The organism is Flavobacterium johnsoniae, from assembly GCF_030388325.1.
GTDB classification, from domain to species: Bacteria; Bacteroidota; Bacteroidia; order Flavobacteriales; family Flavobacteriaceae; genus Flavobacterium; species Flavobacterium johnsoniae_C.
On the sequence record NZ_CP103794.1, the window covers coordinates 3,575,637 to 3,633,307 of the forward strand.

A 57,671-nucleotide genomic window follows, 5' to 3' on the forward strand; every position below is an offset into this window, starting at 1 on the left:
GAATCAGCGCCATACAGGCGCTGCTCTACACGGCGGTCTGCTATGGGCTGACCGCGCCGGTGATGGTTGCGGTGGTCCTGCATATCGGCAACAACAGGAAGATAATGGGCGGGCACACCAATTCGAGGCTTTCAAACGCATTGGGCGCCATTGCCCTTATCATCATGTCGGCTGCGGCTGCTGCGCTGCTCTACTTCCTGTTTTTCTAGGGGATGCGCCAGGCGCGGCCCAGCGGATCGGGACAGCCCGATGCCCCAATGGGGCATCGGGTTTTTTTTGCCCCTGCCCGGCAGAACCCTTATATAAGTTTTAACACCGCATAGGCTGGAAATGTGCGGGCAAATGGCTATTTTTGGCAGGCAATCTGCCACCTAAAAAAAAAGAGATTTCTGCAATGGAAAAAACGATACGGCTCAAAGTGAGGAAAGATCTGGATGCACAGCAGCAGTCCGGGGTCATAAAGCTGAAAGGCACCCTCATTTCAAAAGGATATACCCAGATCATCCATATACTGGACCTGAATGAAGAGTTCCATGTCAATACCTTTGAAACGCCATCGGAGAAGACAGCCGAAGCGATGCAGTACATTGCGGCTTTCATCAGCGCGGAGAAGCTGCTTGATGCCGTGATGACAGACTAGCAGGGAGAAGATGATCTCGCGCGTCACGACGCGTCAGAGGCTCAGCCGATGGGTGAAACCGCCCGCTTTTCTGGCTTTTCGGACCACGTGACCTGCCAGGTTCGGCCATCGAGCTGGTCTACGAGGATAAACGTGTATGCATCGGCGGTAGGATAGAGGAAGAACCTTCCGTTTTTTTCCTGCGAGGCAGGAACAAGGCTCTGCAATGAAAGGGGCTGCAGGGACTTCTTTTTAACAGTGCCCCGCTGGAGATGCCACAGCTGTCCATTTCTATGGCTGTCTTCTGCTTTCCTGGGAAAGCAGGGTGTTGACGGACAGCGCTAAAAGGAATATGCAAATTTTTTTCAAATCCATAAAAATTAAATTGGGACGAAATTTTCCTCCTGTCTGAAGTTAAATGTGAAGTCCTGTAGGGGATATGCCCTGCATGGCAGCGCCCAGTGTGCCTGTCAATATTCCAGGCGGTCACGTTCTGCCTGGTCGTCATGATGTCCTGCAGTATTTAAATAATTCTCTGAAATCTGGATAAAAATTTCCGATAGGCTGGGATGGCTGTATTTGTGCAGACCGGCCAGTTTCTGGAAATAGGCGGCATTGTTCTTTTCAATTGTTCCCCCTTCAAAGACCCCTCTGCCTGTAGATCCCCTCTTATTTATAAGTGTCACAGCGAAGTTATCTTTTAGAGCCGGAGTGTTGATGCGTTCGATTGCAGCGCTGATTTCATCCGGCGGCCAGCTGCCGGTGCCTTCTTCGGGAAAATAAGCCAGAAGCATTCCGATATGGCTGTCAGCCGCCTCAAGGCGGCCTCTCTTTTGAGCCAGTTCCCTTACCTGTGCGATCCAATGGTCCATCACATCATTGTCAATTGTATTGTCAGAGCGCACACCCGGAATCATCATAAAATTGTCCAGCAGCTCGTAAGACTTTTGCGCGAGCTGCTCCAGATTTTCTTTAGGTATATTTTTCCTTTCAGGCTCAATATTTTCGGGATCAGCGGGCGTATAGTGCCATGAGAGCACATCCACAAAGAAATGGGGGTTATCTGCCAGTTCGCCGTACAGCTGGCTGGGACGGTAGTCTGAATGGTAGGAATTGAGCACTGAAAGATAAAGCCATTCGAGATTGAGCATTTCGTCTTTGGTTATGTCTTCCCTTTGTGCAGCTTCCTTGAAAAGGCTGGTGACTTCATGCAGCTCCAGCAAAAAATTATCTATGCTTTCTTCTGTTGCGGTCTTATGCAGCACCTGAGCGATTATCTGGGTAGACAGTTGTCTTTTAATGTGCCTTGCTGCCCTGAGAGCGCTTTTAAACCTTTTGTGCTCCATCAGCTTCTTTACGGCCGAAATGCTTTCCTCGGCCGTTGTGCGGTAGAAATAAGGGGGTATGGTTAGCCAATAGGTACTGTTTAGGCTTTCGCCCTTTGATTCGATATAATCCCATAGTTCCTGCGAGTGGTCCACCTGGCTGAAAAGCGCATATTGCTGCTTGTCGTCCAGATTAAGATATTCCAAGTCGGAACAGAGGACAAAAAGCCACTGCAGTCCTTTGGCCGCTGTTTTAGCCGCTATATAGAGGCTTACGAAATTGGCATTTGCATCTGCATTTTTTAAGGTAGAGACGATATAAGCAGTCTCTTCCTTTGTCTGTTCGATTCTGGATAGGGTAAATGCAAGGATGCCGGTTATTTCGGGCGAATCCGCCATAGCGGCAATGCCCTGAATTCCTATTTCTGCCGATAAAATATGAATGGCTTTAGTGCGGGCTTTGAGCACTCTGGCATTGTAGTCGAGCTCATCCTTTTCATCATCGTCGGTCTCCCGGGCGCCCTGCGGGAAATTCACCTGCGAGGATTCAAAGAGCCATCGGTATTTTGCCGTGATGTCTTCGGGTTCCAGCGCGTCGTAAAGAGGCTGGTAGCGGGAAAGGATCTCTTCATCCAATGCCCATGGGGCTTCGGAAGCTGAGCGGTGCAGGTGCAGGATCCTTCTTGCCTCATCTCTGGACAGGGTGCTGTCTTTGGGAATGCGTGCATAATTTTTCTCAATAAAAACCAGAAGCTTTTCACGCTCATCGGCAGAGCTCATTTCAGACGAATGTCTGATGATATCGGCAAGCCTTCCATCGCTGCCGTCAAACATTTCCAGCATGAGGTCCGAAACGGCCCTGAATCCTTCATTTGTCTGTTCAGGGGAATTGGAAGGTGCTGCGCTTTTATCAAAAAGGCGCCATCTCATCCTGCTGTTTGCAGTCCAGTTATCATGATGCTTGGGCATGAGCTTTCTTAGCAGCTCCCATCCTGATTTGGGATTTCTGCTGATGGCCGCTTTCAGTATTTCCATGCGCTCGCCAAGAGCAGCGGCTGTCTGTGGATGCGCGGGCCTGTAGATGTCAGCGAGGCTTCTTGCGGGCCTGTTGCTCAGATTTCCTCCGGGATCCAGTTCAGCGAGTTTTAACAGTATATCTGTTGCCTGAAAAAGATATTCAGGAAGCCATGCCAGACCTTCCAGCGCCCATAGCAGTCCTGTATGGCTGCTGGACTCGCCAAAATAACTGCTGTTTGTCCTGAACATGCCCATAATCTCGGGCTCGTCTTTCTGCAGGGAGCTCTGGACTGCCTTGAAGAAGCTTTTCGGTGATGCCTCGGCAATCAGGGGAAGCTTCCGGTTGGTTTTTCTCCACAGTTCGGCATCGGCATCCAGCAGCAGGCTGCCAACCAGCACGTCCACCCATTTTTCAGGCGCGGAAATTACGGCAGGATTTATGGCTTCGCCATACAGGCTGAGCAGTATCAGTGTCTGGACAAGCCCCTCGCGCGCCCATGGGGAGTACTTTTTCGGAGGGGTAAACGAAAAGGTTATCTGTATAAGATGCGTCTCGCCGCTGTTACCGGGATCGGTAAAGACAGACGGAAAATATTCTGCGAGAACCGAAAGGTCATCTGCTGTGATATGTTTCGAAAGGCTGTTCCAGAGATCGAGCGGGGAAGTCAGCCTCCATGTGCCGCCGATCTGCAGTATGGGGGAGTCCTCAAAGTCCCTCCACCGGTATAAAACTGCCAGATAATCGTTAAAAGGCATTTTAGAAAGCTTTTCCAGAATCTCGCGGTCGCCGGGATTATTGATATTCCATCGTCCGAGAATAAGGGCAGGGATGATTTCGCGTATGTTCTCCGATTTATGCCACGCAGCTTTATTGTCAATATATTTCAGCAGCCTTCGCAGCTTATTGATATCCCTGCCGGCTTCCCTGCTGAAGCGTTCGGCATCTTCTCTGGAAAGGCCCATTTCACGGAGCCCTTCGATCTGGCCCTCCCTGCCGATAGTAGGCAGGATAATGCGTTTGTGCGTTAGCTCGTCATCCGCCCCTGCAGGGATAATCACGTGGTGTCCCTGCGAGACAGCGGCCCCTACTAGGCTTTTATCATCAAATTTGGCAATAAGGTTCAATGAAGTCTTTACGTAGTTCAGCGAAAGGGTTCTGAAGCTTTCCTGATTTTCCACGACCATTGTTTTTGAAAAAAAACGCTGTTTCTCGTCTTGATCAAAACTGTCCGCCGCAGCAATTATAAAGGCAGCTGCCTCCGTTTTGGTTTTGGCCTGTACAGTGATGATGCCGGGATCCCCGCTGAGGAATCCGCTTAGCTTGGCGGTTTCAGCGTCCCTGCCTGAGGTTACGATTTTTGGCACGAGATGTCCCGCTTCTCCGCTTGACCATTCTGCCCAGAACTGTTCGGCGTCCAGAGCGCCTTCCGCCGGCGCCTTTCCGATTTCCCTGGCAAACCATAGTGCGGCGGGTCCGGACTGGTCCAGCCACTGCGTCATATCCACTGCATCATACACGCAGATATCCTTCCAGAGATTCAGCTTCAGCTTTTCGAGCCTCCAAGCCTCTTTGTCTTTCCAGATCCTAGGCGTGACAAATACGTAGGTGCAGTCTGAGGCATCATATCCCAATGGGTTTTCGGCCCTTTTATCAAAATCCCTATCGGCTTTCGCCCTGAAACCCTTATCGGTCCCGAATTCCCACAGCGATCGGCCTGCAGGGACATACGGCCTCTGCTGCTCGGAATATATCAGCCCATCCCAGCCGGGCAGATAGACAGCGCTGCCGTAGGGTATGCTGATCTGCGCTCCGGGAAGGGTGGAGAAATAAACCAGTTTTGAAACCAGATAGGGAAAAAATCCTTTTCCCTGATGTTTTTCCGCCCAGTGCTCTATATCGGTTCTGTCAATTAATTTCATGGGAATGCGATTAAAAATTTGGTTAGCAGTAAAGTTTTTTGATCAATTCAAATTTATGCAATATCCGAAAATCGAGCATATTTTTAAGTTGAAAATTCTTAATATTCTGCCAGTTAAAATACTGTGCCATCGCTGCTGAATCTCCGAGGGGCTTCTCGGTTTAGCGGCGGCGTACTAAACGGCTGATATTGAGCGGTCTGATGAAATTGAAGTGCAGATCATTTTTTAGGAGTCTGGAATTAAAAAATTAGCTAACTTTAGTCATAACAACTAATACAGTACAGTATGGATATTGATTATCAGGACCGCAATATTTTTGAAACGGATTATATTTTCAGGATACAGACCTTTGAGAAGTATCTGGAAAGCCCCGCCGCATCACAGCATCATTATGCGGAGTATAAGGCCGGACTCATTCCCAACATCTTTTACGCGCATAATATGAAGGATGTGCTGAGCATCTTCAAAGAAGAGTACGATGGCATAAAGTCGGGACTAGAGCGCTATGAAACGGATAACAATAATGATTTCCCAATGCTCAAGTCCTTTGTAAACACGGAAAGGGATCTGCGAAAAATATTGGACAGTGACCAGCTTAGAGACTATACTGAACTGCTGGAACGCTCCTTTGACAGCCAGAAGACCGATGCAAAGGCCGCTGCAGTGAGCAGGTTCTTCCTGCCGACGCCTCTGCTGGAAAACTATATCTATCAGGTGGAGAAGATATTCGGAAAAGGCATTCTGGACTGATCTTCTTTTCTCTGAGACATTCTCCCTAAATACCAATCTGCCATCTTAATTATCGATCTATGGAACTGCATTTTGAGGATTTAGCGGTGACCGTCAGAGCCGGAGAGCTGGATGTGCCGTACGGCTTGAGCGATGAGGCGCTGTTTTTATCGGTGCGCAGCCATCTGGCGGGACTGCTTTGCGGGGGCGCGGAGATTTTCCATTTTGGACCGGCGCCGGACAATACGGCCGACGGGCAGGATGAGCTGCTGGAGAACGGCATCTTCTACCGGATCATCGCATATGAAAAGAATCTTGGCATCGATAGGGAGAGTGCGACGGATGAAATACTGAGTGCCTTCAGTTTCCTGGTCGAAAATTTCGAGCCGCGATGGGCCACAATCTTCGTGGAGGAGGGATCCGCAAAAAGAGAGGTGACAATCGAGCTTCTGTATCAGGAGGTGTTCTGAAAATCGTTCCTCACTGCTCTTCTTTGCGCAAAAGGATCAAGCTGGCCAATTATAAATTTAAAATAGAGGAGCAATGAATACAGAAGACGGCATTGAAAGATTTATCAGGGCGCAGCAGGATGCCTATCCCCGAGCATTGGAAGAAATCAGAAGCGGACGCAAGCAGAGCCACTGGATGTGGTTTGTCTTCCCGCAGATCAGGGGTCTGGGTTTTACGGACTATAATGTATATTTTGGGCTAAAGGACCTGGACGAAGCCAGGGAATATCTTAACGATCCGGTACTGGGGAAACGTCTAGTCGAGATTTCACAGGCGGTCCTGGGACTGAACGGAAAAACCGCGCTGGAGATTTTCGGAAAGCCTGACCAGCGGAAGCTCAGGTCCTGCATGACGCTGTTCAGCAGGATTGCCGATGCGGATCCGGTCTTCGGAAAAGTGCTTCAGAAATACTATGGCGGAATTTTGGATGAGAAAACAATTTCCATTCTCGGGACTCAAAATTAGGCTCTAATGATTCTATCCAAACCTCACAGGTCGACGTAGATAATTTTTACCTTCTCGCGGTGCCCGTCGATCAGGCAATTTATCTCATCGCTCAGCTCCCTGTATTTGGCTGCCGACTCTTCCTTTTCCTGATTCTTTTCCATTTCCAGCCTATTGGTTTTTTCCTCGGGAGTTTCCTTGACCATCTGCCCCAATTCCATTTCGGTGCCTGGCGCGCCATCATTTTCCAGAGCCTCTCTCTGCTGCCGCCTTAAGGCAGCTTTTGCCTCCCTGTGGCAGACGATGATGTAGTCTTTCAGCAGCCCGACACATCTTTGCACATGCTCGCCGAAGCCGCCGTCTTCGTCAAGGAGTTCATGGGGATAAGTGTAATTGATGATCTCCATTCGGGAATGCAGGTCAATTTTAAAGTATTCTATAAAATCTGAGTCTGTGACTCCGTTAAACTTATCGATTTCCATAGCAGTATCTGTTAGATTTGAAAGCCGACCAGATTTCCCTGATAGGGAAAGGCGAAATCCTCGATTTTCACCGACTGGTCCAGCCATGCGGATTCGTCCTGCCGCTTCAGCATAATGGGCATTCTGAGCTTATGGTTATGGATGTACTGCATCAGGCCGTTTGCTTTTGTGGTCACCATGGTGTAGGTGTTTTTAATTTCATCGGTTAGGGGATCCGTCCAGGAGGAATACAGGCCGGCAAACGTAAAGATTTCATCATCCTGCGAGTTGATCTGGTACTTATCCTTGCTTTTTCCCTTCTCATCATTCCAATGCCATTCGTAGTAGGCAGATGCTATTATCAGGCATCGGTTATGGGTGATGTTTTTGAAGGAGGCCTTTTCGTCTATGCTCTCTATCCTTGCATTGAGCGTATTTTTTCTGAATTCTATATCCTTCGCCCATGACGGGAGAAGCCCCCAGGTGTAATCCGTTGTGATCAGGTGCGGAGAGGAATTAAGTATCACAGGGATATTTGGATGGGAGAACCCGTTTATAAAATCCGACTGCAGATAGGTTTCCTCATTGTCGAGTTCCGCATTAAAGCGTCTTTTGAGATCTTCTATTGAGGCATTCTGCTGGGTATAATAACACATAATATTCCGTTTTAAAGGCTGTTTTAAAAATGTCTTATCCTGATACTAATCTGCCCTTTTAAGGGCTTTTGTCTTTTTCATACGGCTTAAGTTTGAATAAACGATCTTATGGAATCTTACCCAATAGACATCAAACGCATCGAAAGGCTTATTAAAGAAAATGAAAAGCGAAAACAAAAGCTTAGAAAAAGAAACAGCAGAAAACTGATGTACGGCATGCTTGTTTTCCTCTTTCTGTTTCTGCTTTTCTATCAAATTTAGTTCATTCTTAGGACATTGCATAACTAAATATTCAAAATTTCATTCTGTGGCGCGGCAGATTGATTTCGTGATCCTGCGGATAAGGCTGGCGGTGGGTGCTGCTGACATCCTGTTTGATATTGTGCTGTGTGGTATACCTTTTTTCCGAGTCCGAATATCTTGGATCAGGGATAAATGGCATTTTCGCCATTCTGGAAATGGTGATCGTAGGGAAATGATAGTCAATTTCCACTGTGCCCAGAAGCAGGTAGCATCCGCCTCCCTGAAAAGGATTATTTACAAGACTGTCCGGGAAATGCGCCGTATCAAAATAGGCTCCCTCATGATCGATCCATGTCCCGAAATACATATTGCCCCTCTTTGTAGGCACCTGTTTTGTCGAGATGAGATAGGCAAGCATGCGAACTTCCTTCTTATGGTATTTTAACAAATCCCGAACCATCACATCCCCTCGGTATCTGGTTTTGAGCAGATCAAAAACGGTGCAGGAAACCGGGAAATTCAGCAGTTCGATTTCATCAAAGGCATCCTCAAAAATCGAGCGCTCCAGAACAGGCAGCTTAAATTCCTTTGCAGGCTGCTCGATGAGCATAAGCCCGCGATTTGCTGGCTTGAAATTATTCATCAAAAGGCTTACCTGCACCAGAAGCTGGTTTTTGGTTTTTCCCGTAAAACGGAAAGCGCCGATAAAAATAAGCGTCTTTACATTCTCAATTCCCATCGGCACCCTGTTTATGAAATCTTCCAGCGATTTGTAGATGCCGTTTCTCTCGCGCTCAGCAGCGATGAACTGCGAGAGTTTGGAATCCAGGCCCTGCAGGTGCATAAAGCCCAGATAGATATCGGTGCCGTAAAGAGCGGTTTCAAATCCGCTTCTGTTCACGCAGGGGGTATGGATGACAGCGCCGGCCATCCGCGCTTCGTGCACATAGATTTCAGTTCTGTAGAACCCTCCCTGATTATTGATTACGGCAACCATAAATTCAATAGGGTAGTGCACCTTCAGATAAAGGCTCTGGTAGCTTTCCACGGCGTAGGATGCGGAGTGCGCCTTGCAGAAAGAATAGCCCGCAAAGGATTCGATCTGGCGGTAGATTTCCTGGCTCAGCGCTTCGGGATGCCCATTTGCGGCCGCTGAAATAAAGAAATCGTCCTTCACTTTCTGGAGCGCCGCTTTAGAGCGTCCCTTGCCCGACATGGCACGCCTTAGTATATCGCCGTCTGCAGCCGACAGCCCGCCGTAATGCAGGGCAATTTTGATCACGTCTTCCTGATACACCATAATGCCGTAGGTTTCTCCTAGCTCCTTTTCAAAGACCGGGTGAAAGTATTCAAATTTTGACGGGTTGTTATGGCGGAATATGTATTCCTTCATCATTCCAGACTGCGCGACTCCAGGACGGATGATCGAAGAGGCAGCAACAAGGGTTTTATAATTATCGCATTTCAGACGGCGCAAAAGCCCCCGCATCGCAGGGCTTTCGATGTAGAAGCATCCTATGGTTCTTCCTTCCGCAAGATAGACGTTTGCGGAGGGTTCGTTTTTTGAGATACTCGTGTCGCGGATATTGATCCGGATTCCTCTGTTCTTCTCAATTATCTTCACGGTATCATCAATATGCCCAATGCCTCTCTGGCTGAGAATGTCAAACTTGTCAAAACCGATATCCTCTGCCGTATGCATGTCAAAGAGCACTATCGGGAATCCTTTCGGGGGCATTTCCAGCGGCGTGTAATTGGTCAGCGGCTCTTCGGAGATCAATATCCCGCAGGAATGCATGCTGCGCATATTGGGATATTTTTCCAGCATCATGCCGTATTCCTGCACCAGTTTGACTATGGAGTTGGTCTGATGGAGCTTCATGGGATTTTTGGCCAGCATGTCCAGCTCGTCTTTTGGAAGTCCGAATACTTTGCCTACCTCGCGGAAAATCGAGCGGTATTTGAACTCTACATTAGTCCCGCAGAAAGCTACATACTCACTGCCGTATCGGTTGGAGATGTATCTCAAGATTACATCCCGCTCTTTCCAGCTCCAGTCGATATCAAAATCGGGAGGGCTCTTGCGGTTTTCATTCAGAAAGCGCTCGAAATACAGGTCAAGCTCCAAAGGGCAGATGTCGGTTATTCCAAGACAGTAGGCAATTATGCTGTTGGCGCCCGAGCCCCTTCCGATATGAAGGAAACCGCAGAAGGTGCTGTAGCGTATGATATCCCAGGTAATGAGGAAGTAGCCGCTGAATTCAAGGTCATTGATGACTTTGAGCTCTTTCTCCACACGCGCTTTTGCTTCTGCATTATGGCTTCCGTATCTCCATACCAGACCTTCTTCGGCCAAAGTGGTCAAAAGGGCAATATCCCCTTTTTTACTTTTGGTATAATGCCTTTTGTTTTTCGGGCTTTCAAAATCATACTTAAAATTACAGCGTTCGATGATGTATCTTGTATTCTGGATTATTTCGGGATAATCTTTATACATGGCGGTAAGTTCCGCTTCAGGAATCATGACATCCGATTTGCTGCACCAGTCATCAGGTTCGAGTTTGGAGAGAAGCTCGTTTAGGTCGACTGCACGAAGAATCCTGTGCAGGTTGTATTCCCTTTTGGTGCGGAATACAACTGGCTGAAGAATAACCATCTCAGCTCGTCGTTTTCTCCACTGTGAGACTACAAGTTTTTGCAGCTGGTCGGGACGGATGCCTATGTATTCATTATGCCGAAGCTCTTCGGGCACATTTTCTAAAGGATAAATGATGAAAACATCCGAGAAGAACGGTGCGGTTTCTGGCAACGGTTTCTTTTCAAAGTTATGCTCGGTCAGAAAGCGGTTCATCTGGGCGAGCCCCACGGCATTCTGCGCAAGGCCGATATAGCGCAATTTATGGCTGCAGCGGAATTCTATGCCGACAAGCGGTTTTATGCCTAGAGCCTGGCAGCCTTTTATAAAATCATAAATGCCCGTAACGGTATTGATATCGGTCAGGGCTGCCGCCGTGACACCGCAATCCGCTGCCTGCCTGATCAGATCATCCAGCGGTATGGTGCCGTAGCGCAGGGAATGGAATGAGTGGCAGTTGAGAAACATGATTTATTTTTTTCGTTTTAAAATTTCGTCTTTATTGTTGGGCTTGAAAGATGCGCCTGCGCATCTCATCACGGCATCAAAGCCGTAGCGGTTCTTCATTCGGTCCATGGCCTGATACAGGGCAAGCATCTCCTCGGTGTCATTGAACAGGTCGATCTGGTAGGTTCCCCTGACCAGTCCGCTGAATCGCACACCGATAAGGCGGAGCCTCATGCGGCGCTGGTAGAGCCTGTTGAAGAGATCCACCACCGTCTGGTTCAGGATATGGTCGGCCGAGGTATACTGCACACGGGACTGCTTGGTTTCGGTATCAAAATTGGCGTACCTGATCTTGACGGTCACAGTCGAGGCGAGCCACTCTTCGGCGCGCAGCTCGTAGGCCAGCTTTTCAACCATTCCCTGCAGGATCCTGCTGAGTTTCAATATATCAATGGTATCCTGGGAGAAGGTGTGCTCGGTGGAAATGGACTTTCTTTCCGTGTATGGCTCCACAGGCGTGTTGTCGATGCCGTTGGCTTTCTTCCAGAGTTCTGTTCCGTTTTTTCCGATCATCTGCTGCAGGGACTCGGCTGGCATTTCGGAGAGCGTGCGGATGGTGCGGATGCCGATTCTCGAAAGGAGCTCAAAGGTTTTCTGTCCGACCATCGGAATTTTTCTAATGGAGAGCGGGTTCAGGAAGGACTGCACCAGATGCTCCGGGATTTCAAGGTTCTGCTTCTGCTTGCCTTCGCCCGTGCCGATTTTCGATACGGTCTTGTTGACCGAAAGGGCAAAGGTGAGGGGCAGGCCCGTTTCCTTTGTGATTCGCTGCGCCAGCTCATCTGTCCATTTGTAGCTTCCGTAGAAACGGTCCATGCCGGTGATGTCGAGATAGAACTCGTCGATGCTGGCCTTTTCCACCACGGGCGCCTTTTCCTGGATGATTTCGGTGATGTCATGGGAGAGCCTCGAGTAGAGCTCCATGTCGCCCTTCATGATTTTGGCCTGAGGGCAGAGCTTCATGGCCATGTGTATGGGCATGGCCGAACGCACGCCGAATTTACGGGCTTCGTAGGAGCAGGACGCCACAACGCCCCTGTCCCCGCCGCCTATGATCAGCGGAATGCCGTTAAGTTCTGAATTGGAAAGCCTTTCGCACGATACGAAAAAGGTGTTCATGTCGATATGCACAATTGCCCTGCTCATGGTCTGTTCATTTTTATACAGACCAAAATTAGTACAGATAATAACATTTTGTAAAAGTTATTATGTTACAAATAGCAACAATTTTAAAAAAGCCTTATTTTTCAGCAGGTATTCATAAAAGAAAAAAGAAGCCGGAAAGGCTTTATTCAGAATTTACGGCATAGGGAATTCTGAAAAGAATGCTGTTTTTATTTTTAAAAAGGATTAAATGAATTTTAAAAAAAAATGTTATAAAGTGTTATTGTTTCTATAATTTTCAATCTTTTGCTTCAATTGCTGAAAATTATGCAGGTAAATTCCGTATATTTAAGGTCTGTTAACCGCTAAACGGATATAATTCGATTATTTATCGATCTTCAATTCTTACTTATCTGATATGTATTTTTTGCAGATTCTTAGATTCTTGTCTTCTGCAGCAGCATAAAGCATGAGGCCATGTCGCAAATATATAATTCCAAAAAGATTATCTATCTGGCAGATGATGATGAGGACGACAGGCTGCTGTTTCTCGATGCCGTTCAGGAGCTCAGCCTTCCGGTGACTGTCAATACAGCCGAAGACGGGCAGCAGCTTCTGAGTGCTCTTAATAAGGCCGCCGGGAGCCTGCCTGAAATCATTTTTCTGGACATCAACATGCCTGTCAAAAACGGTTTTGAATGCCTTGAGGAAATACGGCGGGGAACGCTGCCGTTGAGCGGCGTAAAAGTGATTATGCTTTCCACGAGCAGCAATGCTGAAAACATAAAGCGCTCCTATGATCTGGGAGCCGATTATTATGCCGTCAAGCCCAGCACATTCAAGGCCCTTAAAGATCTTCTGCAGAGCATAATGGAAATGGACTGGAGCATTGCGGGAAGAAACAAGGCAGAATTCCTTCTGGTTTGAGACGGCGTCCATCATAAAAAAGTACAGCCCTGCAGTGTGAACTGCAGGGCTGTTATTTTATAAATGAAAGCCGGTTTTAAACATCGGCTTCTTCTGAAAGCGATTGATCAGAGGCATCTTCCTGCATATTTTCCGCAGCTGCTTCCCGTGCCGAAGCCTGCGGTGCGGGAGTCTTTTTCATTAGGATATAAAAATCCCTGAGATGCCACCATGCCGGACAGCGGTCCACAGGTCCGCTGAAGTTTCTGATGGTGCTGTAGCAGCTCCTGAGAAAAACCTGCGTATCGGTAATATTTGCCCATTCCGTCAGTCTTACTTCCTTGGGCGGGGGATTGCTTTCAAAATAGCGTTTTATTTCTTCGTGGTTCATTCCGCAAATTTAGGCAAAATGCCCCGCACTTACAAGGGAAGAACGGGAGCATAGCATTTGATTTGCTTCGGATTCATCCGCTTTTCCAGCAACGTTTTGAAGACCAACAGCATGCAGCTTGCTAAAAATCTGCCCACTTTTTGGGTATCGAGAATATTTCTTTAAGCCCTCAGCGAATAGGAAGATAATTGCTTATAGGAAAAATAGACCGTTTTTTATAAATAATGGATGAATTTTCATAATAATCACTCAATGCAATTGATCTAATTTGGCACTTTGAAATTGTGCTATAATTCAAATGATTTTTTAACAAGTGGAAAATATTATCTACTGACTATTGGCAAAGATGATAATCCTACACCTTAAAATTAAACCAATGAAAATACCGGAATCATTTAAAAAAGTGATACTTGAAGTAATCTGCCTGTTATATATACTTCTATTTGTTTATGCTTCAGTAAGCAAAATGATAGATTTTGAAAACTTCCAAATCCAGCTCGGGCAATCACCGCTAATAAGTGCATTTGCTGGCTTGGCAGCACCAAGTGTACTGTTTCTTGAGCTTTTAACAGCTCTGTTGCTTATGGTACCCAAATTAAGAATGGCAGCATTATTTCTAGCACTGGGCATGATGAGCTTATTTACTACCTATATTATAATTATTTTAAATTATAGTTCTTTTATACCTTGTTCATGCGGAGGCATTTTAGAAAAAATGAGCTGGCGAAGCCATCTCATCTTCAATATTGCATTTGTGTTACTGGCAATGACAGCTATTTTGCTGCACCATAATATAGAAAAGCCATATCATTCAAGAAAAAAAAGCTATTTAATTTTGGTGAAAATGATTTCCACAATTATCTGTACTACCGCCATTATAATAATTCTATTTCGACGCTCAGAGAGTATTATGCACTTTGAAAATCCTTTTATAAGACGTTATCCTCAACATCCAGCAGCGTTTGAAAACCAGCTGGACTTAAAATATAATTCCTACTACTTTGCTGGGGAGTCAGGAGGCAGAATCTATCTGGGTAACTATACCGCTCCCTTAAATATTAAGTCAGCAGATCAAGGACTGAAAAGTCTGAAAGCGGAGAGAATTACTTTTAGGACTAACGAAATTCCATTTAAGAAACCAATTGTATCTGTACAGGGATTTTACTTTTTTCTAAAAGAGGGATCCGTACCTGCAGTCTACCGGGGAAAAACTTCGGACTGGAAAATCAATTATAATTTAAAAGGAATACCCTATTTCACACAGTCGGTTCAAATCGACAGTACAACTACTGGATTCAGATCCAATAATGGAGAAAATCTAGGGAACATTTTAGGAGTCTTTAACCAATACTCTAGACCTTCAATTAAATATAATGGACGTCTACTCCAGAGACAGATCGATGGAGTTTTTGACACTGATGGAATATTGCTCTACAGTGAAAAGATACAACGGTTGGTATATGTCTACTTTTATAGAAATGAGTTTATTATAGCAAATAATAGCGGACATCTCGTAAGGAGAGGCAATACGATCGATACTGTTTCAAAAGCGAAGATAGGAGTGGCCTATCTTAAAGGAAATAAGGAGCGTACTATGAATGCCCCGCCGTTAATTGTAAACGCTAACGCCGCAGTATATGATAATCTACTTTTTATACATTCTAGAATCAAGGGAAAGTTTGAGGATAACAAACTGTGGGAGCAGGCGTCAATAATAGATGTTTACGATATCTCAAAAAATATATACCTGATGAGTTTCCCAATCTATAATTTAGAGGATAATAAGATGAGAAGCTTTTATATAACGAAAGAAAATTGCTTTGCTCTGATTGGAAATAGTATTGTAGTTTATAAATTCCGGGATATATTGAAAAAAGAGTTTAAAAATAATGGTTTTGTAAAAAAATGATATTAAAAATATACTGGCCAGTATCAGGAAACAGATCGAAAACCTGTAGAAAAAAGTAGATCAGAGTTTAATTTAATATTTATATTATGAAAACGCTATTATTTAAAAATGGAATTGCAGCAGCAACAGTTGTCGTTGCAATTACAGGAGCCTTTGCGTCCTCGATGCAGAGCAGTTCAAAAAGTTTGGCCCCTAGAGTCGGCTACACGCTGAATGCTAAGGACGATTGCAATATCCAAGTGGCTTGTGACGATAATCCGACACCATTTGTCTGCCGACTAAATGGTACCTCAGGACCACAGGCCTACGGTAAGAATGCACAAGGACAATGTGTTGAAATACTATATCGTCCGATGCAGTGAAAATTGAGTAATTAGCTTTACCGCTCCAGTGATATGGAGCGGTATTGTTAAATATAAAATCTGATTTTTTTAAGTAAACGAAGAGGCATATTTTGTATGCTGTCCAATGATAATAAACAATTATGAAGAGAATTATTCTTAAAAACCGTTTATCTATTCTAGCCGTAATCCTTGCAGCGTCCAGCGCGTTTGCCAATTCGTTCAAGCCGCAGCTTGAAAAACGTCGAGGTCCTGCTGTGGGTTACACTTTGAATGCTCAGCAACAATGTGATATTGCAGTCGCTTGTGATGATAATCCCAGTCCATTTATCTGCCGTTTAGGCGGAACAACCGGACCAATAGCCTATGGAAAGAATGCGCAGGGGCAATGTGTAATAACGCTCTGGCGTCCATTTTAAAAGCTTATTTAAAGATAAGCCGTTCAGACACATGAACGGCTTTGTTTATTGTATGAATTAATTCATAGCATTGTCTATCCAACCTGAGATTTTTTCTTCTTTTAGAAAATAGTCAAACCATTGCAAAACTCTGTGTGTCAAATCCTCCTGATTGGAAGGTATAGCCAATCCATGACCTTCATTAGGATACAGCAGCATTACATTTTTTTTACCAAGACGACGCAGGGCCATATGATATTCGACGGTCTGCTGCCAGTCAACCTGCGTATCTGCCCTCCCGCTCCATGTGAGAAGCGGAATCTTTAGACTGTTAATATAGGCGACTGGCGAGTTTCGATTATAAACATCGGGATAATTAAATGGATCCTTATTATTCATATTCCACTGATCACCTTGGAAGCGCCATATATCGGGCCTGCCTGTTTTCCAGTTTACAGTTAAATAAAAGCGGCCTAAATCTGTAATTGCCCCGCTGACTACAGCTGTTTTAAAGAGGCTGGATCGGTTTGCAATGAACGCAGACTCATAACCGCCGAAAGAATGGCCCATTAGGCCAACACCTTCGGGATTGACAATGTTCATGGAGAGTATTTTTTTTACACCTGATTCGGCGCAGTCCAATGAGGATAGCCCTTGATTTTCATCCTCAATGATGATATCAGGAAGAAAGAAAAAGTAGCCTTTAGAGGTAAAAACTGCCGGATTAAATCCTGTTTCATTCTTTAAGGTAGGAATGGAATATAAATGCAGATTTTTTGACTGGTTTTCATAAACATGGACAATCATAGGATATTTTTTTGTGGGGTCATATAAAGCCGGATAATATAAAACACCTTTGAGTTTCTGATGCTTTGAATTCTCAAAAGTTACGAGTTCGTTATTTCCCCAGTGATAATTACTATGCTGCGCATTGCTCTGGAAAATTGTACTTTGCCGCAGATCTTCCTGCTGAATGACCAGCCCAGGCGGAAGAGAAAATTTTTGAATCCTGTATAGAAACTTTTTGCCGGAAAATGAATATTTGAGCTGGTCAATATATGCATCCTCATAAACGATTGGTTTTTCGCCGATATTTTCTTTCCATAGAAAAAATCCTGTTTTTTCATCAGCACCTCTGGCATTTAAAATAATCTCTTTAGTTAGGTCATAGACTTCATGGTTCAAGCTTCCATATGTACTATTAAGTAGGGCACTGCCTGGATCACAACCAAAGCGAAACTTTATTTCTTTTTCCCTTCCGTGGGTAAGTCTTCTCGCTTTAGAACCGTCAAATCTTACAGCCCAGATATCAAATTGGTCATAGAGAAGTATTTCTGTATTACTGCTGCTCCATCCAGCTTGTCCAAATGCACTGTTGGAAACCAAAGTATGTACTTTGCCATTGAAAACTGTTTGTAAATTTTGAGTTAGGTTAGTATGCAGGTCTTTGATAATATTATAAGTCCACCAGTTGCCGTCTTTAAAATAAGCAAGATAACGTCCGTCAGGAGATGCTGTTAAATATTCATAATAAGATGAAAACCTGCTCAGTATTTTCTTTCGCTGCATCGTGGCAAGGTTAAGCAGATAATAATCTCGCGGTGCATAAAGAGTAAATTGTGGCTCATACTGCAGTTTATTGGACAGAATCGCATACTTTTGGTTTCCCGTGAAAAAAACTTCAGGAAGTTCATCTGTGCTTACCTCAATAGGTCTTCCTTTATTCGGTTCCCACATCATAATTTTGAGAGTTTCACTGGGAATTTCACCGATATATGCGTACGAATATACTAACTTATCATTTGTGTTCCAGACTTCAGGCTGCGAATAAGATTTAGAAAGTTTGTCAGATTTTCTTTTCCTGATATGGAAAAAGACACGCTGGAGGTCTTCTGAAATTAAAATTTTATCTGGAGGTGAAGAAACAATTTCTGCGCCCTCAGGAAGTCCCTGCGGAACTCCACTATTAAATTCAAATAATCTTTTCAGGTCATTGCGGTACATAAATATTGAATTTATTTTCCTATCTGGCGACAACGAGTAAAAAGCGACTGCTCTGCCATGTGGATCCCATGAAAATTCCGTAAAATGATTTGAACCGGAAGCGATTTGTTTTTCGGACTTATCTTTTAAATTGATCAGTATCAATTTGCAACTGCCGCTGCTGCAAGTGCTGACGATTAGCCATTTATTTTTAGGACAAAGAGAGAACTGTGTGGCATGTTCTACTGATTTAATTATTCTTCCATCAGGACTTTGAATAAGTAGCGACTTTTCTTTTCCAGCGTTAGCTTTTAGTAATATAATAAGATTGTATTGCTCGTTATATTGATAGGAAGAAACATTCGAAATACTTTTCTGCTGCCCATTACTCAAATCAATAAAGCTAAGGCTGTCTTTTGTCTGGGCGTAAAAGTATTGATCTGAAGTAATGCAGGAGTTATATCCCATCGGAATATTAAATGTTTTTCCCGTGTCAGTTATGTTTCTGATAAATAACGTATCACGATTGTTTTCATATTGTAAGGAATAACTAGTCCATCTTCCATCAGAAGAAAATTTATCAATGAAAGTTTCCGCCCAGAGGCGGTAATCTTTCTCCTCTAGCTCTTTTTTCTGCAATGCCTGCCCATTTAAAGGGCAGGTTTCCAATTGCAAAACAAATAAAAAAAATAAATATATAAGACAATCCTTTAATTGAACTTCTTTAAGGGAGAACCGTTTATTTTTTGATGCCATATTGTATTTTATTTAGTAACCAGGATTTTGGGGTTGAAGATTTGGATTGGTGATTAATTCAGTTTGAGGTATAGGGAACAATTTGTCTTCTGAATTCCATCCTGCTTTTACTGGTTTGAGAGTTTTATCAAGCACTTCAAGACGTTTCAGATCAAAAAAGCGATGGCCAAGCTCGGTAAAATACTCCCATCTTCTCTCCTGCAGTATTGCATTTGCGATTTCATCTGCGGTCACTGCAGCTGTTTTGTCTAATCCAGCGCGTATCCTGATTTGGTTCAAATCTTCTTTTGATCCAGTTAAATTTCCTTGGCGCGCCCTGGCTTCTGCGCGGATGAGATACTGCTCGGCTAATCGGAACAATACAGAATATTCCTTGGATTGCGCCGTATTATCCCGTTCCTTATATTTGAAGGGATGATACCAAATTGAAGTACCATTTGAAACAGCTTTGATCCAATGAGATTTGCGCAGGTCATTTGCGGCAAAGGAATCAAAGAGCGAAGGGCTGAGAGAGGCTGCTGTTGGAGGGGTGCTTATAAAAATAAAGGATGACCCTTCCTTTGTGTTCTGCCCCGCAAATGCCGGCTGAAGCTGCCAGATAGTTTCTTTCGAGCTGACAAGAAAAGTGCGGTCTATATCCTGTTCCAATGAAAACAAATTATTTTCATTTAAAACTGCTGAGGCTTCATTAGAGGCTTCAGCATATCGATTGCTGTACAGATAAACTCTTGAGAGCAGTGCATGACAAACCCACTTGTTGGGACGGATTCTTTCCACAGTACTGTATGAAGTTGGCAGCAGGAGGACGGCACTGTTCAGATCAGAAAGAATATGCTCATAAACTTTCTGCATATCTATACGCGAGACCTTACTGTTTTTTCTGTAATCGGTATCAGTGATGTAGGGAATAGAACCAAAAAGATTTGTGAGATAAAAGTGCACCAATGCCCTGATAAAGAGTGCTTCCCCTTTAAGCTGTTTTTTATTTTCAGGGGAAAGATTCTGGCTCTTTTCTACTCCTTCTATAAGCGCATTTGAGGCATAGATCTGATTATAAGAAGTATTCCAGTAGTCCTGGACTGCCGTTGTGGAAGGAAGCAGTCTATTGCCATAAAATAAAGAGCCGGAGCTTGAAGCATTTTCATATGAAACTGTTTCATCGGCGTAGTTCCCAAGCTGGAGCGATAAACCTGTAAAGGAGCCTGTCAGCATGCCTGTGTCACGTATTTTGGCATAAATATTAGCTAAGGCTGCTGCAGCCGTTGCTTGATCTTCGAATACCTCTGAAGTTGAAAGCTGTGATTTAGGAAGACCAGTTTCAACAAAAGAGTCGCATGCTAGGAGCTGCCATAAAACTACAGCAACTGTTAAGACTGTTATTTTTTTCATTTTCTGATAGTTAAAATGTTAGTTGTATGCCTGCGCTGAGTACTTTAAGCGGCGGTAGAAATCCCGCACCTCCGAATTCCGGATCCCCGTCTTTGAATTTTGTGAATGTCAGTAAATTTTGTCCCTGAAGCATGATTTTTAGGCCTGTCTGTTTAAGTGCCAGCGGAACATCGAATGACAAGGCTATATTTTTAAGACGGATATAAGACCCGTCCGTCACAGTAGCATCGCTGAGGGAGTAATAATAATCAGCCATCAATGCTTCATAATTGGATCCAGTTGTTGCAATCTGGTACGATGCATTATCCCCGGGCTGCGTCCATGTTGCGCTCATATCCCGCAACTGATTAGACATCATTCCAGCAGGTCCCATCGGATAGATTCTGCTTTTTTGTTTTACAAACTGCAAGAGAAAGTCTAAATTCCATCTTTTATAGTTAATTTGGTTTTGAAGCCCCCCATAAAATGCAGGGTTAAGATTCAGGGCAGTCTGCCTATCATCCGGAAAAGAGATTGTATTGTCTTTGTTAGTGTCCTCAAATCGGTAAACACCCGTCTGTGGATCTACGCCTTTGTAATGATACAACAGCTCGATGTTTAGCGGCATACCTATTCGATACTTCTGGCTGTATGTTGAACCTTCTAGATTAGGAAAACGTAACAAGGTGTTTTTAGCAAAAGTTATGTTGAAATTTGTAGACCATTTAAATTTGGAATCATTAAAATTTACCGCCCTTAATGTGAGTTCAAGACCTTTGTTTTCTATCTGCGCATCTAGGTTTGTCTGTATAACCTGAAATCCCGTTGTGCCTGGCAATGGAAGACCGACCAGCTGATTTGAAGAGCGATTCCGGTACCAGGAAACAGTTGTGAAAATCCTATCCTTTAAAAATCCAAGCTCTAATGCGAATTCCAGTTTTTTATTAATTTCCCATCCAAAATCTGGATTGTAAAGTCTTGAGGGCTGTAATCCAGTTAAGCCTCCATAATTTATTCCAGATGTGGTATAGGTGTTAAGAAACTGATAGTCACCGATCTTGTCATTTCCTGTCGTTCCGTAGCTGCAACGGATTTTACCAAAACTTAGCCAATAGCTTTCAGTTAAAAAGTTTTCTTTTGAGAAAATCCATGCTGCACCAGCAGCTCCAAAAGAAGCGAACTGGTTTCCTGGCCCAAATCTGCTTGAACCGTCCCGTCGTCCTGTCAGATTAAGAATATAACGCTGCTGCAGGTTGTAATTGACTCTGGCGAAAAAAGCTTGATATTTATATTGATCCTGGTCGTTGCTGTAAATAGTTATGTTTTTTGCTGCTGCAAGGTTGTAAATTAAGCTGTTGGAGGCGAATCCGCTAGCAGTCTGATACAGGATATCGTTTGTCTGGCTCTGGAAAGTACCGCCGACCAGCACGTCAAATTTTCCATTAGCTATTGCCATGCTGTAATTGATCTGAGGTTCTATTATCCAAGATTTACGGTCCGTATCGTAGAGATAGATCGCAGAACGTGCACTGGTGACATTATTGGCCGGGTTAAAAATGGTGGAAGGCCGGGTTCTAGTTTCGGAACTGCCTAGATTGGTAAAACCAAAGCTGCTTTTAATGGTAAGATCTTTTAGGATTTCATATGAAAGCGTGCTATTAGCTATTAGATTATTTGTTTTTGAACGGAATTGTGCATTAAGATTTCTAAGCGGATTCTCCCAAGTACCGTTTTCCCAGTTAAGGCTTCCATCAGGTTTATATAGAGCAGGGGCATTAGGAGGGAGATATCTAGCATCAAAACTCAGGTCAAAGGAAGGCAGGTTATTATTCTGGCTGTTGTAGCCTCCTGTAAAACTAATGCGGAATCTTCCGTCTTCTGACTTATGGTTTAAATTAAGCTGCAGTCCGCCCGTCTTATAACGAAAGTCTCCGGGATATACAGTACTTTGCTGATGCCAGTTACCGTTGAACATAAACTGCGTCTGCTCTGATCCTCCCGATACAGTGCCTTGAAGGTCATTCATCTGTGCTGTACCTCCAAGAAGCTCCTTCTGCCAATCAGTATATCTTTTCTGATCCCAAGTTCCGTTTATGTCGTAATCCCAGTCATTAAATTCAGAAAGTCCATCGTTTTTAAAAGCCTGTCTTCGCATTGCCAGATACTGCTCTGTGTTCATCAGGTCAGGAAATATTGTAATTGTCCCTGCACCCGTCGAGCTATTAATGGTGAAAGATGTCTTTCCTTTTTTCCCTTTTTTGGTGGTAATGAGAACAACTCCATTTGCGCCCCTTGAACCATATATTGAGGTTGCATCTGCATCTTTGAGGACTTCAATGCTTTCGATCGAATCTGGGCTAATGCTATTAAGCGGACTGGAAACTGTCGGGAAAGGACTAGAGGTTTGCGCATGTCCGATTGGATCCGAAGAATACGGAACACCATCAATAATGTACAACGGTGCATTGGCATCGGACCGAAGGCTGTTCTGTCCTCTGATTTTAATATCAAATCCACCGCCAGGAGCACCTGTAGTCTGGGTGATGCTGACACCAGCCATCCTTCCCTGCATTGTGGCCAAAACATTTGTGACTGGCTGGGTATCGATATCTTTAGATGTAATTCGAGCAATGCTTCCAGTACGTTCGCTTTCTTGTACAGAGTAATATCCGGCATTAACTTTGACTTCCTGCAGAGTGGTGGCGTCAACCTGAAGTACAATATTAATTTTTGACCGGCTATTAATGGGTATGTAAGCGGTTTTGAATCCTAAATAAGATAATACTAAGGTATCTTGGGCAGATGCAGAAATACTAAAATGGCCGTTGTAGTCAGAAATCGCGGCAGTCATGGAATCTGCCTTTAATGAGATGGTAACGCCGGGCAGGGGACTAGAGCCATCGGAGACAGTTCCCTGTATCTGATGCTGTTGGATTAAAGAGGTGCTGCGCCGCAGACTGTTTTTGGCAAATGAAGGGGAGAAAGAGATTAGAAAGCCTATGCGCTTTTTGGGCAACCGACAGGCATTCCCAGTCGAATGCATCACGGCATTTGAAGCTGCGCAGGCGCTGTCCAAATAGCCTCAGGCTGATTGGATTGTATATTTTTTTTTCGATAAAGTCCCCTATAATCTCCGCCCTGTCGAACTCATGCAAAAAGCGTTCTCTCTGTTCGCCTTCGTCGTCCTGCTCCGTCCATTCCCTGTGCATTTCATACATCCAGTACAGGTAGCTGTCCTGCTGTCTGTAGTAGGGGACTTCCGCAATATGGTACAGATAGGAAAAGAGGCTTAAAAGCAGTTTGGCATTTCTTTTGTACCACGCATCGTGGCTCATCCAATACAGCGGTTCGACGGGTATGTAATACAGGGTCGTCCCTGTATCGCAGGTTTCCTCGCTTTCAAGATAGGTTTCAGCACCGTCCTGTATCAGACTGATTTCGGGGCAGTCCGCGTACTGTTTTTTCAGCATCCGCTCCGCATCCCACAGCGACAGCGCTAAATTGTACGGATATTCAAAGCAGTCGGTCTGCATGGGGGTGATGCCGTAATGCGCTGTCAGATGCGAAAGGGATTTGTAGAACTGCGGCTGCATTCTTTTGTGTTCCCTACGGGGCTGTACGGTTTTGCACTGCTCCAGTTTGGGCAGGAATGATATTCTCAGAAAATTATCGGAAGCATTCCGACAGGGACTGATTTTGCTCTGTCTTTCTGAATTTCCCCCGCGTCTTTGGGTCTGTGCATCCAAGCCATGAAATTTCCCAGCTGGTCGTGCAGCTGTCTTTGTCTTTTCTGCCGCGGCAGGCTTATTGTGCCTGCTATCGTTTTTTTTCTGCATGGTTCATTGCCTTTAAATTAGGTTATCCTTTTGTTCCCATTACGGTTTCGAATCTGTATTCCACCGCATCGTCCCTGATGACTGGCGCTGAAATTTTGGAGGTCGTCAGGATAGGGTATGTCGGGGCGTAGAAATTCAGCACCGCCTCGACGCTCCATCTAGGTTCGGGGTCGCTCAGCCTTATCTGCTGACCCTTTTCAATGATTATGAAAACCCGCTGTAGGTGTGTTGCTAGTAACATATCGCTGCATTTTAATATTCATATTCCTCTTGGTCTTCTTCTTCCTCTTCATATTCCTGCTCCTCAAAGGACATTTCCTCATCGGGCTGAATCTCTGCATGTTCGGGATAGAGCGCCTCTTTGGGCGGTTCGGGCTTTTCCTGTTCTGAACCGAAAAGGCTCGGAGCGGAGAACCTGTCCGACAGGGATGTTCTCTTTCTGCGTATTTCGTCGGCTCTGTCGGGAAATTCCGCCGCTTCGGGAACTTTCATCCAAGCCTCACGGAATCTGCCCTGTTTTTCCAGTTCTTCAGCCTTTGTCATGGCATCGCTGAATCTTTTGTCTTTGGCTTCGTGCTGCTTTTTCTGCGCATCGGCTTTCTGTTTCTCCTTTGCCGACTGCATTTTCACCTGTTCCAGCTGTTTCATGAAAGATTCCATGTCTGCCATCAGTCCCGATGCGCTCTGCATCGGGGCGGTAATGGTGTGAAAGAAACCGCTGTCGAGTTCCTCTGCTGTTCCTCTCAGGTTGAGCGGGGGTATGATGTTTTTGGCATTGTCCCCGCAGGCTTCGTTTTTAAGCATGACCGATACGACAAGGATGCCTTCGGTCGATTTTGCGATGGTCAGGTGCAGATCCCCTGAAATGTCCATCTGTCTTATCTGATTGAAAAAATTGCTGTTCATAGCTGTAGATTTTAATGTCTGTTTTTTATCGGCTTCACATACTGAGAAGCTGTAAGACGGCCGCTTTGAAGGCAGCCGCCCGTCTTTTTTTAATTCAGCATCAGCGCCTTATTGCCGTCCACGGCAAAAGAGGTGCAGAGTTCGAAGGCTTTCTGCGATTTCAGCTGTGCCGTTCCTCCCATCACGATGGACTGCAGTTTTGCTTCATCGTCCTTGTAGGTGCGCACGTTCTGATAATATCCTGTCACGGCATTGTATGCGCCATAAAGCGTTCCTTTTGTGGTTTCCATCTGTTGGGTGTCGCTTGCCATGGCATAGGCAAAAGCATCTTCCACGGTGTTTCTGAAAATGGCGGACACTGCATCATCTGCGCCAGTTTTAAGCATTTCCAGAGTTTCCCTGTTCGGGCATAATGCCAGCTGAATCAACTTTTTGACCTCTGTATCCGTAACTTTTACTTTAGCCCAATGGTTGAAGATGTCCTCCAGCTGACTGCTGAGCGTGTTTGCCAGTCCCATGACCTTGTGCGCATCATCAAGGCGCTGTTTTGCTCCCGAAGTGTGTCGGATGCGCACCACGTTGCTCATGCTGCGGAGCGAGGCGTTAAGTGTGTTTTGGCATACGATTCGGATGGGAGTGAAGGCTGCTGTAATGCTTCCGCTTCCATCGTGGGAGGTGGTCAGGAAAATATATTTTTCAGTCACATCATCCCCGCTGCCGACCCTGATGTAGTCGGGAAGCTTGGCTGTAATGAAGATGCGTTCCCCGTTCCCTAACGCCCCTGCGGTTTCATACAGGATGCCTTCGCCGCCGCCGACTATGGCGTCAAAAAAGCTGAACGCCTCACGGTTCTGTACTATATGGTAGTCTTTCCCCACTACGCCCAAAACCGTATTGCTGTCGGTGCGGATGGTCGAGAAATAATCGGGAACGTGCAGTTCTGCGCCTGCCGTCACAGTACCGTCCTGCATTTCCTCCTTTGCCAAGGCTTTGGTGTATAAAGGCGTTTTGGCGACCTCGTAATCCAATTGGGCGTGCCTGATGGCTTCTGCGCTTGTCGGATAGTCCTGCACCGTTTTTCCGAGATTGTGCCATGCTTTCTGCTTTACGCTGAAAAATGAATAATTTCCTGTGCTGCTGTTGTAATTGATATTGTGTGCCATGATAATTGTTTTAAAGTTGAAACTTGATATTAATTCCTATGTGAGCCTTAAAACGGCAGGTCTTCCTCAGGTTCCTGCACAGCAGGTCTGCTGCTTTTGTTCTGTGTTGCCGTAACTTCGCCCTGTTCCTTTTTTACGCCTCCGTGCAGCTTAATCTGCGAGGTATTGAAGTTCAGTCCCGCATGCAGTTCCCCGTCGCTTCCTTTCCATGCTCTTGCGCTTACCCTGCCTGACAGTTCCACAAGAGTTCCCTTTCTCAGTATTTCCGCTACTTTCGGGCTAATCCAGTAGGCGCAGTCGAAGTAAGTGGTCTGTTCCACTCGCTCGCCCTCCTTGCTTCTGTAGCTATCGTTTGTCGCTATTGAAAAATTCACGACCTGTCTGTTTCCTGACAAGGTGCGTACCTCTGCGTCTTTTGTTACTCTTCCGATGATGTTCATGATTTCTGATTTTTAAGGATTAATTTTTTTTGAAATTTTATTTATTCGGCAATGACGAGGTGGAGCTGTTTTGTTTCATTTTCCGCTTCCAATATTTTATTTCTCATTGCTGACATTTTTTTTATTCGTTTAAAGAGCCGGTGTATGCTATGTTTTGTTTCATGAGCATAAAAAGGTTAGTGTTTAGCAGAAGCAAGGCTTTGATGGAAAATACGACCCGTATGGGTGGAGATTTTATATCAAATCCGCAGGACATGGCCTTGCTTCTGGGTTAAGAACACGGAGATACCTTTGCTCCTGAAATAAGACAGAAGCATACAGGCTGTTGGCAAAAAAATAACGGGAAGCCATGTGACTAGGATATTAGAGCGGGAATAGGATGCAATCTGAAATTCTGAATTAGATAAATTGGTATATATTATTGGAAAACAGGTATTTGTACCTGTTGTCTGTTTGATGTTTTTTCTATATTTATTGTGTGTTTTGCGTTTGACATTTTTCTAGATTTAGAATTATGAATAATTGGGCGCAGATTTGAATTGTATAAGATTCGATACCTGAATTAAACTAAGATGAATATTGGTTGGAACATAAATATTAAGTGTCATTTAATATGATTTGTTATGGGAGAAAATTATAAAATGGAACTGGCGGAAGCTGTTGAGATGGCTAAGCAGGAACTTTATGGTATTCCTGGCGTCCTAAATATTGAGCAGGGCTTTAGATTTAAAAATGGATGGATTACGGACGAAGAGGTCATCTCTGTGCAAGTTGCGGAAAAAATTAATGAAAAGACGCTGCTTGAACTGGCGGTGAAACCTCTGCCTGCAGAGTTCATGGGATACGGAATCGATGTGGTGGCTGCGGGATTCGAACAGCAGCTTGAATATTTGGGGGTGGATGTAAGCTTTTGGGCTGCGCCAAAGCCAGGCAATTATCGTGAGCCTGCAAATATTGGGCTGCCCCGTGTAGTTGAGTATATGGAAGCGGTTTTTCATGTTAGCCCTGATTCGGGATGGCCAAATCTGAAGGATTTTCTTAAAAGAGTAAGCAGCAGGCTTACTGCAACCATGTACGAGTGGGAGGCTGAGCACATTAGTTCGGCAATTTTTGAGGCTGTGCAAAACTGCAACGGGAGCCTTAGAATGGTTACCCAAAACGATGGCACTGATAGAGCGGTGAATAATATGAAGAGCCGTCTAGGGAGTAAATTTGAGCATGTCTGGTCATCTGTAGGAAGCGGCAAATTAATTGCGAGCGACTATCATATAAAAGTAGCAGCGCGAGATGATGAGGAGTTCTGGCTGAGCAGCGGAAATTGGAAGAATTCGAACCAAGCCGATATTGATCCGGCAGGCAAGGGCCAGGCTATTCCCGGACCGCTTGCGAAACATAACCGGGAGTGGAATGTGGTAATAAAAAATGCGACGTTGGCTACCATTTTCAGAAAGTACATAGATTGGGATTATCAGGAAGCGCTGCGTGTGCCTTTCGATGTTAAAGAAAAGCTCGCAAATTCCTATGTCTTTATCTCTAAGGGGATCTGTCCTCCAGTACCTCCGATAGTAAGATATTTTAAGCCGTTGACAGTTAAGCGCATACTTGATGTGCAGCCTCTGCTGACTCCGGATAAAAATTCTGAGGGCCAGCGTATGTTCCTTTATCATGCGACAGAAATGGTTAAAAGTGCAAAGGTTAGCATTGACATTGAAAACCAGTCTTTTTCATTATTGGAGAACAACGATCCTGTTTATGAAAGCTTTTACAGGGCGGTTGTCGAAAAGCAGAGCAATGGCGTGGCGGTGAGGATAATTTTCAGGGATCCGCGTGAATTTGGGGCTAAAGGGCAGGCTGGTTTGGTTAAAACACTCACAAGGCTTAAAAAATTTGGCTTTAATACTGATAATATAAAAGTACAGTGCCGATGCCATACCAAAGCAATAATTGTTGATTCTTCAGACCAAGCCAATGCTCAGGTTTTATTCGGAAGCCATAATTTAACCACGACGGGAGCCATGTACAACAGGGACGCCAGCTTATTGATAAGAGACAGGCCAGTGGCGCAATATTTTCAGGAGATTTTTGATTTCGACTGGAGCAATTTAGCGGTTCAGCAGACTGTCGAAGGCCTTACTGCTGTAAAACTTGCTTTAGCGTCAGAAGCGGCGCCGGAAGGATTTAGAAAGGTTCTGCTTTCTGAAATTTTAGGAGAAGCTTAGGTAAATGAAACAGGTTTAAGATTTTTCAAAATCTAAATCTGTGCAAGACGATTATCTTTACTGTAAACGCTCGGCAAAATCCAGGATCTTGCTGCCGTTTATAGCCGCTCCAAGGTTAATTGGCAATTGCGTCTTTACAATCTTTTTCTTTTTGATTGGCACTCTTTCTATTTCTCCTTCAGCGGTGTATTGCGGTCCCTCGTATAAAATACCAAGCAGGATTATCCGATATTTGACAAAATAATGGTTTTCATTTCGATCCATATATTGGCCGATATTGTAAATAATGATCGGCGATCCGCTTGAGCCGGGAAAACACGCCGCATCAATTAAAAATTCATCGTAGCCAAGATATGGCAGTCTTGGGCTGGTTGCAGTAATTCCTTTTCTGACAATGGGTTTGTTGTTGTGGTCATCCCAAATGTTTTCAGGATATCCGACCATTATGATTTCTTCGATGGCACATAAGTTTTCAATTTCCTGTTTAGTGGGGATATGGCTGGAGTCAAACGCTCCGTAAAAAAAATCTTCTTTGATTAAGTGCTTAATTGATTTTATCGGCAGAATGCATAAGTCGACTTCGTCGTCGGGATGGTTAATCCAGTGCGATTGGAAGTCTTCAAGGAAAATTGTCAAATGTTCAGTGTTAATCTGTTCTCCATTTTGGTCTTTCTTGGTTAGGGTAAACTGGCCATTCTGGACTCCATCTACAACATGACAGTTGGTTACAATCACTAAGCTATCCAGTGTTTCTGGGGTTTGCGGATCGAAATCAAAAAAGAAGCCGGTACCTGTGCCGCCATTTTTGCCAAAAGTTTCTATTCTGACAGTTGCTGATGTGATAAGATCGGTAACGGAAATATCGTTGGAATTCTTGTTTGAGAGTTCTTTTGCCATAAAGTTTTATATTTTATCAGGGGTGGTTATTTGCAGATCTGCTGATATAATAGATTTTTAAGCCAGCTAGTTCCGGCTGGAATATTTCATGTAAGCTTCAACTTCAAGATGGAGCCGAATTATGTCTGCGATGAATTTGGACGCTGTTGAATTCCGCTTTCCAAGCAGGGATCTGGCTATTGAACCCTTCGCAGCGCCTGATGCTCCTTGTCCGCTGTAAAGCAGATTGTGTTTTATCTTATTTTTCAAGGGCATTAATTCATCAGGAACAGGAGCGCGCAAAGCGGACCTTATCTCAAGCTCGGATTCAATCAATCTTTCCTTTGCGTTGCCTTTTCCAATGCAGAGTTTATAAATTGCTGCGGTACTTTTACCGATAAAATAATTAAAACTCGGTTTCATAATTATGTGAAATTATAATAAGACGAAATTTGAATCCTTATTGAAAAAATCCTCACACCTTTTTTTAACCATTTTATAGCTGCTATCGCCGAAATAATATTTTTTTAAGTATTCTATCATGGTACGGCATCCGCTTTTGTCGTAAGCTGCAATAGATCTGGCAACAGTTAGATCTATATTTTCGGTTCTGAAAGCGGGACTTCCACCCTTGTGCAGGGGTGTAGTTTTAGGCACCAGTTCAAAATGACCGAATTTGCCGGTAGGCTGATGGATCAGGTATTCCACTTCGTATTCTTCTGGGTTTTCTTTTGGAATTTTTATGTTCTTAATCCTTTTAAATATGTACTCTGCTTCCAGCTTAAGAGGCGGATTTCTGAAAACGTTGTTCTCGTATGCCCAAATGAAATAATCTAAATCGGCAAACAAAATCTGCGGCAGCGTCTTGCCCAAATGCTTTTTTAAATTTACTGCTGTAAATACCATAGCGATTTCATTTTTTTAATTAAAATGCTGATTATTGGCGGAATTCTAATGTAAATATACTCTTTAAAAATAACAAATCAGCTATCTCTAATTGATAGACATGTGCTTCCACTTTATGCCAGTGAAAACCGATTTATACATCATGACATTTAATTAAAATAAATTTCTATCTAGTGTAATTATAATCTAAAATGGATAATGAGATGGAAAACGAGACAGGTTACAATGAGTCGAAAATTACAACTGAAAAAGCACTGCAGATGCTTAAAACTGAAGGCTTGGAGGTGACTTTTGAACAGGCTGAAGAAATCTTGTATTTCTTGAGAAAAATTGCTAATATCGCGGTGGTTAAACATTTAAATAAAACAGAATGAGCAAGATAGCAGATTTGTATATCAGGGTAAGCACTGATGAGCAGGCTGAGAAAGGCTTCTCTCAGCGCAATCAGGAAGAGATGCTGAGAAAGTACTGTGGCATCAACAGAATTCAGATACGCAATGTGATTTACGAAGATCATTCGGCAAAAACTTTCAACAGGCCGCAATGGAAAAAATTTCTTGCCGACATAAAAAAACGCAAACATAAAATAAGCCTGGTCCTTTTTATGAAATGGGATAGGTTCAGCCGAAACGCGGGCGATGCCTATCAGATGATAAATCAATTAAGGGCGTTGGGAGTCGAACCGCAGGCAATTGAGCAGCCGCTGGATCTTAGTGTTCCGGAGAATAAGATGATGCTGGCATTTTATCTTGCTGCGCCTGAGGTTGAAAATGACCGCAGGGCGCTAAATACGTTTCAGGGCCTCAGAAGGGGCAAAAAAGAGGGCAGGCATATGGGAATGGCTCCGTATGGCTATGCTAACAAAGTTACCGAAGATGGAAAAAAGTATATTGCAATTGTGCCAGATAAGGCTGCAAACGTTGTTTGGGTATATGAACAGATTGCAAAAAATATTTTCAGTACCGAATCAATATATCAGACAGCCAAAGAAAAGGGCATGGGGATCTCTAAGAACAACATGTGGCTGATTATAAGAAATCCATTATACTGCGGAATGATAGTAGTTCCAAAGTATCGAGATGAGGAGGAAAGGCTTGTAAAGGGGCAGCATGATCCAATAATCAGCCAAGATCTGTTCTATAAAGTTCAGGATATACTCAATAGTAAAGCAAGGACGTACAGGCCAAAAATCAAAACAATTGAGAATTTTCCCCTCAGGGGATTTTTTGTCTGTCCTAAATGCGGACAGAAATTGGGAGGCAGCAAGTGCAGGGGCAGAAGCAGAGATTACTTCTATTACCACTGCGATAAAGTATGCAAGTGGAGGGTAAATTCCGAAATGGCCAATAGTGTATTTAAAGGGCATTTAAATAAGTTCAAGCCTCTGGCCGAAGTAAGAAAATTATACAGTGCAGTTCTGCTTGAAGCATACAGGGAACATACAGGATTGGTTATAAATGAGAAAAAGAAATCCCTGGAACAGATTGGGGTTTACGAAAAAAAACTGGCTGTTGCCAGAAACCTGCTGGTTACCGAGAAGATAGATGCCGATGACTATCATTTAATGAAGACAGAATACAATGCTGAGATCAGCAGGCTTGAAAATGAGATTGGAAATGTGGATGAAGACCGAGCCGATATTGAATCTTTAATGAACACAGGACTGCAAAACCTAATAAAGCTCGGCGAGGCCTTTGGTGACGGGTCTTTAGTCGACTCCAGAGAGATAATCGGTTTAATTTTTCCCGAAAATTTCACATTTCAAAACAATAAAATCCAAACCGCTAGGGTCAACGAAATGTTCAAGTGCATCTATCTGGTAAACAATAGATTACGGGCAAAAAAAAACGGAACAAAAGATGATATTTTTCTTTTGTCCCGAGTAGTGACCTCGACTGGATTCAAACCAGTAACCTTCTGAGCCGTAATCAGATGCGCTATTCAGTTGCGCCACGAGGCCTTTCTTGTTTCAACCAGCTAATTTTTGTAGCTTTGTTGATTGCTTATTGCGGGTGCAAAGATAGACATAAATGTGAGATAAACAAGGGAAAAATAACATAAAATTAAAAAAAAATGCAGTTTGAAAATTATATACGTGATATTCAGGGATTTCCAAAAGAAGGAATTTTATTCAAAGACATAACTCCTTTACTAATTAATCCCGAAGCACGAACAAATTGTCTCAAAATTTTACTGGATTCTTTAAAAAATCAGAAAATTGATAAGGTTGTAGGAGCGGAAAGTCGTGGTTTTTTCTTCGGAATGTTGCTTGCGCAAGAATTAAATGCTGGATTTGTTCCTGTAAGAAAGCCAAAAAAGCTTCCTTTTGATACCATTTCTGCTTCATATGAATTAGAATATGGTTCTGATAGTTTAGAAATGCATACTGATGCAATACAAAAAGGTGATCGGGTTTTAATTCACGACGATGTTTTGGCAACAGGCGGAACCGCAAAAGCTGTTTGCGAATTAGTAGAAAAATTAGGAGGCGAAATTGTGCAATGCAATTTCTTAATGGAATTGACTTTTCTAAACGGAAGAGAAAAAATAAAAGATTATCCTGTTTTTGCCGCTTTAACGTATTAATCAAACAAAAACGATTTTATGCTTAATCGCATAAAGTACCAATCCGATTCGGGTTTTTATTTCAAGTTTATCAAAAAGAGATTCTCGGTAACCATCAATTGTTTTTGGACTTAAACACATTTCTGATGCAATTTCTTTATAAGTCATTTCAGTACAGGCATGTTTTATAAAAACAATCTCTTTTTCTTTTAAATTGATTTTTTTATCGTTGCTATTAACTTTATTAATCAACATTCCGGAAACTAATTCGGTGAAATAAAAACCCTTTTCAATTACACATTCAATGGCTTCTTTAAATATTTCAGGCGAAGTATCTTTTAATAAATAACCTTTTGCTCCGTTGGTAATCATTTTTATGATAATATCTTCGTCATCATTTACGGATAAAGCAATTACTTTCAAATCTGGACGATAATCTTTTAGCCATTTCATAGTGCTTAAACCGTCTAAAACTGGCATATTTACATCTAGTAAAATAAGATCAATTTCTGCAGAAGCATTTTCTTCGATATAATCAATAAAAACTTTTCCGTTTTCAAAACGTTCAATTACTTCATAATCGCCAAAACTTTTAATTAGTAATTCTAGTGATTGAGAAAATAATAAATGATCATCAACAATCAGAATTTTATTTTTTGAGTTAGTTTTCATAGCCTTGAGTTAATGGATATTCAATAGTTACCATCGTTCCTGTTTGATCTGAATTTATAATTAATTTGGCACCGATTAATTTGGCTCTCAATTTCATATTGTTTAATCCGATTCCAGAATTAGATTTTTTAAGATCATATCCAATTCCGAAATCTTTTAATTTCAATTTGAAAACAGAATCGGTAGCTTCGATATAAACATCAAATAAATCACTTCTCGAATGTTTTAAACTGTTGTGAAGCGCTTCTTGAAAAATCCGATAAATGATTAATTCATGCTCTTCATTTATAGTTGGAATTATCCCGGTTTGATGGAAATTATATTTGATTTTCTTTAATTTTTTAATCCGTTCTAAATCTTGCTGAATGGCTTCTATAAAGTTATTTTGCAGTAAATTATCTTTGTTTATAATTCGGGAAAGTATTCTCAATTCGTCTAATGATTTGGCAAGAACGGCTTTAAGGTCTTTAAGTTCACTTATTTGAACATTTTTATTACTAATCGAAATATTAAGTTGCATAATCGCAACTGAAATAATCTGACCTATATTATCGTGCAATTCTTTACTGATTTCAGATAAGGTTTGATCTTTAATTTCAATTCGAGTTTTTACAAGTTCGGACTGAAAATACAAGTCGGCTTCCATTTTTTCGACCAAATAGCTGTTTCTTTTTTTCAAAAAATAAAAGAAAATAATCACAAGTGTGACGAGTAAGGTAAAGAAAACAATACCTAAGGAAATAACTAATAATTGTATTTCTTTTCGCTCCATACAAATCCGATTATAAAGCAACAATGTGCCAGTAAATTTAAAATAAACAAAACTAAACTAAATACAGATTCGTCTTGTTTTATTAAAAACCAATTGATTGCCAGCATAAAAGGGGTAAAAGGAACATGAAAAACAAGAATTCCTAAAACATACCAAAAAAACACTGACTTTTTAAAATTTAAAATTTTGTTCGAATTGAAAATTTCTACTAAATATAAACAGGATAATATTAAAACTAATAATACGCCTATCGCAAAACTATATGTAAATGAGCGATTTGTATCTTCTTTAAAATATAAAATGTTTAAAAAGAAAGAAACTGCAAATAGAATCAAAAACAGAATGGCTAAATGTTTATTATTGATTTTAGAAAGTAAGGCTCGTAAAAGTAAAATATAGGCGGTAAAACTGGCAAACATGTAGAAATTGTATACATAATAATTAAGTAACCCAGTCCAATGGGTAAAATAGTAGCCTACAATTTCAATTAGTATTGAAAACCAGATTAAAAGTACTAAAAATTTAGCTTTGTTACCAGGAAGTTTTGGAAGCGAAAATAAACCAACAAGACCTGATAAAAAAGCTAAATAAATGATATAAGATCGTAAAAATTCGAACATAGTTTTTAATATATTAAACTTGGTGGTCTTCCGATGTTGCCGTAGTTCATTGGTTCAAGGCTTTGTATGTCAGAAGATAATGGTTCTTGTGTTAATGCAAAACTTTGAACTTTAGCAATATTCTGTTCTATTTTTTTTCCTGTTGGAACTAAAAATAAAGTTGTCAAACCTGCTTTTTCTCCATGTTTTTCATCATCTGGATAAACTCCAAAATAAAAGCGAATTCCGTCTACATTATATCCGTCTTTTGCGCCGTTGGTTTTTATATAATGAATGTAGTTTTCTAATTCTTCTAATGAATACCAAATGGCATTCGCATCTTCTTTTTGCGGTTTTTTAGCCGTAAGAGAAGCTTTTCTATTGTTGTAATTCACATTTAATTGTTTGGCAAATTCTTTAGTGATTAACTGACTTGGTTTTGCGGGAGGATTTTTCATAGTTATTTATTATTGATTGGTTAAGGATTTAGTTAACAACATTTTGAATGTTATTGAAAGACAAAATTATCTGAAACCCAAAGTTGTAGCAAGGGGAAATATCCCCTTTTTTATTTGGGTAATAATGATTCTAAAAAATGGGTTAAAGTGCTGTTACATAATATTTTATAAAGATAGAATTTTACATCGTCAGTTTTAATGTAAAAAACTGGCATTCAAAAATTAAACCTCATTAAGTAATTAACTAAAAAATTAAAAATTATGTCACAACCAACAGCCCTAGGTTATCCTCATGCAGGAGCCGGAACAGTAGAAATTCTTTTAGAGAAAGAAGATGGAGCAGATTATGCAGTGCTTTTCTCGCCAGATCCTAACAATATATTATTGAGAGATGCCGGTCTGCCAATGCAGTTTTATTATTATCCAAAAGCGCCTCGTTTGGCAAAACATCCCGACGGAAGATTCAAATTTGCCATGCAGGTTTTTAAATCAGAAGGAGATTCGTCAACCGTAATTGGTGCAGAAGGATTGGAAGAAGAAGCAGGAGCTTACACTACTTTAACGAGTACAATCGATTTGCCAGAAGCTCTATTGAAGAAAGCAATTGATAAATTAAAACAAAAGCTTCACACCAATTATAATAATCAAAGACAGTCAAAACTTTTTGGATTATTCTCTTATTTAAAAGGCGTTGACAGAGATTTTAATGAGACCAATGTTAGACCGATTCAATTAACAGAAAACACGATTACAATGCATGTTGTGGGAGAAAAATCACCAAATAATCCGTTTGGAGGCGCAAATCCTTGGACATTTAATATTCAAGGCGAAGGCGCAGGAACCACATTCGGATTGGGAGATAATGCACTTTCTGTACTTATGGGACGCAACAGTGCTTCTTTAGTCAAAAATGCATTAGAATCTGGATCTAATAATTTGGTTATTGAAAACAAAATCAAGTACAAAGGCTATATGCCAACTACAACAATTAAAACAACTGTAGATGTAAAAAAAGTACATTCTTATTTTTCTGCCAAAGCCAATGTTAGCTGGTCGTTTGTAGATGTGAATTGGGAAAGTGAGTACGAAAAAATCTTAACTCAAGGTGGAATTGTCAGCGAAATTATTACTGATAATCAGTTTTCTAACGATGAAAGAAAAAAAGTCGAAGAAGCTCTTTTTCAAAAACAAAGAGATTTTGCTTTTCAAATGGTTCAGAAACAGATTTTTGATGCGCCAGAAAAACAATTTACTCCAGCTTCGACACCTGAAAAACCAGGCGGATTTTTTAGAATTCTTTTCGGAGGCGGAAGTGTAGGAGTGAGCTTAAAACACGGAACTCAAATTAGAGAAGTAAAATTTACAGATGAAATTAAATTCTCTGCCATTGAGGTTTTAGATTCAAAAATAAGTGGAAATCTTACTCCTTTGACTCTAAAATCTGGCGCTGAAGCAAAAGCCGATTTGAAAAAATATATTACTGAAATTCAGTTAGATGAAGATTTTTCTAAGGTTCAAGTAATTGCTTCTTTAAACGGAGGTTTGATCAAATTGGATAAAGACAGCGATATTGTCAATGATAGTCCAGTGAGCCAGGTTTCTATTGAAGTTGGATATCCGGATTCTAAAGGAAAATTAATCTGGAAAAGTTCTGGTAGAATGATCGCGCCAGAAGGAACTCCGTATGTAAAAAATACAAGCAGATCTGGTAAAGAAATAGACGCTATTTTCCCAGCAACTTGGAACGATAAATCGAAAGAAAAAAATGCTTTTGTGTTTGATTTCGTAAAAAATAATGGCTCGACAAAAGTTAAAGTTCGCCAGGAAGTAATGTACGAAAAAGACAAGAGAATCAAGCTAAAAGATACAACTCGTGAATTTGAATTTGAAGGAACAAAAATCTTCGTTCCGCTTCCGATTCAGAACATGATTAATTACACTTTATCTACAGAAGAACTTTATGATTGCGATACATTGGAAGTGACTTTAAAAGTAGATAAAATGTCATCTAAAAAGTTCAAGTTTACCGTAGATAATTTTGAAGATGCAATTCCGTATAGAGCTTGGTATGAGTTGGATTATACTATTAAACCAACAGAATACAAAGTGAAATATACTTGCAACGGAAAAATCGGTAAAAAATCTAAAAAAGTATCTATTTCGACAGATTATATCAAAATAGATTATCAAGAAGGAGATGTTTTGTTTGAAATTCCAACAGGAACTGATGCTCAAAATGCGGATATTGAGAAAATCAGAGCTCCATTTATGGAATAATTTTTTTGAGTTAGTAAGCAAAAGGGACGTCATGTCCCTTTTGTTTCTTCAAATCCTAATTATTAAACCAGAACGTTATGCCAGATTTAAATACATTTAAGCTCGAAGGAACAAAACTGGTTCCTATAAACAGATTCAATCTTGAGCCTGCTAAACCAAGTACAGCATTTACAGCGGTGACAATGAATAAAGTAAATGATTTCAAAGTTATTGAGCATCCAATTATTCATTCTATAGATATAAAACCTATTTTGGTTTTTCCTCTTGTTGAAAATTATTTTCCTCTTATTGAAGGAGATAAAGCTATTAATGAAAATGATTACTTTAAGGATTATTTCAAAAACGAAATTACATTGTTTTTTCCGCAAGTCGAAATTACACCCAATAACGGAACCGTTTTTTATTATGAAAATATTCCAGATAAATCAGGAAATAAAGGCGGACTTCTTGGAAAAGTAACTTTAAAATATATTATAAAAGAAAAGCCTTTACAAAGCAATCAAAAAAGTATTTCATTAAACTTAAAAGAAGCTGTTTTAAATCTTAAAGTTAATCTTGATTTTATAAAAGTAAACGGAATTGTTAATACCGCAACACAAGAAATTCAGTTTGATTTGATTGATGAAGCGGTAAAAATTGCATTTCTAAATTTAGTTTCAAACCTAAACGATCTCAAATGCAATATTGATCTTTTCTTCGATTTTAAAGGTTATTCCAAGATAAAAAGAAACTTTCTGTTTGCGAGAGATATTGCTGTTTTAAGAAGCGACAAAATCATCAAGAAAGATCTGACGGTTACTAAAACCACTTTACAGCCCAAATCAACGCTTATCAATAGTCCGTTAATGGTTAGAACAGATTTGCAGACAAAAGTGGCACCTAAGACTATTATATCAGGAATTCAGTTAGAAAACAGCATTAAAAGTAATGTTCAAGAAGAATATGTAAAAAGCACTTTTCTCTTAAAAATCAATAAAACGTTGAGTTATCCGATTGGCGCAGATCCTACCATAAGTTTGTACAAAACCATTGGAGGCGGATTTGTAAATATTCCGTTTAATCTAAATGAAGATTTTTCTCAGTTCAAGCAGATTTTTGTGGCGGGTTTCAATTTTAGTAGACTTTCTATTTATAAATCTATGGTTCAGCCAAATACCTTTTTGCTGATTCCGAAAGTTTATAGTTTGTCCAAAGATTTAAACACGATGAAGCCTTGTATTTCAACAATTTTTCATGCTTATGAAGAAGGCGCTGGAACTGCACAAGAGATTTCGAGAATAAGTTTTCAGTTTGCAATTGGTCCTAATCTTTCAGAATTTGATCTCGCAAAACTAAAAATTGCGCTTTTGCAGAATAATTTTCTTGACGGAGATACAACTGATTATTTTGATAAAGTACAGTTTTTGTTTCCAAATGACATCGGTGCAGAGTATGACGTAAGCGGGAATTATTTTTTACAGCAATCTGAAATTTCTACAGACGGAAAACACTTTCTTTTTGATCTTTCTACAGAAAATCTGTCCGAAGCCAGCATCATGATTAATGCCTTAAATAATACAATTTCGCAATATGCAAACATTAATTTTCAGCATAAAGAAATTAAAGATTCTAGTATAATCGAGTTGAATATTGAAAAAACAATTGGCGAAATTATAGAAGCGGTAATTGATAATGCGGCAAAGAAAATCCAGATTGAAAATCAATCTATTTCAAATTGCAAACTTAATTCGGTTTTATTGGTCAACAATCAAAATTCGACTTACATAAATAGTGCTTTTTTTAAAACTTATCCGCAACTAATTAGTAACGATATTAAACTTCTGGATTATTTAGCTTTAAATCCGAACGTTTCTGGCGAATTGAAAAATGTGTTTTTTGATTTTGAAAATATAGAAAATATAAGTTCAGAATTTACTCAGATTGTTTCGCAATCAACATCTTACAATAGATATATTCAAGTTCAGATTAAAAGTCAAAACGCAACGACAAATAAAATTACAATCGAATTAATCGTCCAGGAAACGGGAAGTAAGTTTACGATTGAACGTTTGAAATCTGAATTTTCTACTCCAATCTTATTCAATTTTATTATTAAAAACACAATTGTAAATAATACTTTGATTTCTTATAAAGTCAATTATTTCGATAAAAATGATAATCTGACTGGCACTAAAAACGATGTTTTTGATTTCTCAAAAGCATCAATAATAATCATAAATAAAAAATAATGAAAACAATAAAAGCAGGAGCAAAGTCTCCAGAAGTTTATTATTTAAATGAACTTTTGGCTAAATTAAAATACAATGTAATTGTTTCAGATTATTTTGGAACAGCAACTGATAAATCGGTAAAAGATTTTCAATTAAAGAATAATCTTGTTGTTGATGGTGTTGTTGGATTAAAAACCTGGTCGACACTTTTAGAAAAAAGTAAAAACGGTTTTTTTTCCAATAGCAAGTTGCTTTCTGAACAAGATTTAATGGATTTTTCTAAGCAGTTTAATTTAGAATTAGCTGTTGTAAAAGCTGTAAACGAAGTAGAAAGTAACGGAAAAGGGTTTTTAATTGATGGGAGACCGAAGATTTTGTTTGAAGGACATATTTTCTGGCGCGAACTTGAAAAGCGAAATATCAATCCGAATTCATACATCAATTCGAACACGCAAGATATTCTGTTCGAAAAATATACTAAGAAATATTATGTCGGCGGAACGGCAGAATATACTCGCTTAGAAAAGGCGAGAAACTTAGCTCAAGACAAAAGATTCATTGATGCAGCAAATAGTTCAGCTTCATGGGGATTGTTTCAAATTATGGGATTTAATGCAACTTCAATCGGCTATAAAAGCATCGACGAATTTGTAGAAAAAATGAATCAAAACGAAGGAGAACATTTAAAAGCATTTGGATTATTTCTTGAAAAAAACAACTTAATTGGAATTTTAAGAAATAAAAACTGGGCATCTTTCGCCTTAAAATACAACGGTCCAGCCTACAAAACCAATAAATACGATGAGAAGCTTATGAGAGCGTATCAGAAATACTCGAGATAATTAACAATTATCAATTATCAATTAACCATTAACAATTAAAAAAATGAGTTATTTAGTAAATCAAATGATCAATTCTTTGTCTAACAAAGTTTTGAAATTGGAAAAAGCCAAAAGCGATAGAGATTATTCTGGTGGCGGTTGGTATGAAGAAGAAAAATATCAAATCTATTTATATCCAGATTTTAGTGCGGTTTATATCAGAGAATCGTTTAGAAGCGTTTCTGGCGGCGGACTTTATCTTCCGAATCAATCGTCTACAAAAGAATATGGAAAATGGAATATCTGCGAAGAAAACGGAAAGGTGTTTTTAGAAATGATTTTCGATGATAATTCTAGAGCCAAATTAGAAACCGAAAATTTAGGAACTGGAATTCAAAAACTAGGCGATCATATTTGGAATAGGTATTTGATTAGTTGAAAATTTGTTTCAAGTTTCAGGTTTCAAGTTTTGCTTTGCATATGTTTTTAACGCAAAGAACGCAAGGTTTTTTCTATATAGGCTTTTAATTAAAACGTAAAAAAAAGTTCGCAAAGCTTTGTAAAAAAAACTTTGCGAACTTTGCGGTAAAATTATGTTCAAAGTTAGGAAACCTGAAACCTGAAACAAAAAATATTATCTCAATGTAGCTCCAAGCTCAGTTTCGAATGTCTGTTGCAATTTAGACATGATTTTGTCAATTTGAGTATCCGTTAAAGTTTTGCTATTGTCTTGAATAGTAAAACTTAATGCGTATGATTTTTTTCCTTCTGGCAATTTATCACCTTGATAAACATCAAATAAATTAATGTCTTTCAGAAGTGATTTTTCTGTTTGTTTAGCCAAGTTGAAAATACTTTCGTAAGTTGTTTTTTCATCAATTAATAAAGCTAAATCTCTACGAACTTCAGGATATTTAGGAATCTCAGTATATTTAATTTTTCCTGTAATGATTTTTAAAACCAAATCCCAGTTAAAATCAGCATAATATACATCTTGTTTAATACCGAAATGCTTTAAAATAGGCTTTTTAACAACACCCATTTCAACCAAAATATCATTATTATAGTTAATTGCAGTTCCTTCAGAAAAAATATCAGACTGAACTGGCGCATTCGAAATTTTTTCAATTCCTAAACGAGATAAAATCGCTTTTACATATCCTTTCAATAAAAAGAAATCTGTTGATTTTTGAGCGCTTGTCCAGCTTTCTTTGTTTCTGTTTCCAGAAATCAATAAAGAAAGATGTTTGTGCTCTTCAAATCCGTTTAAGTATTTGTGATATGTTTTTCCGAATTCAAATAATTTTAAATCCGAATTTTTTCTATTAATGTTATAAGAAACAGCTTCTAAACCAGAAAATAATAATGACTGGCGTAAAGTTGCTAAATCACTGCTCAACGGATTCAACATCGAAACATTATGTTCTTCTTTTAACGAAGTCGATAATTTTGCGTAAGCAGCCGTTGTCAATGAATTCGCCATCATTTCGTGGAAACCTTGAGAATTCAATTGAGAAGCAATTGTATTTTGTACTTTATAATCTTCTGTTCTTGGTGAATTTGCTACTGTCGCATTAAATTTCTTAGAGAAATTAATGTTATTGTAACCGTAAACTCTTAGAATTTCTTCAATTACGTCAATTTCACGCTGAACATCTACACGATAAGCAGGAATTGTTAGACCTAAACCAGAATCAGAAACACTATTTACTTTAATATCAAGAGAAACCAAGATTTTTTTGATGGTGTCTTTTGAAATTTCTTGTCCGATAATTTTAGATACATGGCTGAAATTCAATAAAACAGAAAAATCTTCAACTTTTTTAGGGTAAACTTCTACAACATCAGAAGTGATTTTTCCACCCGCAACTTCTTGAATCAAAAGTGCCGCACGTTTTAAAGCATATTCTGTAATAGTTGGATCAATTCCTCTTTCAAATCTAAAAGAAGCATCTGTACTCAATTGATGTCTTTTTGCTGTTTTACGAATGCTAACTGGATCAAAATAAGCACTTTCTAAGAAAATAGTTGTTGTTCCGTCAGAAACTCCAGATTTTTTTCCGCCAAAAACACCCGCAATACAAAGCGGACCTTTTTCATCACAAATCATTAAATCTTCTTTATGAAGGGTTCTTTCAACATCATCAAGAGTAACGAATTTCGTTCCTTCTTCAGCAGTTTTTACAATAATTTTCCCGTTGATTTTTGCTGCGTCAAAAGCGTGTAAAGGCTGTCCTAATTCGTGTAAAACGTAATTAGTAACGTCAACAATATTATTTTTTGGAGTTAGTCCGATAGCTTTTAAACGGTCTTTTAACCAGTTTGGAGATTCGTGAACAGAAATTCCAGAAATAGTTACACCGCAATATCTTGGCGCTAAATGAGAATCTTCAACATTTACGTCAATTTTTAACGTACGCATGTCAACTCTAAAATTGCTTACAGAAGGCGTAATCAATTCTACATTTACACCACGCTGCAACATTCCAGCTCTTAAATCACGTGCTGTTCCGAAATGACTCATTGCATCGGCACGGTTTGGTGTCAATCCGATTTCGAAAACTTCATCATTTGCAATTTGGAAAACTTCAGAAGCAGGAGTTCCAGGAACTAAATCTTCGGCCAAAACCATAATTCCGTCGTGGCTTGTTCCTAAACCTAATTCGTCTTCAGCACAAATCATTCCGTGACTTTCCTGTCCGCGGATTTTTCCTTTTTTGATAGTGAATTCTGCACCATCTTTATCGTATAAAATTGTTCCGATTGTAGCAACTGGTACTTTTTGTCCCGCAGCAACGTTTGCAGCACCGCATACAATTTGTATAGGAGCTTCTAAACCAACATTAACTGTAGTAACTTTCAATCTATCGGCATCAGGGTGTTTTTCGCAAGTAAGAACGTGTCCAACAACAACTCCTTCTAATCCTCCTTTTATAGATTGGTATTTTTCGACAACTTCAACTTCCAAACCAAGATCTGTAAGTAATTCTGAAGTCTGTTCAGATGTCCAATCTGTTTTAATAAATTGTTTTAACCAGTTGTAAGATATTTTCATTGTAACTTTTTTATTCTTGAATAAGGTTACAAATATAAGGATTGCGGAGTGGAGTAGGAAAAAAAATATTTGGTTTTTTCTTGGTGTTTTTTCTTGACTATAAAATGCTATTAACTAAGTTTTTGATAATTTATCTATTAAAATTTTATTAATTAAATATTATAATTAACTAAAAAAATCGAATGTGTAATTTTTGTGCTACAAGATGAACGAAAAGTGCTATTCTGTTTCTTTTTATGAAACTAAATTTGGAGTAAATCAAAAAAGAAAATTATGAGCACCACAGCAAAAAGACCTGAATTTAAGGCACAATATGATAATTATATTGGTGGAAAATTTGTAGCACCAATTACAGGGGAATACTTTGATGTAGTTTCTCCAATTGACGGAAAAGTGTTTACAAAAGCAGCACATTCTGGAAAAGCAGACTTAGAATTAGCTGTTGATACTGCTTATGAAGCATTTAAAACATGGGGAAAAACTTCTGTAACAGAAAGAAGTATTTTATTAAATAAGATTGCACAAAAAATTGAAGATAATTTAGAATATATCGCAACGGTTGAAACGATAGATAATGGAAAACCAATCCGAGAAACACTTGCCGCTGATATTCCGCTGGCAATTGATCACTTTAGATATTTTGCAGGCGTTATTCGCGCAGAAGAAAGTTCGATTGCAGAATTAGATTCGCAAACTGTTTCTATAGCATTAAGCGAACCTTTGGGAGTTGTAGCGCAAATTATTCCGTGGAATTTTCCAATTTTAATGGCGGTTTGGAAAATCGCTCCAGCGCTTGCCGCAGGAAATACAATTGTTTTGAAACCAGCAGAAAGTACACCAATTTCTATTATGGTTTTAATGGAATTAATTGGAGATATTCTTCCTCCAGGAGTTCTGAATATTGTAAACGGATTTGGTGCCGAATTAGGTCGTCCGTTAGTAACCAATAAAAAGGTATCGAAAGCAGCATTTACTGGTTCTACAACAACTGGACGTTTGGTGATGCAATATGCAACAGAAAACATTATTCCTGTTACTTTAGAATTAGGTGGGAAATCTCCAAATATTTTCTTCCCATCTGTAGCAGATCACGATGATGATTTCTTTGATAAAGCCGTTGAAGGTGCGGTTTTATTCGCTTTAAATCAAGGTGAAATTTGTACTTGTCCGTCAAGATTATTAATTCACGAAGATATTTACGATAAGTTTATCAAGAAAGTAATCGAAAGAACTGAGGCAATTGTTGCTGGAAATCCATTAGATAAATCGACTATGATTGGCGCTCAGACTTCGATTGTTCAGAAAGAAAAAATCATGTCTTATATTAAACTTGGTAAAGAAGAAGGTGCAGAATTATTGACTGGAGGTGACGAAAATAAACTTGGTGGAGAATTAGAAGGCGGTTATTACATCAAGCCAACTTTATTTAAAGGACACAACAAAATGAGAATCTTTCAAGAAGAAATTTTCGGACCTGTTTTGGCGGTTACAACTTTTAAAACTACAGAAGAAGCTATCGAAATTGCAAACGATACGATGTATGGTTTAGGAGCAGGAGTTTGGACGCGTGATGCACACGAAATTTATCAAGTTCCGAGAGCAATTCAATCTGGTCGTGTTTGGATTAATCAATATCATTCTTATCCAGCTGGCGCGCCGTTTGGAGGTTACAAACAATCTGGAATTGGTCGTGAAAATCACAAAATGATGTTGAGTCAATATCGTCAAACTAAAAATATGCTGATTTCTTATGACAAAAAGAAATTAGGATTTTTCTAAAGACTAACTATCAAAAACCTGGAGATTTCTTCGGAAAAAGTTAGCAAAATGTATGGGGCGTTAAATGAAAATTTAATGACATTAAGCAAACTAACTCCAGGCAATTTTGATTGAAAATAAAACATAAATAGTTGGTTATGTTCAAAGCAGTAAATTTCTTTATAGGATTTGCTGCTTTTTAAATTTTAATTGAAAAACAATGATTAAACGTATAGATGCCACAGAAAAAGCAGTAGAACTTATAAAAGTTCTAAAAGAAAAACATGGAGATTTAATGTTTTACCAAGCTGGAGGCTGTTGCGAAGGCACTCAGCCACAATGTTTTGAAAAAGGAGGTTATTACCAAAGAACCGGAGATGTTTGTATCGGAACTGTAGAAGATGTAGAATTTTGGGTAGACAAAGATTTATTCGAATATTGGAAACACGCTCATTTTACTTTAACCGTAATTGATGCCTTTGGAGTTGGAGGATTTTCTTTAGAAACGCCACTAAAAAAGACATTTCAAATAGAATATAGAATTTTTACACCAGAAGAAGAGAAAGATTTGGAGCCGGTTTTTAGGATTGAATAGTTTTTTTTTAAGGCTCAAAGGTTCAGAGTTACAAAGATGCAGAGGTTTTAAGTAATGAGAAAAAAAGCCTTCATTATAGTTTACATTATATTTTATAAATTGAATTTTTGACAAAGAAATAAACCTTTGTACCTATGAACCTATGTCCCTTTGTACCTAATTAATATAAAGTAACTGATACTGCTTAGGCGTAATTCCTTCGTGTTTTTTAAACAATCGTATGAAATAATTAGCATCTTCAAAACCTGATAAATAACAAACTTCGTTAATTTGAATCGTTGGGTTTCTTAATAGATTTTTAGCACATTTTATTTTTTCGTTCAAAATGTATTCAATCGGACTCATTCCGAGTTCGCGTTTAAAGAAACGATAAAAAGAAGTAGTGCTCATACAAGCTTTTTCGCTAAGCGATTTCAAACTCATATTTTCTTTCAAATTTTGTTTAATATATTCAGTAACTTCTTTTATCGGATTGCTATTTTCAATAAATTTTCCTTCATCTAAAGATTTTACTGTTTGCGTTTGAATAATTCTGATTAGTAATTCTTTTAAAGTCAAATCGGCCAGAATATCTTTGGCTACAGAAGTGCTCATGCATTCTTTAATCAGTTTATTGATTGTCGTTGCCATTTCGACATTATTGTAAAAGAAGTAATTCTGATAATTTAGTTGCCAGAACATATTATTTCCTTCTTTTGGATATTGTTCATTTAAGAAATTTAGAATTTCAGTAATTTTAGACTGATCAATGGCTAGTGCCAAACATTGTGTTGGATTATTTTTGGAAGCTTCAGGAAAATCAATTTTCATTTCTACATTAGATGGAACTATTACAGTTTCACCAGGCAAATATTCAAATTCTGGATCATCAAAAAGGTGCATGACTTTTTTGCCGCGAAGCATACTTGTCACAACCAAATCATTAAATTTCAGAGGAACCATTTTTGTTGATTCGTACGTTTCAAATAAATTTAATTCACAATGATTCAAATTGTAAATTGTTCGATTCTCAACAAGAGTTTTCAATGATTTTTCTTGTGATAATTGAAGTGGATTAACTAGAAAACGCTGATTATTCATCGAAATTTAAGTTTTTGGTGAAGACTTTAAATTTAATGAAAAATAGAATATAAACCTTAGATTTAACGTTTTATTAAATCAGTTCTTCAACGTGTTTCTTGATATTTTCTGAGATTTTTTTGGTTGGAAGATCATTTTCATCATCACCAAATGGATCTTCGATTTCTTCGGCAATTAACTCCAAACTCGCCAAAACGTAAAATATAAAAACTACGACTGGAGCAACAAAATATCCTAAACTTACAGAATATCCAAATGGAAGTGTCATCGTATAAAAAAAGATGAATTTTTTGATAAAAGCGCTGTAAGAGTAGGGAATAGGCGTATTTTTAATACGTTCGCAAGCACCACAAATATCTGTAAAAGCAACCAACTCATCATTTAAAGTAATTAATTGATCGCCAGAAATTTTTCCTGCATCATACAAATCATTGATTTTGTGATACATGATTCTTTTTAACTGATTCGGTTTGTGTTTATGCTGATCAATTTCTAATTCTACATCTTCAAAAAGCATTTTGCTTGTTTCTTCATCTTTTAAATGTTTGTGCAAAATATCAGCATACATCGGAATGTATTTTCTAAAAAACTTTCTGTCATTTTCATCTTTTAAAATTGCCGAAAGCTTAATGGCAAAATTACGACTGTTATTTACAAGTCCGCCCCAAAGTTTTCTTCCTTCCCACCAGCGATCGTAAGCCGTGTTAGTTCTAAAAACAAGTAAAAGAGAGATAACAAAACCAAGCATTCCGTGCATGATTGGAATGTTGTGTATATAATCGTTTTTTGTGACTTTAAAATATTCAACTTCAAGATAACCGACAACAGCAGAATAAATTCCGATGGCAATCATAATCGGAAACAGTTTGCGAACGGTATCTGATTTATGAAAATGAAAAATAAAAGTAAACCAATCTTTGGTGTTGTACGAAATCATTTAAGTTTGTTTTGAAACAAATTTAAATTAAAAATTGACCTAATTTGATGTAGAAAGAAAAAATATTTCAACACATAAAGACATAGTTTTTGTAGATGCCAAAAAGGCGTTTCACTTACATAAACACACATAGCTATGTGTAACTGCATTAGTGAAACGCCTTTTTTTTAAGCTTTAAATCTATGTTTCTATGTGTTGAAATTTATTGAGTATAGCAGACTAAAAATTAATAGTTCCTGCTAGTTCTTTTAGTGCAATTTCAGATAATTTAGCCTCATATTGCGCATTGCTGTAACGTACTTTAGCATTGACATAATTCAACTGAGCCGTTCTAAAATCTAAAGTTGTAATGGTTCCGATTTTGAATTTATCAAGCGTAATATCTAAATTTTGTTTGGCTATAGCTTCGTTATCTTCTTCTAAATCAATTAATTCTAAATTGGTTAAATACGTTTGAAAAGCCGTACTCAATTGCGTGTTTAAAATCATATTTTGCTGTTCTATGGCAATTTGCGTATTCTCAATCTGCATTTTAGCCACTTTTTCATTTCGATGCTGATTGAAACCATCAAAAATATTCATAGAAGCATTAAATCCATAATTTAAACCTCGTGATGAATTTTCACTTGTAAAACCTAAACTTGACTGGCTTTCGGCAAAATTATAACCTGTTGTTAATCTTAGAGTAGGATAACGATCTGCTTTTACTTGTTTCAATTGTAATTCAGCAATGCGTTTGTTTATAATTTGCGATTCTAAAGCAGGATTTTGTTTTTGCGCCAGATCCATCAAATCAGCTAAAACTAATTTATCATCAACAGTAACTTCATTTGTTACTTTGAAATCAATTTTTGGATCTCGAGCTAAATATTGATTCAATAAAATTTTAGCATTTGCGTAAGATTCTTTTTGTCTTAGCATTGCTACTTGATCCGTATTTAAATCAACTTGCGCGTTTAAAACTTCTAATTTAGAAGCTTTACCAATGCTAAATCTATTCTGAGCCAAAGTTAATCTTTGTTTAGAAATTACTATTGTAGTGTCTAAAGCCGCTAATTGATATTGTTGCTGAACCAAATCATAATAAGCGGAGTTTACTTGTCCGATTTTAACTAAAATAGTCCTTTTAAGTTCTGCGTCGCCTAATTTTTGAAGTTCCTGCAATTGATCATATTTGGCGAACATTTTCATTCCATCAAAAACGGTCCATCCTAAACTTACACCATAATTTAAGCTATTGTTTTTAGCATTATTTAATGTAGTTGAAGTGCCATCTTGACGAACTTGAGTAGAATTCGTAAGGTTATTGTTGTCAACAATTGAAGCTGTAGCAGTTGGTAGCATTCCTGCATTTCCAATTGTAACATTTGTTTCGTTTATTTTAGAATTATTTTTGGCTATTTTAATCTCAAAATTATTCTCTAAAGCGATGGTCATCGCTTGTTCTATAGTTAGAACTTCTTGTGCATTTGCCTGAATAATGCAAGCGAACACAATTAGTAAAGTGAAGTATATATTTTTGATATTCATATTTATTTTCTTTTACCAGAGAATCACGAGTTTTATTTTGTAAAAATCGTGATTCTTAGGTTTCTATTTTATACTTTCTTTTTCGTATTCGTCGATATGATCAAATTCTGGATAATGTTTTCTAGCTCTAGACCACATAAAATAAATTGCTGGAATTACGAAAAGTGTCAGTGCAAGTGAGAAAATAGTTCCTCCCACAATTACAACTCCCATACCAATTCTACTAGTTGACGCAGCACCTAACGACATAGCAATTGGAAGAGCTCCTAATGCAATGGCTAAACTCGTCATTAAAATTGGACGTAAACGTGCTTCTGAAGCTTCTAAAATAGCTTCTAATTTCGGTTTTCCTTGTTCTCTTAACTGATTAGCAAATTCTACAATCAAAATACCATTTTTGGTTACCAGACCAATTAACATTACTGTACCAATCTGACTAAAGATATTCCAAGTTTGATTGAATAGCCACAATGAAAATAGCGCACCTGCAACTGCCATTGGAACAGTTAAAATGATAATAAAAGGATCTATAAAACTTTCAAACTGTGCTGCAAGAATTAAGAAAATCAATAACAAAGCTAATCCGAATGCGAAAGATGTGTTCGAACTACTTTCTACGAAATCTCTAGATTCTCCAGCTAAATCGGTAGTGAAACTTTCGTCTAAAACTTTAGCTTTAATACGGTCCATTTCTTTAATCCCGTCGCCCATACTTTTTCCAGGAGCTAAACCAGCAGCAACTGTTGCTGACATATAACGGTTGTTGTGGTATAATTGCGGCGGATTACTTTGTTCGTAAACTTTTACAACGTTATCCATCTGAATCAATTCGCCATTTTTGTTTTTAACGAACATCGATGTTAAATCCAATGGTTTTGATCTGTCTTTTTGATCGAACTGTCCAATTACCTGATATTGTTTTCCATTTTTGATGAAATAGCCAAAACGTTGTCCGCTTAAAGAAAGCTGTAAAGTTTGTGCAATATCTAAAATCGAAATTCCTAAACTTTCTGCTTTTGCACGGTCAATTGTTACGTTGACCTCTGGTTTATTGAATTTTAAATTGACATCGGTAGTAGAAAAAACGTCGCTTTTTCCAACTTCGGCCATAAACAACGGAATCTTTTCTCTTAATTTATCAAAATTTGGAGCCTGAATAATGTACTGAATTGGCAAACCTCCACGTCTGTTTACTGCAATTGTAGGCTGCTGAATTACAGAAATTTTAGCATCAGGATATTTTTTTGTCCATTTGTTTAATTTATCGGCAATATCTTTTTGAGATCTGTCTCTTTCTTCAGGTTCTGTGAGTGAAAGCCTTACGAAACCTGAGTTAGTTGCAGAACCTCCGGAACCTCCGGCGGTAATAACTAAGCTTACTTTTTTTTCTGGAATAGAATCATCAACCAATTGTGATATTTCCTGCATGAAGCGGTACGTATAATCGTAGGAAGAACCTTCTGGTGTAGTCATACGCATTGTTACAGAGCTTCTGTCGTCATAAGGAGCAGTCTCTTTCGGAAGGATCGTGAAAAATAAATAAATGATTCCGAAACAAGCAATTAGAATAGGGAAACTTATCCATTTTTTTGCCATAAATTTTGACAAGGCTTCAGCATAACTGCTATTCATTTTTTCAAAGAAAGGTTCAGTTTTAATATAGAATTTCGATTTCTTTTGTTCTCCGCCTTTCATCAAATAGGCATTTAGCATAGGTGTTAATGTCAATGAAACAAAGGCAGAAATTAATACCGCAGCTCCAATGACGACTCCAAATTCCCTAAATAACCTTCCGACAAATCCTTCTAAGAAAATCACAGGTAAAAATACTGCTGCAAGAGTAACTGAAATCGAAATTACGGCATAAAAAATTTCGTTAGAACCTTTAATCGCTGCTTCAATAGGCGACATTCCTTCTTCTACTTTTTTGAAAATATTTTCAGTCACCACGATTCCGTCATCTACCACAAGACCAGTTGCGAGTACAATAGCTAAAAGTGTCAATACATTAATTGAAAAACCGAAAAGCCACATAATGAAAAATGTTGCAATTAATGATACAGGAATATCAATTAAAGGTCTGAAAGCAATTGCCCAGTCTCTAAAAAACAAATAAATAATAATAATTACCAATATAATTGAAATTCCTAAAGTTTCGGCAACTTCTAAAACAGATTTTTTAACAAATCGTGTGTTATCAAGTGCAATGTTTAGTTTGATATCTTTTGGTAAATCTTTTTTTAAAGCTTCGAATTTTTTGTAAAATTCTGTTGAAATATCTAAGTAATTAGCTCCTGGCATTGGCACAATTGCCATACCAATCATTGGAAGTCCAGAAGACATTAAGGAAGTCTCTATGTTTTCTGGCCCTAATTCGGCTCCTCCAATATCACTTAAGCGAACAATTTTATCACCATCTGTACGAATGATAATATTGTTGAATTCTTCCGGTTTAGAGAGATTTCCAACTGTTTTTACCGTTAATTCGGTATTGTTTCCCGTTAATTTTCCTGAAGGTAATTCAACGTTTTGAGCATTTAATGCCGTACGAACTTCTGCAACTGTACAGCCGTAAGCTGCTAATTTTGCAGGATCGATCCATAAGCGCATAGCGTAACGTTTTTGTCCCCAAATTTGTACAGCACTTACGCCCGGAATGGTTTCTAATCGTTGCGAAATGACATTTTCAGCATAGTCACTCAATTCTAAAGAACTTCGTGTGTCACTTTGTACAGTCATAGAAATAATAGATTCGCTATCTGCATCTGCTTTAGAGACTACAGGTGGCGCATCAATATCTTGTGGTAAACTTCTAACAGCTTGAGAAACTTTGTCTCGAACATCATTTGCCGCTTCTTCTAAATCTTTATCAAGGTTAAATTCGATTGTAATATTGCTGCTTCCTTGATTACTAGAAGAAGTAATATTTCGGATTCCATCAATTGCATTTACTGCTTTTTCAAGAGGTTCTGTAATTTGTGATTCAATAATATCAGAGTTCGCACCAGTATAATTGGTACGAATGGAAACCTGTGCAGGATCAATCGAAGGAAATTCTCGAACACCTAAAAAAGTATAACCAATAAAACCGAAAAGTATAATTAATAAATTCAGTACAATGGTTAAAACAGGTCTTTTTATACTTGTAGTTGATAAACTCATATATAATTTATGATTTTAGATTGTTGACTTTAGTCCCGAAGTCTCGGGATCAGATTTATCGCTAAATCCTACTGTTGTCTTTAATCTATATTCAAGTCTTTCGACTTTTAACTTTCGACTTAACTATTTTACTTTTACTTTTACTTTAATTGGCGCTTCATTTTTTAATGACATCACACCACTTGTAATTAAAGTGTCTCCAGCTTTTAATCCTGCTAAAATCAAAATAGAAGAATCGGTTCTAGTTGTAGCGTCAACCATCACTTCTTTTGCTTTTCCATTGTTTGCAACAAAGACTTTTTTTCCGTCTTGGATAGGAATGATAGCCTGAGAAGGTACAACAATAGCATCTTTAATAATATTTAAAGGTAATTTAATGTCTGCGAAAGTTCCAGGGAAAAGTTTTCCGTCTGTGTTATCAGCAATAGCACGAATTTGAAGCGTACGTGTAGCTACAGCAACTTCTGGTTCTATTGCATAAATTTTTGCTGAATACGTTTTATCAGATCCAGAAACTGTAAAATCAATTACAGAACCAGATTTTACTTGAGATGCATATTTTTCAGGAATCGAAAATGTGATTTTTAGTTTACCCGTATTTACCAATTTTGCTACTAAAACAGTTGGTGTAATATAAGTTCCAGGTGAAATAGAACGTAAACCAATTTTTCCTGAAAAAGGAGCTCTAACAGATGTTTTAGAAATTTGTGCTCTAATTAATTGACTTTGAGCTTGTGCCGAAGCATGATCCGCTCTTGCAATATCAGCTTCTTCTTGGCTAATTGCTTCTTTTTGTAAAAGTAATTTTGCTCTTCTTTCGTTTTCTGCTGCTAAACCTTCTTTGGTTACAGCTTGTCTCAATTGCGCTTTTAGTTCAATATCATTTACTTTAAAAAGCACTTGTCCTTTGTTTACAAAAGTTCCTTCGTTAAAAAATATTCCTTCAACAATTCCAGAAACCTCACTATGAATTTCTATTTGTTCGTTTGCTTCAATAGATCCCGTAAGTGATAAATTATTGTCAAAAGTGGCAGTTTTTATTACGATTCCGTTAACAGTTGTTGGAGAATCTTTATCATTAAATTTTTTAGAGTCGTCGTTTTTACTCTTGTTTGATATAATTCTGTAACTGATAAAACCACCAATTGCAATAATTAAAAGGGTGTAAATGAGGTGTTTTAGCTTCATAAAATTGAGGTGAATATAGATTTTAGGTTTTTGTTTTTAGTAAGCTTACAAATTTAACTTTTTGTTGTGAAATCAAAGGCTCTTGGCTTTTATTTAACATTTGTATGTACAAAGGTTTGCATTTAGACTACAAGTAGAGTAAAAGGTTTAATTAATGGTTAATTTTTTTATTTGAATTGAAGTTTGTAAGATAATTTATTCAGCTTTGAATCTGGGCTTTATATGCTTACTTAAGTCAGAGATTTTCTATCTAAAAATAATTTTAATGCATTTTGTCTGATTTTTTTTGCACTTTATCGATTTTATTTGTAACATTGATATGTTAAACAAAATGATTGGTTTTAGCATAAATACAGGTATTTTGAATACATATTTATGTTAAAATGTAAGAATGGAAATTGTTTTTTAGAATTTTTGATGAATTTGTTGATTTATAATGTTAACAAATGTTTACTGTTTGAATAATTAAAAAATAATTTATGAAAAAAACATTACTTTTAAGTTTATGGTTTACATTATTAATTCTTGCAATTGGGTATTTGTTTTGGAAAAACGAATTTAAATATAGCCTTCCAACACCAATTCCGAAAAATTATCATGCAATAGCAATGGGTTCTAAAGTAGAATTAGGAGCATGTTGTGCATTTGATAACAAACCTGTTTTTATACATTTCTTCAATCCAGATTGTCCTTGTTCACGTTTTAATGTTCCTCATGTTAGTGATTTGATTAAAAAATATGGAGATCAGATCAATTTTAAAATTGTGGTTTTAAATAAACAAAAGAATTTTACTATCGCTGAAATTCAGGAAAAGTTTGACGCTAAAATCCCTGTTTATTTTGACGAAGCCATTGCTGAAAAATGTGGTGTTTTCTCAACGCCTCAGGCAGTTTTACTCGATCCATCTCATAATTTATATTATCGTGGAAACTATAATAAAACCAGATATTGTACAGATTCTAAAAGTAATTATGCCCAAATGGCAATTGATTCTTTATTAAGAAAAAAAGTAAGCCCCACCTTTAATGCTTTGGCTCTTAAAGCCTACGGATGTTCGTTACCAAAATGCACTAAATAAATCTATCCAAAACCCAAAAACTTAAATCTATGAAACCAAAAGCTAGTTTGAATGAACAGGATTACCTGCACAGTTTTATGTCTACCATGACACAAAAATCGGACACAATTATCAATTATGTACTTGCCGTTTATTTTCTTCTCGGAATAGGTTTGTCTTTTAAATACGACACTTTTGAAATTGGTGTCGGAGTCGGAACGCTAAATCTTTTGGCGTATTATTCAGCTAAATTTTTCATGAAAAATTCGAAGTTTTATCAGTATGTTCTATCTGTTGTGCTTGCTATTTTTATGGCGCAATACATCTATCAAATGCACGGAATGTTCGAAATGCACTTTACGGTATTTATTGCCAGCACTATTTTAATTATTTATCAAAACTGGAAACTTCAGATTCCGCTGACTTTACTTGTTGTTCTTCATCACGCTGGATTGGCTTATTTGCAAAACTTCATTTATAATGATGCAAACGGACTTCAAGTATATTTTTCGCAAGTCAATTTTGATATGGAAACCCTTATTATTCATACAGTTTTGGCAGCCGTTGTCTTTTTTATGAATGGTTATTGGGCTTATTATTTTAAAGAACATAGTGAAAATCATATTTCTAAAATTTCAGATGAATATGAGTTAGAGAATATGAAACTAGCTTCGGCAAAATATAGTTCAATGTCGGCTACAAAAGATTATAACGATTTTATCCACAGAACAACTTTAGATCTTAAGCTTCCTGTTAATTCGGTTTTAAAACTCATCGACGTTTCTAAAGGACATACAGACAATGATAAATTGCTTTCTTACCTTGAAATGATGCGAGAAAGTGCGAAAAAAATTGATGATTTGGTCAATGATATTCATGTAAAATCTACAAACAGCAGAAATTCAAATTAAAAAAATCCCAAAACCAAAACTAATTATAAACGCTGTATGTTTAAGCATGATTTTCCGACTGCAGTTCCGACACTGCATAATTTAAAGAGAACTATTGATGATTTTTTGAGAGAAAGCATAACGTTAAATTCAATCGATAAAATTGGAGCAGAAACCGAATTTGCGAATGAAGTTGCAGAAATTTTAAAAGGTCATAGAAATAATTCTCAAGTACAAAATATTGATTTTCAATATAAAAAATTAATTCAGATTACTAGCGATATTTATCGTCTTGATTTATTGATTGACAATGAAATACCAGAATGGCTTGAAAATGAGTTGGAAATGGTTTTTCATAAAATCAGAAATATTCTTCTTGTTTTAGAAATCGAATTAAACTAAAATATTTGTTATTAAATTGTGTATTAACTAAATACAAAAATTTATGGATGCCAGAATAAATCGCCCAACGCCTTCAGACAGAGAAGTAGATTGGAATAAGAATAAAGTACTGCTTAGTAAAACCGACAAAAAAGGAACCATTTTATATGCCAATGAAGACTTTATAGATGTTTCTGGTTATGACGAATTTGAACTTATTGGTCAGCCACACAATATTGTTCGACATCCAGATATGCCAAAAGTCATTTTTAAGTTTCTGTGGGACAGTATTAAATCGAGTGAAAATATTCATGTAATTATAAAAAATATGGCCAAAACAGGTCGTTATTACTGGGTTGTAACCGATTTTAAAATTGTTGCAGATACCGATGGCGAAATAGTAGGTTTTTTTGGAACTAGAAAATCTGTTCCAAACGAAATTATTGTCAAATTTATAGAACCGCTTTACAAAAAATTATTACAAATCGAAGAAACTAGCGGTATCCAAGCTTCTGAAGAATATCTTGTTGGTTTTCTAGAAGAACGAAAAAAGACTTACATGGAATACATCGATCATTTGATTGCTACAGGAAAAGACGATAAAAATAAAATAAGCAAAGGCTTGTTTAGCGGTTTTTTTGAAAAGAAAAGTGATTCTAAAAAATAAATAGAAATACTTCATTGTGTCAGCTTAAATTATTCAACATTAAATTTGCCCCCCAACAAATCTAAATCACCTGAATAAAAACTTAACAAATGTTTTGAGTCTGATGCAGTGAAGTTTTTTTTTGAAGTTGCAAAGGGACAAAGGTTCAAAGGTTCAGAGGCTTACTAGTTTGACTTGTAACTTTGTCCCTTTGAACCTTAAGAAATATAATTCCAAATATTTTTCTTCTTAGTCAATTCTATAAAAATTGCTCTTAAAATAGCGTGTTCTGGTTTTTGCAGAGCAGAATCTTCTTTTAAGATTTTCATGGCGTAATTACGAGCTAAAGATAAAATATCTCTATCGCGAACAATATCAGCAATTTGAAGATTTAATACACCACTTTGCTGCGTTCCCATTAAATCGCCAGGACCGCGAAGCTTAAGATC

Annotated in this window: 51 protein-coding genes and 1 tRNA gene (2 of these 52 cut by a window edge); 24 read left to right on the forward strand and 28 right to left on the reverse strand. The window is 38.7% G+C overall.

Annotated elements, in window-relative coordinates:
• A protein-coding gene (locus tag NYQ10_RS15600; RefSeq protein ID WP_073411695.1) for an NRAMP family divalent metal transporter crosses the window boundary here: on the forward strand, positions 1–209 show its end. 1,054 nt of this gene lie to the left of the window's left edge; 209 of the gene's 1,263 nt are visible here — the last part of the coding sequence; its start codon lies beyond the left edge, outside the window; its stop codon occupies positions 207–209.
• 185 nt (positions 210–394) lie between these two features.
• Complete coding sequence (locus NYQ10_RS15605) at positions 395–640, forward strand: hypothetical protein (protein ID WP_073411693.1); 246 nt, start codon at positions 395–397, stop codon at positions 638–640.
• A 449-nt stretch (positions 641–1,089) separates the two neighbouring features.
• On the opposite strand, the gene NYQ10_RS15610 is transcribed toward NYQ10_RS15605, so the two are convergent.
• Entirely contained in the window at positions 1,090–4,881 is a 3,792-nt protein-coding gene (locus NYQ10_RS15610) for a hypothetical protein (RefSeq protein ID WP_289877184.1), read from the reverse strand.
• Between the two features lie 285 nt (positions 4,882–5,166).
• Here NYQ10_RS15610 and NYQ10_RS15615 point away from each other — a divergent pair, with 285 nt between their 5' ends.
• The 3 genes from NYQ10_RS15615 (at position 5,167) to NYQ10_RS15625 (ending at position 6,585) form a co-directional block, all read left to right on the forward strand.
• Entirely contained in the window at positions 5,167–5,631 is a 465-nt protein-coding gene (locus NYQ10_RS15615) for a hypothetical protein (protein ID WP_073411689.1), read from the forward strand.
• Positions 5,632–5,690: 59 nt separating this feature from the next.
• A complete protein-coding gene (locus NYQ10_RS15620; protein WP_073411687.1) occupies positions 5,691–6,080 on the forward strand; it encodes a hypothetical protein in 390 nt (129 codons plus the stop codon).
• 73 nt (positions 6,081–6,153) lie between these two features.
• Positions 6,154–6,585 (forward strand): DUF1810 domain-containing protein, encoded by a 432-nt coding sequence (locus NYQ10_RS15625; RefSeq protein ID WP_073411686.1) that lies wholly within the window; start codon positions 6,154–6,156, stop codon positions 6,583–6,585.
• A gap of 23 nt (positions 6,586–6,608) precedes the next feature.
• Here the strand turns inward: NYQ10_RS15625 and NYQ10_RS15630 are convergent, their stop codons facing one another.
• The 4 genes from NYQ10_RS15630 to dinB all read right to left on the reverse strand — a co-directional run bounded on the left by NYQ10_RS15630 (position 6,609) and on the right by dinB (position 12,212).
• Positions 6,609–7,046 (reverse strand): hypothetical protein, encoded by a 438-nt coding sequence (locus tag NYQ10_RS15630; RefSeq protein WP_289877185.1) that lies wholly within the window; start codon positions 7,044–7,046, stop codon positions 6,609–6,611.
• Positions 7,047–7,057: 11 nt separating this feature from the next.
• Positions 7,058–7,681 carry an SOS response-associated peptidase gene (locus NYQ10_RS15635; RefSeq protein ID WP_289877186.1) on the reverse strand — a complete coding sequence of 208 codons (624 nt, stop codon included), beginning with the start codon at positions 7,679–7,681 and terminating at the stop codon, positions 7,058–7,060.
• Positions 7,682–7,973: 292 nt separating this feature from the next.
• On the reverse strand, positions 7,974–11,027 hold the full coding sequence (locus NYQ10_RS15640; protein WP_289877187.1) for a DNA polymerase III subunit alpha: 3,054 nt from the start codon (positions 11,025–11,027) through the stop codon (positions 7,974–7,976).
• Between the two features lie 3 nt (positions 11,028–11,030).
• On the reverse strand, positions 11,031–12,212 hold the full coding sequence (gene dinB, locus NYQ10_RS15645) for a DNA polymerase IV (protein ID WP_289877188.1): 1,182 nt from the start codon (positions 12,210–12,212) through the stop codon (positions 11,031–11,033).
• 435 nt (positions 12,213–12,647) lie between these two features.
• On the opposite strand from dinB, the gene NYQ10_RS15650 reads away from it, so the two are divergent.
• Positions 12,648–13,097, forward strand: a complete 450-nt coding sequence (locus tag NYQ10_RS15650) for a response regulator (RefSeq protein ID WP_289877189.1) — start codon at positions 12,648–12,650, stop codon at positions 13,095–13,097.
• Between the two features lie 76 nt (positions 13,098–13,173).
• Here the strand turns inward: NYQ10_RS15650 and NYQ10_RS15655 are convergent, their stop codons facing one another.
• Positions 13,174–13,467 (reverse strand): DUF6965 family protein, encoded by a 294-nt coding sequence (locus NYQ10_RS15655; RefSeq protein ID WP_289877190.1) that lies wholly within the window; start codon positions 13,465–13,467, stop codon positions 13,174–13,176.
• 376 nt (positions 13,468–13,843) lie between these two features.
• Between NYQ10_RS15655 and NYQ10_RS15660 the strand changes: the two genes are divergently transcribed.
• The 3 genes from NYQ10_RS15660 to NYQ10_RS15670 all read left to right on the forward strand — a co-directional run bounded on the left by NYQ10_RS15660 (position 13,844) and on the right by NYQ10_RS15670 (position 16,136).
• Complete coding sequence (locus NYQ10_RS15660; RefSeq protein WP_289877191.1) at positions 13,844–15,376, forward strand: MauE/DoxX family redox-associated membrane protein; 1,533 nt, start codon at positions 13,844–13,846, stop codon at positions 15,374–15,376.
• A gap of 86 nt (positions 15,377–15,462) precedes the next feature.
• Entirely contained in the window at positions 15,463–15,738 is a 276-nt protein-coding gene (locus NYQ10_RS15665; RefSeq protein ID WP_289877192.1) for a hypothetical protein, read from the forward strand.
• Positions 15,739–15,860: 122 nt separating this feature from the next.
• The gene (locus tag NYQ10_RS15670) at positions 15,861–16,136 is read left to right on the forward strand and encodes a hypothetical protein (RefSeq protein ID WP_289877193.1); all 276 of its coding nucleotides are present in this window, start codon (positions 15,861–15,863) and stop codon (positions 16,134–16,136) included.
• Positions 16,137–16,193: 57 nt separating this feature from the next.
• Here NYQ10_RS15670 and NYQ10_RS15675 read toward each other — a convergent pair whose 3' ends face one another.
• From NYQ10_RS15675 to NYQ10_RS15710, 8 genes are all read right to left on the reverse strand, one after another.
• The gene (locus tag NYQ10_RS15675; RefSeq protein ID WP_289877194.1) at positions 16,194–18,854 is read right to left on the reverse strand and encodes a S9 family peptidase; all 2,661 of its coding nucleotides are present in this window, start codon (positions 18,852–18,854) and stop codon (positions 16,194–16,196) included.
• A 12-nt stretch (positions 18,855–18,866) separates the two neighbouring features.
• Positions 18,867–20,243, reverse strand: coding sequence for a RagB/SusD family nutrient uptake outer membrane protein (locus tag NYQ10_RS15680; protein ID WP_289877195.1), 1,377 nt, complete (start codon positions 20,241–20,243; stop codon positions 18,867–18,869).
• A 10-nt stretch (positions 20,244–20,253) separates the two neighbouring features.
• Positions 20,254–23,223: a SusC/RagA family TonB-linked outer membrane protein gene (locus NYQ10_RS15685; RefSeq protein WP_289881044.1), complete on the reverse strand. Its 2,970-nt coding sequence runs from the start codon at positions 23,221–23,223 to the stop codon at positions 20,254–20,256.
• Positions 23,114–24,058, reverse strand: a complete 945-nt coding sequence (locus NYQ10_RS15690) for a hypothetical protein (RefSeq protein ID WP_289877196.1) — start codon at positions 24,056–24,058, stop codon at positions 23,114–23,116. The genes NYQ10_RS15685 and NYQ10_RS15690 overlap by 110 nt, the downstream gene beginning before the upstream one ends.
• Before the next feature lie 22 nt (positions 24,059–24,080).
• Positions 24,081–24,299 (reverse strand): PRTRC system protein C, encoded by a 219-nt coding sequence (locus NYQ10_RS15695; protein ID WP_008463865.1) that lies wholly within the window; start codon positions 24,297–24,299, stop codon positions 24,081–24,083.
• Positions 24,300–24,310: 11 nt separating this feature from the next.
• Positions 24,311–24,964, reverse strand: coding sequence for a PRTRC system protein E (locus tag NYQ10_RS15700; protein ID WP_129053310.1), 654 nt, complete (start codon positions 24,962–24,964; stop codon positions 24,311–24,313).
• Between the two features lie 89 nt (positions 24,965–25,053).
• Positions 25,054–26,127 (reverse strand): DUF932 domain-containing protein, encoded by a 1,074-nt coding sequence (locus NYQ10_RS15705; RefSeq protein WP_008463869.1) that lies wholly within the window; start codon positions 26,125–26,127, stop codon positions 25,054–25,056.
• A 47-nt stretch (positions 26,128–26,174) separates the two neighbouring features.
• A complete protein-coding gene (locus NYQ10_RS15710; protein WP_008463870.1) occupies positions 26,175–26,567 on the reverse strand; it encodes a single-stranded DNA-binding protein in 393 nt (130 codons plus the stop codon).
• A 623-nt stretch (positions 26,568–27,190) separates the two neighbouring features.
• On the opposite strand from NYQ10_RS15710, the gene NYQ10_RS15715 reads away from it, so the two are divergent.
• Positions 27,191–28,786, forward strand: a complete 1,596-nt coding sequence (locus NYQ10_RS15715) for a phospholipase D-like domain-containing protein (RefSeq protein ID WP_008463871.1) — start codon at positions 27,191–27,193, stop codon at positions 28,784–28,786.
• Between the two features lie 57 nt (positions 28,787–28,843).
• Here NYQ10_RS15715 and NYQ10_RS15720 read toward each other — a convergent pair whose 3' ends face one another.
• The 3 genes from NYQ10_RS15720 to NYQ10_RS15730 form a co-directional block, all read right to left on the reverse strand.
• On the reverse strand, positions 28,844–29,683 hold the full coding sequence (locus NYQ10_RS15720; protein ID WP_008463872.1) for a S1 family peptidase: 840 nt from the start codon (positions 29,681–29,683) through the stop codon (positions 28,844–28,846).
• A gap of 66 nt (positions 29,684–29,749) precedes the next feature.
• Complete coding sequence (locus tag NYQ10_RS15725; protein ID WP_008463873.1) at positions 29,750–30,085, reverse strand: hypothetical protein; 336 nt, start codon at positions 30,083–30,085, stop codon at positions 29,750–29,752.
• A gap of 12 nt (positions 30,086–30,097) precedes the next feature.
• Positions 30,098–30,568, reverse strand: a complete 471-nt coding sequence (locus tag NYQ10_RS15730; RefSeq protein ID WP_008463874.1) for a hypothetical protein — start codon at positions 30,566–30,568, stop codon at positions 30,098–30,100.
• Between the two features lie 203 nt (positions 30,569–30,771).
• Here NYQ10_RS15730 and NYQ10_RS15735 point away from each other — a divergent pair, with 203 nt between their 5' ends.
• Both NYQ10_RS15735 and NYQ10_RS15740 read left to right on the forward strand, forming a co-directional pair.
• Complete coding sequence (locus NYQ10_RS15735; RefSeq protein WP_157498535.1) at positions 30,772–30,942, forward strand: hypothetical protein; 171 nt, start codon at positions 30,772–30,774, stop codon at positions 30,940–30,942.
• Positions 30,939–32,489, forward strand: a complete 1,551-nt coding sequence (locus NYQ10_RS15740; protein WP_012025034.1) for a recombinase family protein — start codon at positions 30,939–30,941, stop codon at positions 32,487–32,489. Before NYQ10_RS15735 ends, NYQ10_RS15740 begins: the two co-directional genes overlap by 4 nt.
• Here the strand turns inward: NYQ10_RS15740 and NYQ10_RS15745 are convergent.
• Positions 32,455–32,528: transfer RNA gene (locus NYQ10_RS15745), tRNA-Arg, on the reverse strand. The two genes, NYQ10_RS15740 and NYQ10_RS15745, sit on opposite strands and share 35 nt — an antisense overlap.
• Before the next feature lie 113 nt (positions 32,529–32,641).
• Between NYQ10_RS15745 and NYQ10_RS15750 the strand changes: the two genes are divergently transcribed.
• Positions 32,642–33,154 carry an adenine phosphoribosyltransferase gene (locus NYQ10_RS15750; protein WP_289877197.1) on the forward strand — a complete coding sequence of 171 codons (513 nt, stop codon included), beginning with the start codon at positions 32,642–32,644 and terminating at the stop codon, positions 33,152–33,154.
• On the opposite strand, the gene NYQ10_RS15755 is transcribed toward NYQ10_RS15750, so the two are convergent.
• Both NYQ10_RS15755 and NYQ10_RS15760 read right to left on the reverse strand, forming a co-directional pair.
• Positions 33,155–33,805, reverse strand: a complete 651-nt coding sequence (locus tag NYQ10_RS15755) for a response regulator transcription factor (protein ID WP_289877198.1) — start codon at positions 33,803–33,805, stop codon at positions 33,155–33,157.
• Positions 33,795–34,451 (reverse strand): sensor histidine kinase, encoded by a 657-nt coding sequence (locus NYQ10_RS15760; RefSeq protein WP_289877199.1) that lies wholly within the window; start codon positions 34,449–34,451, stop codon positions 33,795–33,797. Before NYQ10_RS15760 ends, NYQ10_RS15755 begins: the two co-directional genes overlap by 11 nt.
• 321 nt (positions 34,452–34,772) lie before the next feature.
• On the opposite strand from NYQ10_RS15760, the gene NYQ10_RS15765 reads away from it, so the two are divergent.
• Positions 34,773–34,976 (forward strand): hypothetical protein, encoded by a 204-nt coding sequence (locus NYQ10_RS15765; RefSeq protein ID WP_289877200.1) that lies wholly within the window; start codon positions 34,773–34,775, stop codon positions 34,974–34,976.
• A gap of 226 nt (positions 34,977–35,202) precedes the next feature.
• Here the strand turns inward: NYQ10_RS15765 and NYQ10_RS15770 are convergent, their stop codons facing one another.
• Positions 35,203–35,634 carry a hypothetical protein gene (locus tag NYQ10_RS15770; RefSeq protein WP_289877201.1) on the reverse strand — a complete coding sequence of 144 codons (432 nt, stop codon included), beginning with the start codon at positions 35,632–35,634 and terminating at the stop codon, positions 35,203–35,205.
• Between the two features lie 261 nt (positions 35,635–35,895).
• Between NYQ10_RS15770 and NYQ10_RS15775 the strand changes: the two genes are divergently transcribed.
• The 4 genes from NYQ10_RS15775 (at position 35,896) to NYQ10_RS15790 (ending at position 41,381) form a co-directional block, all read left to right on the forward strand.
• A complete protein-coding gene (locus NYQ10_RS15775; protein WP_289877202.1) occupies positions 35,896–37,911 on the forward strand; it encodes a hypothetical protein in 2,016 nt (671 codons plus the stop codon).
• A gap of 77 nt (positions 37,912–37,988) precedes the next feature.
• Positions 37,989–40,139 (forward strand): hypothetical protein, encoded by a 2,151-nt coding sequence (locus NYQ10_RS15780; protein ID WP_289877203.1) that lies wholly within the window; start codon positions 37,989–37,991, stop codon positions 40,137–40,139.
• Complete coding sequence (locus NYQ10_RS15785) at positions 40,139–40,963, forward strand: N-acetylmuramidase family protein (RefSeq protein WP_289877204.1); 825 nt, start codon at positions 40,139–40,141, stop codon at positions 40,961–40,963. Before NYQ10_RS15780 ends, NYQ10_RS15785 begins: the two co-directional genes overlap by 1 nt.
• Positions 40,964–41,006: 43 nt before the next feature.
• Positions 41,007–41,381 (forward strand): hypothetical protein, encoded by a 375-nt coding sequence (locus tag NYQ10_RS15790; protein ID WP_289877205.1) that lies wholly within the window; start codon positions 41,007–41,009, stop codon positions 41,379–41,381.
• 195 nt (positions 41,382–41,576) lie between these two features.
• On the opposite strand, the gene pheT is transcribed toward NYQ10_RS15790, so the two are convergent.
• The gene (gene pheT, locus NYQ10_RS15795; RefSeq protein WP_289877206.1) at positions 41,577–43,997 is read right to left on the reverse strand and encodes a phenylalanine--tRNA ligase subunit beta; all 2,421 of its coding nucleotides are present in this window, start codon (positions 43,995–43,997) and stop codon (positions 41,577–41,579) included.
• A gap of 273 nt (positions 43,998–44,270) precedes the next feature.
• On the opposite strand from pheT, the gene NYQ10_RS15800 reads away from it, so the two are divergent.
• Entirely contained in the window at positions 44,271–45,776 is a 1,506-nt protein-coding gene (locus NYQ10_RS15800) for an aldehyde dehydrogenase family protein (protein ID WP_289877207.1), read from the forward strand.
• A gap of 199 nt (positions 45,777–45,975) precedes the next feature.
• A complete protein-coding gene (locus tag NYQ10_RS15805) occupies positions 45,976–46,350 on the forward strand; it encodes a DUF779 domain-containing protein (RefSeq protein WP_289877208.1) in 375 nt (124 codons plus the stop codon).
• Positions 46,351–46,506: 156 nt separating this feature from the next.
• On the opposite strand, the gene NYQ10_RS15810 is transcribed toward NYQ10_RS15805, so the two are convergent.
• The 5 genes from NYQ10_RS15810 to NYQ10_RS15830 all read right to left on the reverse strand — a co-directional run bounded on the left by NYQ10_RS15810 (position 46,507) and on the right by NYQ10_RS15830 (position 54,247).
• On the reverse strand, positions 46,507–47,430 hold the full coding sequence (locus NYQ10_RS15810; protein WP_289877209.1) for an AraC family transcriptional regulator: 924 nt from the start codon (positions 47,428–47,430) through the stop codon (positions 46,507–46,509).
• A 73-nt stretch (positions 47,431–47,503) separates the two neighbouring features.
• Entirely contained in the window at positions 47,504–48,367 is an 864-nt protein-coding gene (locus NYQ10_RS15815) for a bestrophin family protein (RefSeq protein WP_289877210.1), read from the reverse strand.
• Positions 48,368–48,586: 219 nt separating this feature from the next.
• A complete protein-coding gene (locus NYQ10_RS15820) occupies positions 48,587–49,897 on the reverse strand; it encodes a TolC family protein (RefSeq protein WP_289877211.1) in 1,311 nt (436 codons plus the stop codon).
• A 63-nt stretch (positions 49,898–49,960) separates the two neighbouring features.
• Positions 49,961–53,059, reverse strand: coding sequence for an efflux RND transporter permease subunit (locus NYQ10_RS15825; protein WP_289877212.1), 3,099 nt, complete (start codon positions 53,057–53,059; stop codon positions 49,961–49,963).
• A gap of 123 nt (positions 53,060–53,182) precedes the next feature.
• The gene (locus NYQ10_RS15830) at positions 53,183–54,247 is read right to left on the reverse strand and encodes an efflux RND transporter periplasmic adaptor subunit (RefSeq protein ID WP_289877213.1); all 1,065 of its coding nucleotides are present in this window, start codon (positions 54,245–54,247) and stop codon (positions 53,183–53,185) included.
• A 479-nt stretch (positions 54,248–54,726) separates the two neighbouring features.
• On the opposite strand from NYQ10_RS15830, the gene NYQ10_RS15835 reads away from it, so the two are divergent.
• From NYQ10_RS15835 to NYQ10_RS15850, 4 genes are read left to right on the forward strand one after another with little or no spacing between them, the layout of a single operon-like run.
• On the forward strand, positions 54,727–55,326 hold the full coding sequence (locus NYQ10_RS15835) for a peroxiredoxin family protein (RefSeq protein ID WP_289877214.1): 600 nt from the start codon (positions 54,727–54,729) through the stop codon (positions 55,324–55,326).
• Positions 55,327–55,355: 29 nt separating this feature from the next.
• A complete protein-coding gene (locus NYQ10_RS15840; protein ID WP_289877215.1) occupies positions 55,356–56,216 on the forward strand; it encodes a hypothetical protein in 861 nt (286 codons plus the stop codon).
• A gap of 36 nt (positions 56,217–56,252) precedes the next feature.
• Complete coding sequence (locus NYQ10_RS15845) at positions 56,253–56,597, forward strand: hypothetical protein (protein ID WP_289877216.1); 345 nt, start codon at positions 56,253–56,255, stop codon at positions 56,595–56,597.
• Between the two features lie 43 nt (positions 56,598–56,640).
• A complete protein-coding gene (locus tag NYQ10_RS15850) occupies positions 56,641–57,243 on the forward strand; it encodes a PAS domain-containing protein (RefSeq protein WP_289877217.1) in 603 nt (200 codons plus the stop codon).
• 197 nt (positions 57,244–57,440) lie between these two features.
• Here the strand turns inward: NYQ10_RS15850 and recG are convergent, their stop codons facing one another.
• Positions 57,441–57,671, reverse strand: partial view of an ATP-dependent DNA helicase RecG gene (gene recG / locus NYQ10_RS15855; protein ID WP_289877218.1) — the 3' end only. The gene runs 1,878 nt beyond the window's last position; 231 of the gene's 2,109 nt are visible here — the last part of the coding sequence; its start codon lies off the right edge, out of view; the stop codon is at positions 57,441–57,443.

What these genes read in the sequence shown, in the direction of transcription:
- NYQ10_RS15725 (WP_008463873.1), bottom strand. Translation starts at nt 30,085, where the DNA reads ATGAAACCGAGTTTTAATTATTTTATCGGTAAAAGTACCGCAGCAATT.
- NYQ10_RS15690 (WP_289877196.1), bottom strand. Translation starts at nt 24,058, where the DNA reads ATGCAGAAAAAAAACGATAGCAGGCACAATAAGCCTGCCGCGGCAGAA.
- NYQ10_RS15835 (WP_289877214.1), top strand. Translation starts at nt 54,727, where the DNA reads ATGAAAAAAACATTACTTTTAAGTTTATGGTTTACATTATTAATTCTT.
- NYQ10_RS15615 (WP_073411689.1), top strand. Translation starts at nt 5,167, where the DNA reads ATGGATATTGATTATCAGGACCGCAATATTTTTGAAACGGATTATATT.
- NYQ10_RS15715 (WP_008463871.1), top strand. Translation starts at nt 27,191, where the DNA reads ATGGGAGAAAATTATAAAATGGAACTGGCGGAAGCTGTTGAGATGGCT.
- NYQ10_RS15815 (WP_289877210.1), bottom strand. Translation starts at nt 48,367, where the DNA reads ATGATTTCGTACAACACCAAAGATTGGTTTACTTTTATTTTTCATTTT.
- NYQ10_RS15695 (WP_008463865.1), bottom strand. Translation starts at nt 24,299, where the DNA reads ATGTTACTAGCAACACACCTACAGCGGGTTTTCATAATCATTGAAAAG.
- NYQ10_RS15670 (WP_289877193.1), top strand. Translation starts at nt 15,861, where the DNA reads ATGAAGAGAATTATTCTTAAAAACCGTTTATCTATTCTAGCCGTAATC.
- NYQ10_RS15720 (WP_008463872.1), bottom strand. Translation starts at nt 29,683, where the DNA reads ATGGCAAAAGAACTCTCAAACAAGAATTCCAACGATATTTCCGTTACC.
- NYQ10_RS15830 (WP_289877213.1), bottom strand. Translation starts at nt 54,247, where the DNA reads ATGAAGCTAAAACACCTCATTTACACCCTTTTAATTATTGCAATTGGT.
- NYQ10_RS15805 (WP_289877208.1), top strand. Translation starts at nt 45,976, where the DNA reads ATGATTAAACGTATAGATGCCACAGAAAAAGCAGTAGAACTTATAAAA.
- NYQ10_RS15655 (WP_289877190.1), bottom strand. Translation starts at nt 13,467, where the DNA reads ATGAACCACGAAGAAATAAAACGCTATTTTGAAAGCAATCCCCCGCCC.
- NYQ10_RS15790 (WP_289877205.1), top strand. Translation starts at nt 41,007, where the DNA reads ATGAGTTATTTAGTAAATCAAATGATCAATTCTTTGTCTAACAAAGTT.
- NYQ10_RS15680 (WP_289877195.1), bottom strand. Translation starts at nt 20,243, where the DNA reads ATGAAAAAAATAACAGTCTTAACAGTTGCTGTAGTTTTATGGCAGCTC.
- NYQ10_RS15850 (WP_289877217.1), top strand. Translation starts at nt 56,641, where the DNA reads ATGGATGCCAGAATAAATCGCCCAACGCCTTCAGACAGAGAAGTAGAT.
- NYQ10_RS15825 (WP_289877212.1), bottom strand. Translation starts at nt 53,059, where the DNA reads ATGAGTTTATCAACTACAAGTATAAAAAGACCTGTTTTAACCATTGTA.
- NYQ10_RS15640 (WP_289877187.1), bottom strand. Translation starts at nt 11,027, where the DNA reads ATGTTTCTCAACTGCCACTCATTCCATTCCCTGCGCTACGGCACCATA.
- pheT (WP_289877206.1), bottom strand. Translation starts at nt 43,997, where the DNA reads ATGAAAATATCTTACAACTGGTTAAAACAATTTATTAAAACAGATTGG.
- NYQ10_RS15660 (WP_289877191.1), top strand. Translation starts at nt 13,844, where the DNA reads ATGAAAATACCGGAATCATTTAAAAAAGTGATACTTGAAGTAATCTGC.
- NYQ10_RS15780 (WP_289877203.1), top strand. Translation starts at nt 37,989, where the DNA reads ATGCCAGATTTAAATACATTTAAGCTCGAAGGAACAAAACTGGTTCCT.
- NYQ10_RS15705 (WP_008463869.1), bottom strand. Translation starts at nt 26,127, where the DNA reads ATGGCACACAATATCAATTACAACAGCAGCACAGGAAATTATTCATTT.
- NYQ10_RS15755 (WP_289877198.1), bottom strand. Translation starts at nt 33,805, where the DNA reads ATGAAAACTAACTCAAAAAATAAAATTCTGATTGTTGATGATCATTTA.
- NYQ10_RS15840 (WP_289877215.1), top strand. Translation starts at nt 55,356, where the DNA reads ATGAAACCAAAAGCTAGTTTGAATGAACAGGATTACCTGCACAGTTTT.
- NYQ10_RS15820 (WP_289877211.1), bottom strand. Translation starts at nt 49,897, where the DNA reads ATGAATATCAAAAATATATACTTCACTTTACTAATTGTGTTCGCTTGC.
- NYQ10_RS15775 (WP_289877202.1), top strand. Translation starts at nt 35,896, where the DNA reads ATGTCACAACCAACAGCCCTAGGTTATCCTCATGCAGGAGCCGGAACA.
- NYQ10_RS15710 (WP_008463870.1), bottom strand. Translation starts at nt 26,567, where the DNA reads ATGAACATCATCGGAAGAGTAACAAAAGACGCAGAGGTACGCACCTTG.
- NYQ10_RS15675 (WP_289877194.1), bottom strand. Translation starts at nt 18,854, where the DNA reads ATGGCATCAAAAAATAAACGGTTCTCCCTTAAAGAAGTTCAATTAAAG.
- NYQ10_RS15845 (WP_289877216.1), top strand. Translation starts at nt 56,253, where the DNA reads ATGTTTAAGCATGATTTTCCGACTGCAGTTCCGACACTGCATAATTTA.
- NYQ10_RS15800 (WP_289877207.1), top strand. Translation starts at nt 44,271, where the DNA reads ATGAGCACCACAGCAAAAAGACCTGAATTTAAGGCACAATATGATAAT.
- NYQ10_RS15620 (WP_073411687.1), top strand. Translation starts at nt 5,691, where the DNA reads ATGGAACTGCATTTTGAGGATTTAGCGGTGACCGTCAGAGCCGGAGAG.
- NYQ10_RS15740 (WP_012025034.1), top strand. Translation starts at nt 30,939, where the DNA reads ATGAGCAAGATAGCAGATTTGTATATCAGGGTAAGCACTGATGAGCAG.
- NYQ10_RS15700 (WP_129053310.1), bottom strand. Translation starts at nt 24,964, where the DNA reads ATGAACAGCAATTTTTTCAATCAGATAAGACAGATGGACATTTCAGGG.
- NYQ10_RS15785 (WP_289877204.1), top strand. Translation starts at nt 40,139, where the DNA reads ATGAAAACAATAAAAGCAGGAGCAAAGTCTCCAGAAGTTTATTATTTA.
- NYQ10_RS15730 (WP_008463874.1), bottom strand. Translation starts at nt 30,568, where the DNA reads ATGGTATTTACAGCAGTAAATTTAAAAAAGCATTTGGGCAAGACGCTG.
- NYQ10_RS15760 (WP_289877199.1), bottom strand. Translation starts at nt 34,451, where the DNA reads ATGGAAGCCGACTTGTATTTTCAGTCCGAACTTGTAAAAACTCGAATT.
- NYQ10_RS15770 (WP_289877201.1), bottom strand. Translation starts at nt 35,634, where the DNA reads ATGAAAAATCCTCCCGCAAAACCAAGTCAGTTAATCACTAAAGAATTT.
- NYQ10_RS15630 (WP_289877185.1), bottom strand. Translation starts at nt 7,046, where the DNA reads ATGGAAATCGATAAGTTTAACGGAGTCACAGACTCAGATTTTATAGAA.
- NYQ10_RS15650 (WP_289877189.1), top strand. Translation starts at nt 12,648, where the DNA reads ATGTCGCAAATATATAATTCCAAAAAGATTATCTATCTGGCAGATGAT.
- NYQ10_RS15810 (WP_289877209.1), bottom strand. Translation starts at nt 47,430, where the DNA reads ATGAATAATCAGCGTTTTCTAGTTAATCCACTTCAATTATCACAAGAA.
- NYQ10_RS15605 (WP_073411693.1), top strand. Translation starts at nt 395, where the DNA reads ATGGAAAAAACGATACGGCTCAAAGTGAGGAAAGATCTGGATGCACAG.
- NYQ10_RS15735 (WP_157498535.1), top strand. Translation starts at nt 30,772, where the DNA reads ATGGAAAACGAGACAGGTTACAATGAGTCGAAAATTACAACTGAAAAA.
- dinB (WP_289877188.1), bottom strand. Translation starts at nt 12,212, where the DNA reads ATGAGCAGGGCAATTGTGCATATCGACATGAACACCTTTTTCGTATCG.
- NYQ10_RS15625 (WP_073411686.1), top strand. Translation starts at nt 6,154, where the DNA reads ATGAATACAGAAGACGGCATTGAAAGATTTATCAGGGCGCAGCAGGAT.
- NYQ10_RS15750 (WP_289877197.1), top strand. Translation starts at nt 32,642, where the DNA reads ATGCAGTTTGAAAATTATATACGTGATATTCAGGGATTTCCAAAAGAA.
- NYQ10_RS15665 (WP_289877192.1), top strand. Translation starts at nt 15,463, where the DNA reads ATGAAAACGCTATTATTTAAAAATGGAATTGCAGCAGCAACAGTTGTC.
- NYQ10_RS15610 (WP_289877184.1), bottom strand. Translation starts at nt 4,881, where the DNA reads ATGAAATTAATTGACAGAACCGATATAGAGCACTGGGCGGAAAAACAT.
- NYQ10_RS15635 (WP_289877186.1), bottom strand. Translation starts at nt 7,681, where the DNA reads ATGTGTTATTATACCCAGCAGAATGCCTCAATAGAAGATCTCAAAAGA.